The sequence below is a fragment of the Pseudomonas anatoliensis genome (assembly GCF_017976235.1).
Classification (GTDB): domain Bacteria; phylum Pseudomonadota; class Gammaproteobacteria; order Pseudomonadales; family Pseudomonadaceae; genus Aquipseudomonas; species Aquipseudomonas anatoliensis.
The window spans coordinates 113,481-171,151 of record NZ_JACVHC010000008.1 but is presented as its reverse complement, the minus strand read 5'-3'; the positions used below and the strand labels follow the sequence as shown (position 1 = coordinate 171,151).

At 59.8% G+C, this 57,671-nt stretch carries 52 protein-coding genes (2 of these 52 cut by a window edge); 25 read left to right on the top strand and 27 right to left on the bottom strand.

Features of this window, described 5'->3' with window-relative positions; all coding sequences use genetic code 11:
- Positions 1 to 1,460, bottom strand: partial view of an ATP-dependent helicase HrpB gene (gene hrpB, locus ICA16_RS24520; RefSeq protein ID WP_210701824.1) — the 5' portion only. It extends 1,060 nt beyond the left edge of the window; the window shows 1,460 of its 2,520 coding nt (coding positions 1-1,460); the start codon lies at positions 1,458 to 1,460; its stop codon lies off the left edge, out of view.
- Positions 1,461 to 1,825: 365 nt separating this feature from the next.
- Between hrpB and ICA16_RS24515 the strand changes: the two genes are divergently transcribed.
- Entirely contained in the window at positions 1,826 to 2,245 is a 420-nt protein-coding gene (locus tag ICA16_RS24515) for a hypothetical protein (protein WP_042561222.1), read from the top strand.
- Between the two features lie 15 nt (positions 2,246 to 2,260).
- The gene (locus ICA16_RS24510) at positions 2,261 to 3,157 is read left to right on the top strand and encodes a cation diffusion facilitator family transporter (RefSeq protein ID WP_150617321.1); all 897 of its coding nucleotides are present in this window, start codon (positions 2,261 to 2,263) and stop codon (positions 3,155 to 3,157) included.
- On the opposite strand, the gene ICA16_RS24505 is transcribed toward ICA16_RS24510, so the two are convergent.
- On the bottom strand, positions 3,151 to 4,185 hold the full coding sequence (locus ICA16_RS24505; protein WP_210701823.1) for a DUF6515 family protein: 1,035 nt from the start codon (positions 4,183 to 4,185) through the stop codon (positions 3,151 to 3,153). The genes ICA16_RS24510 and ICA16_RS24505 overlap by 7 nt on opposite strands.
- Before the next feature lie 454 nt (positions 4,186 to 4,639).
- On the opposite strand from ICA16_RS24505, the gene ICA16_RS24500 reads away from it, so the two are divergent.
- Together ICA16_RS24500 and ICA16_RS24495 are read left to right on the top strand one after the other, a co-directional pair.
- Complete coding sequence (locus ICA16_RS24500; RefSeq protein WP_042561225.1) at positions 4,640 to 5,119, top strand: Lrp/AsnC family transcriptional regulator; 480 nt, start codon at positions 4,640 to 4,642, stop codon at positions 5,117 to 5,119.
- Between the two features lie 197 nt (positions 5,120 to 5,316).
- Positions 5,317 to 5,526, top strand: a complete 210-nt coding sequence (locus tag ICA16_RS24495) for a DUF2788 domain-containing protein (RefSeq protein WP_042561226.1) — start codon at positions 5,317 to 5,319, stop codon at positions 5,524 to 5,526.
- Here the strand turns inward: ICA16_RS24495 and ICA16_RS24490 are convergent.
- The 4 genes from ICA16_RS24490 to ICA16_RS24475 all read right to left on the bottom strand — a co-directional run bounded on the left by ICA16_RS24490 (position 5,521) and on the right by ICA16_RS24475 (position 11,992).
- A complete protein-coding gene (locus tag ICA16_RS24490; RefSeq protein WP_228734220.1) occupies positions 5,521 to 6,156 on the bottom strand; it encodes a pseudouridine synthase in 636 nt (211 codons plus the stop codon). The genes ICA16_RS24495 and ICA16_RS24490 overlap by 6 nt on opposite strands.
- A 70-nt stretch (positions 6,157 to 6,226) precedes the next feature.
- Positions 6,227 to 7,726, bottom strand: coding sequence for an AMP nucleosidase (gene amn / locus ICA16_RS24485; RefSeq protein ID WP_191626408.1), 1,500 nt, complete (start codon positions 7,724 to 7,726; stop codon positions 6,227 to 6,229).
- A 167-nt stretch (positions 7,727 to 7,893) separates the two neighbouring features.
- Positions 7,894 to 9,543, bottom strand: coding sequence for an acyl-CoA dehydrogenase family protein (locus ICA16_RS24480; protein ID WP_210554862.1), 1,650 nt, complete (start codon positions 9,541 to 9,543; stop codon positions 7,894 to 7,896).
- A 94-nt stretch (positions 9,544 to 9,637) separates the two neighbouring features.
- Positions 9,638 to 11,992: a hybrid sensor histidine kinase/response regulator gene (locus ICA16_RS24475; protein WP_210701822.1), complete on the bottom strand. Its 2,355-nt coding sequence runs from the start codon at positions 11,990 to 11,992 to the stop codon at positions 9,638 to 9,640.
- 361 nt (positions 11,993 to 12,353) lie between these two features.
- Between ICA16_RS24475 and ICA16_RS24470 the strand changes: the two genes are divergently transcribed.
- The 4 genes from ICA16_RS24470 (at position 12,354) to ICA16_RS24455 (ending at position 15,873) form a co-directional block, all read left to right on the top strand.
- Positions 12,354 to 13,151 (top strand): hydroxymethylpyrimidine/phosphomethylpyrimidine kinase, encoded by a 798-nt coding sequence (locus tag ICA16_RS24470; RefSeq protein ID WP_047303578.1) that lies wholly within the window; start codon positions 12,354 to 12,356, stop codon positions 13,149 to 13,151.
- Between the two features lie 18 nt (positions 13,152 to 13,169).
- Positions 13,170 to 13,793 (top strand): thiamine phosphate synthase, encoded by a 624-nt coding sequence (gene thiE / locus ICA16_RS24465; protein ID WP_210701821.1) that lies wholly within the window; start codon positions 13,170 to 13,172, stop codon positions 13,791 to 13,793.
- A gap of 17 nt (positions 13,794 to 13,810) precedes the next feature.
- The gene (gene hemL, locus ICA16_RS24460; RefSeq protein WP_210554860.1) at positions 13,811 to 15,094 is read left to right on the top strand and encodes a glutamate-1-semialdehyde 2,1-aminomutase; all 1,284 of its coding nucleotides are present in this window, start codon (positions 13,811 to 13,813) and stop codon (positions 15,092 to 15,094) included.
- A 224-nt stretch (positions 15,095 to 15,318) separates the two neighbouring features.
- Positions 15,319 to 15,873 carry a tetratricopeptide repeat protein gene (locus ICA16_RS24455; protein WP_042561233.1) on the top strand — a complete coding sequence of 185 codons (555 nt, stop codon included), beginning with the start codon at positions 15,319 to 15,321 and terminating at the stop codon, positions 15,871 to 15,873.
- 262 nt (positions 15,874 to 16,135) lie between these two features.
- Here ICA16_RS24455 and ICA16_RS24450 read toward each other — a convergent pair whose 3' ends face one another.
- A complete protein-coding gene (locus ICA16_RS24450; RefSeq protein ID WP_042561234.1) occupies positions 16,136 to 16,465 on the bottom strand; it encodes a DUF1820 family protein in 330 nt (109 codons plus the stop codon).
- Between the two features lie 133 nt (positions 16,466 to 16,598).
- On the opposite strand from ICA16_RS24450, the gene miaB reads away from it, so the two are divergent.
- The 5 genes from miaB to lnt all read left to right on the top strand — a co-directional run bounded on the left by miaB (position 16,599) and on the right by lnt (position 22,084).
- Positions 16,599 to 17,927 (top strand): tRNA (N6-isopentenyl adenosine(37)-C2)-methylthiotransferase MiaB, encoded by a 1,329-nt coding sequence (gene miaB / locus ICA16_RS24445; protein WP_150602134.1) that lies wholly within the window; start codon positions 16,599 to 16,601, stop codon positions 17,925 to 17,927.
- Positions 17,928 to 18,215: 288 nt separating this feature from the next.
- Complete coding sequence (locus ICA16_RS24440; protein WP_210701820.1) at positions 18,216 to 19,214, top strand: PhoH family protein; 999 nt, start codon at positions 18,216 to 18,218, stop codon at positions 19,212 to 19,214.
- Complete coding sequence (ybeY, locus tag ICA16_RS24435; RefSeq protein ID WP_210554859.1) at positions 19,207 to 19,701, top strand: rRNA maturation RNase YbeY; 495 nt, start codon at positions 19,207 to 19,209, stop codon at positions 19,699 to 19,701. Before ICA16_RS24440 ends, ybeY begins: the two co-directional genes overlap by 8 nt.
- Positions 19,702 to 19,706: 5 nt before the next feature.
- A complete protein-coding gene (locus tag ICA16_RS24430) occupies positions 19,707 to 20,546 on the top strand; it encodes an HlyC/CorC family transporter (RefSeq protein WP_150602131.1) in 840 nt (279 codons plus the stop codon).
- Positions 20,547 to 20,560: 14 nt separating this feature from the next.
- Positions 20,561 to 22,084 (top strand): apolipoprotein N-acyltransferase, encoded by a 1,524-nt coding sequence (gene lnt / locus ICA16_RS24425; RefSeq protein WP_042561238.1) that lies wholly within the window; start codon positions 20,561 to 20,563, stop codon positions 22,082 to 22,084.
- Positions 22,085 to 22,170: 86 nt separating this feature from the next.
- Here lnt and ICA16_RS24420 read toward each other — a convergent pair whose 3' ends face one another.
- Complete coding sequence (locus ICA16_RS24420; protein ID WP_210701819.1) at positions 22,171 to 22,932, bottom strand: YdcF family protein; 762 nt, start codon at positions 22,930 to 22,932, stop codon at positions 22,171 to 22,173.
- 105 nt (positions 22,933 to 23,037) lie between these two features.
- Positions 23,038 to 23,361, bottom strand: a complete 324-nt coding sequence (locus ICA16_RS24415; RefSeq protein WP_210701818.1) for a hypothetical protein — start codon at positions 23,359 to 23,361, stop codon at positions 23,038 to 23,040.
- A gap of 254 nt (positions 23,362 to 23,615) precedes the next feature.
- On the opposite strand from ICA16_RS24415, the gene leuS reads away from it, so the two are divergent.
- From leuS to ICA16_RS24390, 5 genes are all read left to right on the top strand, one after another.
- Positions 23,616 to 26,222 (top strand): leucine--tRNA ligase, encoded by a 2,607-nt coding sequence (leuS, locus tag ICA16_RS24410; RefSeq protein ID WP_210701817.1) that lies wholly within the window; start codon positions 23,616 to 23,618, stop codon positions 26,220 to 26,222.
- Between the two features lie 88 nt (positions 26,223 to 26,310).
- Positions 26,311 to 26,916: an LPS-assembly lipoprotein LptE gene (locus ICA16_RS24405; protein WP_150617307.1), complete on the top strand. Its 606-nt coding sequence runs from the start codon at positions 26,311 to 26,313 to the stop codon at positions 26,914 to 26,916.
- A 39-nt stretch (positions 26,917 to 26,955) separates the two neighbouring features.
- Positions 26,956 to 27,993, top strand: a complete 1,038-nt coding sequence (gene holA, locus ICA16_RS24400) for a DNA polymerase III subunit delta (RefSeq protein ID WP_210701816.1) — start codon at positions 26,956 to 26,958, stop codon at positions 27,991 to 27,993.
- A 175-nt stretch (positions 27,994 to 28,168) separates the two neighbouring features.
- Complete coding sequence (gene arfA / locus ICA16_RS24395; RefSeq protein WP_007960579.1) at positions 28,169 to 28,333, top strand: alternative ribosome rescue factor ArfA; 165 nt, start codon at positions 28,169 to 28,171, stop codon at positions 28,331 to 28,333.
- 61 nt (positions 28,334 to 28,394) lie between these two features.
- Complete coding sequence (locus tag ICA16_RS24390; RefSeq protein WP_042561245.1) at positions 28,395 to 29,717, top strand: lytic murein transglycosylase; 1,323 nt, start codon at positions 28,395 to 28,397, stop codon at positions 29,715 to 29,717.
- Between the two features lie 101 nt (positions 29,718 to 29,818).
- Here the strand turns inward: ICA16_RS24390 and ICA16_RS24385 are convergent, their stop codons facing one another.
- The 13 genes from ICA16_RS24385 to ICA16_RS24325 form a co-directional block, all read right to left on the bottom strand.
- Positions 29,819 to 30,769, bottom strand: coding sequence for a S66 peptidase family protein (locus ICA16_RS24385; protein ID WP_210554855.1), 951 nt, complete (start codon positions 30,767 to 30,769; stop codon positions 29,819 to 29,821).
- A gap of 172 nt (positions 30,770 to 30,941) precedes the next feature.
- Positions 30,942 to 31,940, bottom strand: a complete 999-nt coding sequence (gene lipA, locus ICA16_RS24380) for a lipoyl synthase (protein WP_162184605.1) — start codon at positions 31,938 to 31,940, stop codon at positions 30,942 to 30,944.
- Between the two features lie 25 nt (positions 31,941 to 31,965).
- Positions 31,966 to 32,613: a lipoyl(octanoyl) transferase LipB gene (gene lipB / locus ICA16_RS24375; RefSeq protein ID WP_150602122.1), complete on the bottom strand. Its 648-nt coding sequence runs from the start codon at positions 32,611 to 32,613 to the stop codon at positions 31,966 to 31,968.
- Positions 32,613 to 32,888 carry a DUF493 domain-containing protein gene (locus ICA16_RS24370; protein ID WP_042561249.1) on the bottom strand — a complete coding sequence of 92 codons (276 nt, stop codon included), beginning with the start codon at positions 32,886 to 32,888 and terminating at the stop codon, positions 32,613 to 32,615. Before ICA16_RS24370 ends, lipB begins: the two co-directional genes overlap by 1 nt.
- A gap of 85 nt (positions 32,889 to 32,973) precedes the next feature.
- Entirely contained in the window at positions 32,974 to 34,131 is a 1,158-nt protein-coding gene (locus tag ICA16_RS24365; RefSeq protein WP_042561250.1) for a D-alanyl-D-alanine carboxypeptidase family protein, read from the bottom strand.
- Positions 34,132 to 34,301: 170 nt separating this feature from the next.
- Complete coding sequence (locus ICA16_RS24360; RefSeq protein ID WP_150602120.1) at positions 34,302 to 35,312, bottom strand: septal ring lytic transglycosylase RlpA family protein; 1,011 nt, start codon at positions 35,310 to 35,312, stop codon at positions 34,302 to 34,304.
- A complete protein-coding gene (gene mltB, locus ICA16_RS24355; protein ID WP_150602119.1) occupies positions 35,312 to 36,322 on the bottom strand; it encodes a lytic murein transglycosylase B in 1,011 nt (336 codons plus the stop codon). Before mltB ends, ICA16_RS24360 begins: the two co-directional genes overlap by 1 nt.
- Positions 36,323 to 36,339: 17 nt before the next feature.
- Positions 36,340 to 37,443 (bottom strand): rod shape-determining protein RodA, encoded by a 1,104-nt coding sequence (gene rodA / locus ICA16_RS24350; protein ID WP_191627703.1) that lies wholly within the window; start codon positions 37,441 to 37,443, stop codon positions 36,340 to 36,342.
- A 31-nt stretch (positions 37,444 to 37,474) separates the two neighbouring features.
- Positions 37,475 to 39,370, bottom strand: a complete 1,896-nt coding sequence (mrdA, locus tag ICA16_RS24345; protein ID WP_150602118.1) for a penicillin-binding protein 2 — start codon at positions 39,368 to 39,370, stop codon at positions 37,475 to 37,477.
- 10 nt (positions 39,371 to 39,380) lie between these two features.
- Complete coding sequence (rlmH, locus tag ICA16_RS24340; RefSeq protein ID WP_007937439.1) at positions 39,381 to 39,848, bottom strand: 23S rRNA (pseudouridine(1915)-N(3))-methyltransferase RlmH; 468 nt, start codon at positions 39,846 to 39,848, stop codon at positions 39,381 to 39,383.
- Between the two features lie 9 nt (positions 39,849 to 39,857).
- Entirely contained in the window at positions 39,858 to 40,352 is a 495-nt protein-coding gene (gene rsfS / locus ICA16_RS24335; RefSeq protein WP_042561254.1) for a ribosome silencing factor, read from the bottom strand.
- 72 nt (positions 40,353 to 40,424) lie between these two features.
- Positions 40,425 to 41,147 (bottom strand): nicotinate-nucleotide adenylyltransferase, encoded by a 723-nt coding sequence (gene nadD, locus ICA16_RS24330; RefSeq protein ID WP_224450915.1) that lies wholly within the window; start codon positions 41,145 to 41,147, stop codon positions 40,425 to 40,427.
- Positions 41,116 to 42,387 (bottom strand): glutamate-5-semialdehyde dehydrogenase, encoded by a 1,272-nt coding sequence (locus ICA16_RS24325; protein ID WP_210701815.1) that lies wholly within the window; start codon positions 42,385 to 42,387, stop codon positions 41,116 to 41,118. The genes nadD and ICA16_RS24325 overlap by 32 nt, the downstream gene beginning before the upstream one ends.
- 177 nt (positions 42,388 to 42,564) lie before the next feature.
- Between ICA16_RS24325 and ICA16_RS24320 the strand changes: the two genes are divergently transcribed.
- From ICA16_RS24320 to ICA16_RS24300, 5 genes are all read left to right on the top strand, one after another.
- Positions 42,565 to 43,260: a DNA-3-methyladenine glycosylase gene (locus ICA16_RS24320; protein ID WP_150617301.1), complete on the top strand. Its 696-nt coding sequence runs from the start codon at positions 42,565 to 42,567 to the stop codon at positions 43,258 to 43,260.
- Between the two features lie 113 nt (positions 43,261 to 43,373).
- A complete protein-coding gene (locus tag ICA16_RS24315) occupies positions 43,374 to 44,690 on the top strand; it encodes a bifunctional DedA family/phosphatase PAP2 family protein (RefSeq protein WP_150602114.1) in 1,317 nt (438 codons plus the stop codon).
- Between the two features lie 358 nt (positions 44,691 to 45,048).
- On the top strand, positions 45,049 to 47,061 hold the full coding sequence (locus tag ICA16_RS24310) for a hypothetical protein (protein WP_210701814.1): 2,013 nt from the start codon (positions 45,049 to 45,051) through the stop codon (positions 47,059 to 47,061).
- Between the two features lie 110 nt (positions 47,062 to 47,171).
- Complete coding sequence (locus tag ICA16_RS24305) at positions 47,172 to 50,654, top strand: calcium-binding protein (protein WP_210701813.1); 3,483 nt, start codon at positions 47,172 to 47,174, stop codon at positions 50,652 to 50,654.
- A gap of 118 nt (positions 50,655 to 50,772) precedes the next feature.
- Positions 50,773 to 52,749, top strand: coding sequence for a hypothetical protein (locus ICA16_RS24300; protein ID WP_210701812.1), 1,977 nt, complete (start codon positions 50,773 to 50,775; stop codon positions 52,747 to 52,749).
- 55 nt (positions 52,750 to 52,804) lie between these two features.
- Here the strand turns inward: ICA16_RS24300 and ICA16_RS24295 are convergent, their stop codons facing one another.
- From ICA16_RS24295 to ICA16_RS24275, 5 genes are all read right to left on the bottom strand, one after another.
- Positions 52,805 to 53,389, bottom strand: coding sequence for a hypothetical protein (locus tag ICA16_RS24295; RefSeq protein ID WP_210701811.1), 585 nt, complete (start codon positions 53,387 to 53,389; stop codon positions 52,805 to 52,807).
- A gap of 74 nt (positions 53,390 to 53,463) precedes the next feature.
- Positions 53,464 to 53,694, bottom strand: a complete 231-nt coding sequence (locus ICA16_RS24290; protein ID WP_150602109.1) for a hypothetical protein — start codon at positions 53,692 to 53,694, stop codon at positions 53,464 to 53,466.
- Between the two features lie 114 nt (positions 53,695 to 53,808).
- Complete coding sequence (locus tag ICA16_RS24285) at positions 53,809 to 54,399, bottom strand: LON peptidase substrate-binding domain-containing protein (protein WP_150617296.1); 591 nt, start codon at positions 54,397 to 54,399, stop codon at positions 53,809 to 53,811.
- Positions 54,400 to 54,409: 10 nt separating this feature from the next.
- The gene (locus ICA16_RS24280) at positions 54,410 to 55,126 is read right to left on the bottom strand and encodes an LrgB family protein (protein WP_210554848.1); all 717 of its coding nucleotides are present in this window, start codon (positions 55,124 to 55,126) and stop codon (positions 54,410 to 54,412) included.
- Entirely contained in the window at positions 55,126 to 55,488 is a 363-nt protein-coding gene (locus ICA16_RS24275; protein ID WP_150602106.1) for a CidA/LrgA family protein, read from the bottom strand. The genes ICA16_RS24280 and ICA16_RS24275 overlap by 1 nt, the downstream gene beginning before the upstream one ends.
- Positions 55,489 to 55,668: 180 nt before the next feature.
- On the opposite strand from ICA16_RS24275, the gene ICA16_RS24270 reads away from it, so the two are divergent.
- Positions 55,669 to 56,124, top strand: a complete 456-nt coding sequence (locus ICA16_RS24270) for a MaoC family dehydratase (RefSeq protein WP_150602105.1) — start codon at positions 55,669 to 55,671, stop codon at positions 56,122 to 56,124.
- 110 nt (positions 56,125 to 56,234) lie between these two features.
- Positions 56,235 to 57,671, top strand: partial view of a C13 family peptidase gene (locus ICA16_RS24265; protein ID WP_210701810.1) — the 5' portion only. It continues 291 nt past the right edge of the window; only the first 1,437 of its 1,728 coding nucleotides appear in the window; it begins with the start codon at positions 56,235 to 56,237; its stop codon lies off the right edge, out of view.

Below are 57,671 nucleotides of genomic sequence, written 5' to 3'. Positions count from 1 at the left end.
TGCCGCGCACGCTGCACGCCGCCCTGCGCCCCACGGGTTGCGCGCTCTTCGCCCGAAAGCAGAACCAGTCGGCTGTGCAGGTCGGCCCCGGCGCCGCGCAAGATATCGCGCTCGCCCAGCAGCGCGGCGACATCGCAAGCCATCGTCGCCAGCCCCAACGCCTGACCGCGCAGCAATAAGTGGCCGATACGCGGATGCGCCGGCAATTCGGCCATGGCCTGACCGTGCGCAGTCAGCGCCTCGCCGTCCAGCGCACCCAGACGCTGCAACAAATCCTGCGCCTGTGCATAAGCCGCTGCCGGCGGCACGTCGAGCCAGACCAGTTCGCCCGGCGTCACGCCCCAGCGCCCCAGTTGCAACGCAAGGCTGGCCAGATCTGCCGAGAGAATTTCCGCACTGCCGTATGCCGCCAGTTGCTCGTGTTGATCCTGCGACCACAAGCGATAACAAACGCCCGGCTCCAGTCGCCCTGCCCGGCCTGCGCGTTGGGTGGCGCTGGCCTTGGAAATGCGTTGAGTGTCGAGGCGGGTCATGCCGCTGCCCGGATCAAAACGCGGTACCCGCGCCAGCCCGGCATCGATCACCACCCGCACGCCGTTGATGGTCAAACTGGTTTCGGCGATGTTGGTCGCCAGCACCACTTTGCGCTGACCGGGCGGAGCCGGATCGATGGCGGCTCTTTGCGCGTTCAGATCAAGCTCACCGTGTAACGGACAGAGCAACACGTCGCTGCGCGCGCCGATGGCGTCGCTCAGTTGCTGATGGACTCGACGGATTTCCGCCTGCCCCGGCAGAAACACCAACACGCTGCCGGTTTCATCATTGATTGCTTCGAGCACCGTGTGCGTCACGCGTTGATCAATGTATTCGCCGGGCTGAAACGGCCGGCCCCAGCGCATTGTCACCGGGTACATGCGCCCTTCGCTGCGCAGGATCGGCGCGTCGTCGAGCAAACCGGCCAGGCGTTCGCCTTCCAGCGTTGCGGACATCAGCAAAATCTTCAGCGGCTGTTCAGCGCGAAACAGCTCGCGACCGTTCAGACTTAATGCCAGCGCCAGATCGGCGTCGAGGCTGCGTTCGTGGAATTCGTCGAAGATCAGCAGACCCACGCCTTCCAGCGCCGGGTCGTCCTGCAAGCGGCGGGTGAGAATGCCTTCGGTGACCACTTCGATGCGGGTATTGGGGCCAACCTTGCTGTCGAGGCGGATGCGATAACCGACGGTTTCGCCGACCTTCTCGCCCAACTCGCTGGCCAGTCGCTCCGCTGCGGCACGCGCCGCCAGACGACGCGGCTCAAGCATCAGGATGGTTTGGCCATTGAGCCAGGCCTCATTGAGCAGCGCCAAGGGCACGCGGGTGGTTTTACCGGCGCCGGGCGGTGCTTCGAGCACGGCTTCGTGGCGTGTCGCCAACGCTTCACGCAGGGCGGGTAAAACTTCATCGATCGGCAAAGAAATCATGCTGGCTCCCCAGGGCGTGCCCACAGTAAATGGCGAGTCACGTTAAAGATGTGAGCGTGCCAGGCAAGGCGCGGGACGCAGGTAAGGGTCGTTTCCTTGCCAAGTCCCGCAACGCAGCATGGCGCGCTCACAGCTTTAGCCCGGAGGGCCGAACCCCGACAGGACTCATCAGCCTTCACGCGGTGTCGAACTGGAGAAAACAACTTCAATCCTCAACATATTTCGGTAGGGGTGAGACGAGGCCGCAATTTACTGTGGGCACGCCCTGCCAGCGGCGAGTATAACGGCGAACTGCTTGGCGTTCGTCAGGGTCTTAACTTCACACGACGACGCTTCGTTATTAGATGACTCAGGAGATATTTCCCATGCGTTTACCTTTTCGCCTGATCGGCGGCGTGCTGGTCGCCACCCTGCTCACTCAAATCACCGCGTGCGGCTCGATTTTCTATCCGGATCGTCGCGGCCAGATCGACGGCAAGATTGACCCGGCGATTGCCGTGCTCGATGCGGTCGGGCTGCTGTTCTACGTGATCCCCGGGCTGATCGCATTTGCTGTCGACTTCGCCACTGGCGCGATCTATTTCGAACCGGGGCACACCGCACAGATCGATCCGGCCAAGCTCAAGCAAGCCGTCGGCCCGGACGGTCAGGTCGATAACCACAAATTGCAGGCTATTCTCGAAACTGAGCTGGGGCGCAACTTCCCGCTGGACGATCCACGCCTGATCCAGCACAAGGGCAGCACTCAGCAACTGGCGATGTTCGGCCTGCAACCTGCCGCATAAGGAATCACCCTGCCCATGACCTCCAGCCCCGAACACGCCCGCCTGCTGCGGCTGGCCACCCGCGCCTCGGTGGCGGTGGCCTGTACGCTGATCGTCGCCAAAGCCATCGCCTGGTGGCTGAGCGGTTCGGTGAGCATGCTCGCCGGTCTCACCGACTCGACGCTGGATGGCATCACTTCGTTGCTCAATCTGCTTGCGGTGCATTACGCGTTGCGACCAGCGGATGACGATCACCGCTATGGCCATGGCAAGGCTGAGTCGCTGGCCGGCATGGCGCAGGCGCTGTTCATTGGTGGCAGTGCGGTGTTGATCGCATTTCAGGCTTATGAGCGGTTGACCAATCCGCAGCCGCTTGGCGCGCCATGGCTGAGCATTGGCGTGATCGTGTTTTCCCTGCTGCTGACGCTGGCGTTGCTGGTGTTGCAACATCGGGTGATCAAGGCGACCGGCTCCAACGCCGTGCGCGCCGACTCGCTGCACTACCGCTCGGACATGCTGCTAAACGGCAGCATTCTGATTGCGCTGGTGCTGGCCGGGTTTGGTTTTGAGCAACTGGATGCGTGGTTCGGCCTGGGGATTGCTGCCTACATCCTGTGGAGCGCGGTGCAGATCGCCCGAGAAAGTTTCTCAGTGTTGATGGACGAGGAACTGCCGACCGACGTCAGCCAGCACATGCTCGAACTGGCGTGCAGTGTGCCGGGAGTGCTGGGCGCGCATGACTTGCGCACGCGAATCTCGGGCAACCACTGGTTTGTGCAGTTGCATCTGGAATTGCCGGGGGAGCTGACGTTGTCCGTCGCGCACGGCATCAGCGATCAGGCCGCCGATGCCATTCACAAAGCCTACCCGCGAGCCGAAGTGCTGGTGCACGCCGACCCGCAGGAAGTAGTGCTGGCCGCCAGGGCTCAGTAGCTGACCTGATAACCGCGACTGCTCAGGCAATTACCCTGAGCCTGACGGTAGGCCTGAACCACCTCGGGCGCCGGTTGATACGTCGCGGTGCGCGGATCGAAACCGCTTTGCTGCACCGCGAACTGATAACACTGGTATCCGTCCTGCTGCACCTGCTGCGGCGACTGTCCATTGGCCGGATAGGCCTCGACGTCGTAGCCTTGGGATTGCGGCTGTTGCTGCTGCACGGGCGGCGCGACCACGATGTAATCCTGCGTGGCCTCCTGATACGCGTAGTACGAACCGGCAGCGAGAAACAGCAGCGACCCACCGATCCACACTTCACGGGCGTAATCCGGCAAGTACTGCGTGCGAATCCCGCGCGGCGGTTGCACGACGATGTAGCGCGGGCCTTGCGGGCGATACCAGTAGCCGCCGGAATAGAAGTAGTCCTGACCGCGATACGGCACGCGATAGTCACGATCCGGGAAGCGATCGATCACATGCCCCGGCCGATATTGCGGGCCGGGGCCCCAACCATTGCCGTGACCGTCCGGACGTCCGGGCCAGCGATGGTCGTCGGGCCGATTGCCGGTCTGCCAATGCTGGTTGTTGTAGCCGTTTTGTGGACGCTCATCGCGGTAGTAACCCTGACGCGGTTCCTGGGTCTGGCGCACGGCGTCGGGGCGCGGCTGGATCGGCAGGCTGTTGGCCGGTAACTGCGGCGGTGGAGGAGGCTGGCGCACCGGATTGGGGTTGTAAGCCGGACGGTTCTGGCCGTTGTTTTGCTGACCGTTGTGCTCGAACTGGCGGCTGTTGTCGCCACGAATGATCTCGTTGTTCTGCGGGCGCGGCTGATTCTGCTGCTGCGGATTGTTCTGCCCACGCGGCTGATGGTCGCCGCCATGGCCCTGATTATTGCCCTGATGCTCCGGCCCGCGGCCGCCGCCATCCGGGCCACGATTTTGCGGCTCATCGGCCAGTGCCTGCGCACTGATATTCATACACAGCAAACCAACACCGGCCAGCTGCCAGATGCGCGACTTCATGAAATTCCTCACTGCGGCTCAGAGCCCTGAATTGGAGTGGCCTGTAGCTAAGACCGGGGAAATACACACCGGGTTCTGCAACAGGTTATCAGTCGCGCAACTTATTTATTGAGCGGCGCAGCAGCAAATCGCGCACAAGAAAAAAGGGAGACCCGTCGGCCTCCCCTTAGAGAACTTCGTCCTGGCTCGACGCTTTTGACGTCGGCTCACCTCACGCCGTCTTGTGGACAGTGCGTAGCTCGGGGGCCGGCCCAACCCCGGTGGGGGTGGCGGCCGCGGCAGGCCGGATTGGGCGGGCCGCGTGGACTGTGTTACCGAGCAGTGATTCTGGTAATAAGAATAGGCTTGAGGCCGCGACAGAGGATTGCGAAGATTGCTCAAATAAACACCACTTGCGCAATTTTTAACCCTGGATAGATAATCCGCCGCAATAGTTACAAACAAGGACAGATTGATGAGCAAACTCGACCGTTACGACCTGAGCATTTTGGCGGAATTGCAACGCGACGCCCGCATCTCCAACCAAGAGTTGGCCGAGCGCATCGGTCTGTCACCCTCCCCTTGCTCGCGCCGGGTCAAGCAACTGGAAGACGACGGCTATATCTCGCGTCAGGTGGCGCTACTGGACCGCAAGATGCTCGGCCTGAGCCTGACGGCTTACGTGCTGATCGGCATGGACCGGCACACGCCAGAGCGTTTCGAGAATTTCGAAGCGGCGATTCGCACGTTGCCGCAGGTGCTGGAGTGCAGCCTGGTGACGGGGGTGGATGCTGATTACCAGTTGAAAGTGGTGGTACCGGATATGGACCACTATCAGAAGCTGTTGCTCGGTCACCTCACCCGCATCGATGGCGTAACAAGCGTTCGCTCAAGCTTTGTGCTGAATCAGGTGTTGAACAGCACCGAGTTGCCGCTGACTCATCTGCGTAGCTGAAACCTCCCCCTGTAGGAGCTGCCGAAGGCTGCGATCTTTTGATTCTGTTTTTAAAAGATCGCAGCCTTCGGCAGCTCCTACAGGGGGAGCGGTGGTTGAAGAGGTGTGGCACACAGACGCAGGTCAATACTTCACCAATCGCCCATGGCGTATAATCGCCGCCGCCCTTTAGCCCCGCCCCGCGCCGGAGATGTCCGATGGATCCTGCACTACTCGAAGAGTGGATGATGACCGGTCTGGTCAGCATCCTGATCATTTTCATGGGTTTCATCGTCTGGGATCTGGCGAAGAAGTCCAAGGCCGGTCGCTTCGGCTCGCTCATTCTGTTCTTCGTACTGGGCCTGGGTGTGGCCGCGTTCATCATCAAGAGTGTGGTGATCGGCCTGATCGAATCCGGCGCTTTATAAGCGCGTCGGCACCTCCGTCCACTGGCCCTGATCGAGACCGTCGATCGTCCAGTCACCAATCCTGACCCGCACCAACCGCAGCGTCGGCAGCCCGACCGCTGCAGTCATGCGCCGTACCTGACGGTTGCGCCCCTCGCGAATCACCAATTCCAGCCAACTCGTCGGCACGCTTTTGCGAAAGCGCACGGGCGGGTTGCGTGGCCACAGCTCAGGCTCGTCCAATTGCCGCGCCTCGGCGGGCAAGGTCATGCCGTCATTCAACTCGACGCCATCACGCAGACGCTGCAACTGCTCGTCCGTTGGCTCGCCTTCGACCTGCACCCAATAGGTTTTCGCCAGTTTGTGTTTCGGGTCTGCGATCCGCGCCTGTAACTGGCCGTCGTTGGTCAGCAGCAGCAAACCTTCGCTGTCACGGTCCAGACGCCCGGCCGGGTAGATGCCCGGCACGTCGATGTAATCCTTGAGCGTCGCCCGCCCTTCACCGTCGCTGAATTGCGTCAGCACATCGAACGGTTTGTTGAACAGGATCAGCTTCGGCTCGGCCGGCGGCGCCTTGGCGACACGGCGAGGAGCAGAAGACGGAGGCTTCACGCCGGGGCGGCGGGAAGGTGGACGCGGGGGACGGGACATAGCGAAAAGAACATCTAACGGTCAGGGCTGCCAATGCTAGTAGCCTGACCGTTAAATGACCATCAACAAATCAGCGGAATGGCGGTTCGTCGAAGCTGCGCAGTTTGCGCGAGTGCAGCGAATTGAGTTCGGTGCGCAGCAGATCGACCGCTTCGATGCCGATCTTCAAGTGCTGGCTGACCGCGCGTTCGTAGAAGGCGTTGGCCGAACCCGGCAGCTTGATTTCACTGTGCAGCGGTTTGTCCGAAACGCACAGCAACGTGCCGTAAGGCACTCGCAAGCGATAACCCTGCGCAGCAATCGTGCCGCTTTCCATGTCCACTGCCACCGCGCGGGACAGGTTGATCAACGGTCGCTCCTGAGCCCAACGCAGCTCCCAGTTACGGTCGTCGTAAGTCAATACGGTACCGGTGCGCAGGCGTTTCTTCAGATCATCGCCCTTCTCGCCCGTGACATTGGCTGCCGCTTGTTGCAGCGCCATTTGCACTTCGGCCAGGGCAGGGATCGGGATGTTCGGCGGCACCACGCGATCGAGAATACCGTCGCGACGCATATAAGCGTGGGCCAGCACGTAATCGCCGATGGTCTGCGACTGACGCAGGCCGCCGCAGTGACCGATCATCAGCCAGCAATGCGGACGCAGCACCGCCAAATGGTCAGTGATGTTCTTGGCATTGGACGGGCCGACACCAATATTGACCAGGGTCACGCCGTGGCCATCGCTGGCGATCAGGTGATAGGCCGGCATCTGGTAGCGGTGCCAGACCACACCGGCAGCAATTGCCGAGGCTTCGCCGTGATCCATGCTCTTTTCGATAATCACGTTGCCCGGGAGCACCATGCGCACGAAACGCGGATCGCTGCGCAATTGCTCCAGACCATGAACGATGAACTGGTCGACGTAACGGTGATAGTTGGTCAGCAGGATCCACGGCTGCACATGACGCCAGTCGCTGCCGGTGTAATGCACCAGACGGCGCAGCGAGAAATCCACACGCGCCGCATCAAACAGCGCCAATGGCAGCGGATCGGTGTTTTCCCAATCGTAGAGGCCGTCGGCGATGCCATCGGTGGCGGCAGACAAATCGGTACTTGGGAACACACGCGCCAGCACCGCAGCCGTCACGCCGGAACCGGCCAGTTCGTCGCCCTGCTCGACCACGTACGGATACGGAATGTTTTGCTGGCTGACGCCGACTTCCACGGTCACGGTGAAGTCGTGCATCAACGGCACAAGTTGTTCGAGCAGGTATTTGCGAAAGGCCGCCGGGTGGGTGACGGTGACGCTGTAGGTGCCCGGCAGTTGCACCTTGGCGTAGGCGCGGGTGGTCTGCGGGACCTCGCCCTGGCAGTGATAGGTCAGACGCAGTTCGGGATAACGAAACTGGGCACGCTGCTCGGCGTCGGGCTCGACGCGATCCTTGAGGTACCGCTTGAGCGCCGAATTCAGCGCAGAGGTGGCCCGCTCATGCAGCTCGGCCAGACGATCCACGGCTTGTTCGGCGGTTTGAACGACAATAAACGCTTCGGTCACGATCAGCTTCCTGTGTTCTGACTTGCAGAGCTTCATCTTGCCTGCATCGTGGCGCGACGGGAACAGTGGCATGTTGGCAACCGCACAATATGTGCGACTCCCACGCCCCCTGTAGGAGCTGCCGAAGGCTGCGATCTTTTGATCTTGCCTCTAAAGATCAAAAGATCGCAGCCTTCGGCAGCTCCTACAGGAGATTTATGTAATTAGAAAATCCGGGGGGTCGAGCGGGCGACGATGGCTTCGACGTCCAGCCCACGCGGCAGCGCGCCGTAGACTCGCCCGCCACCACTCAGACGACTGGCAATAAATGCATCACTGACCGTCGAATTCCCCGCCTCCAGCAACAGTTTGGCCTGAAGCCCCAGCGCAATATCCTCAGTCAACTGCCGCGCCCGGTATTGAATGTCACTCGTGTCCTTGAACTGCGCCTGCAACTGCTGAATATGCGCGGCCAGACGTTTATCGCCATGGCCGTCACCGAGTTCGCTGAACAACACATCCAGCACGCCCGGCTCTTTCGACAAGGCACGCAACACGTCGAGGCACTGCACGTTGCCCGAACCTTCCCACGTCGAGTTGACCGGCGCCTCGCGATACAGCCGTGGCAGGATGCTGTCTTCGACATAACCCGCACCGCCCATGCATTCGGCGGCTTCGTTGATCATGGCCGGCGCACGTTTGCAGATCCAGTATTTGCCCACCGCCGTCACCAACCGGGCGAATTGCGCTTCGTGGCGATCATCCAGATGATCGAGCGCTTTGCCCATGCGCAGGCTCAGGGCCAGCGCGGCTTCGCTTTCCAGCGCCAGATCGGCCAGCACGTTCTGCATCAACGGCTGTTCGCTGAGCAGTTTGCCGCCGACCATGCGGTGCGCGCAGTGATGGCTGGCCTGGGTCAGCGCCTGACGCATCAGCGCGCTGGAGCCGACCATGCAATCGAAACGGGTCATGGCCACCATCTCGATGATGGTCGGCACGCCGCGCCCCTCTTCGCCGACCATCCACGCCAGCGCCCCGCGAAATTCCACTTCGCTGGAGGCATTGGACTGGTTGCCGAGTTTGTTTTTCAGGCGCTGGATGTAGAACTGATTGCGCGTGTCATCGGGACGATGGCGCGGCAGCAGAAAACAGGTCAGGCCTTTGTCGGTCTGCGCCAGCGTGAGAAACGCATCGCACATCGGCGCCGAGCAGAACCACTTGTGCCCGACCAGTTCATAGGCCTCGCCCGGCCCGCTGGCACCGACCGGATAGGCTTTGGTGGTATTGGCGCGCACGTCGGTGCCGCCCTGTTTCTCGGTCATCGCCATGCCGATGGTGACCCCGGCCTTGTGCGCCATGCCGACATTGCGCGGATCGTATTCGGTGGCGAGGATTTTCGGCAGCCATTGCTCGGCCAGGTTCGGCTGCAAACGCAGGGCCGGAACGCTGGCGAACGTCATGGTCAACGGGCAGCCACTGCCGGCCTCGGCCTGGCTGTGCAGGTAACTCATGGAGGCCCGGGCAACGTGAGCGCCGTCCTGCGGGTGCGCCCATGGCAAGGACGTCAGGCCATGCTCGATGGCCGTGCGCATCAGCTCGTGATAAGCGGGATGGAATTCAACCAGATCGATGCGATGACCGTAGCGGTCATGGCTCGCGAATACCGGTTTGTTTTGATTGGCGAGGAACCCGGCTTCCATCAGCGGCCCGCCCGCGAGAGCACCGTAGGCATCAATTCGCGATTCGGCCCAACCGGCGCCAAACCGGCGCGACCACTCCTGCAACGGCAGATCAATGCGGTACAGGTTGCTGCCGTCCAGCGACGGCGGCTGGTTGGTGACTTCGTGGGTTTCGGCGAACTGATGCAGGTTCATGACGGGTTCCTTCTTCAGCGAGAAGGTCAGTTAAGCACCGCCCCCACGCCGAACAAAGTGTCATATCCGCCGTTTTTGCGGCGCTTTTACCCTATCAACAGCAGAGCACGCGCCGCTCCAGCGCCGCCTGCAAATCTTCGAATTTCACTGGTTTGTTCAGGTAATCGATCACCGCGCCAGGGCTGCACATCTCGCGGTCGGCACTCAGCGCCAGCATGAACACCGGCAAATGCGCGCAACCCGGCAACGCGTGGATCTGGCAGCACAATGCCGCGCCGTCATGAGCAGGCAACTGGCAATCGATCAGCACCGCGTCGAAGCTTTCGCGCCGCAGGTAATCGAGCGCTGCCGAAGCATTGTCGGCGGTGCGCACGCGGAAACCGAGCTTGAGCAGCATGCCGCGCATCACCAGTTGATTGACGCTGTTGTTATCGACCAGCAGCACCGTGCAGTCCTGTGGTGCGCGTATGCAATCGCGGGCAGGCGTCGCTATTGGCGCAGGTTCGACCACCGGCAGTTCGAACTCCACGTCCAGTTGAAAGCGGCTGCCACTTCCCGGCTCGGAACGGTGGGTGAGCTTGCCGCCGAGCAACTCCGCCAATTGTCGGCAAATCGCCAGCCCGACGCCCAGCCCGCCGTACTCACGGGTCATTGAGCCGTCGAGCTGGAAGAAGCGCTGATACATCGTCGCCTCGCCCAGATCGGTGAAGCCGATGCCGGTGTCGATCACCGCAAACGACAGTGCCATACGATTGTCCGTCGACGGTTTGCCGGTAACGCGCAGCGCCAGACCGCCCACGCGGGTGAACTTGATCGCGTTATCCAGCAAGCATTCCAGACATTGCGCCAGTTTCGTGCTGTCGCCGTTCAGGCGATCCGGCAGGGTCGGCAGCACGTCGACCTTGAAGTCCAGCGACTTGCTCGCCGCATTACTTTCAAATTGCAGGCGTAATGCCTCGACCACGCCGCGCAGGCTGAAAGTGCCCGGTGTCGCCTTGAGCTTGCCGGCCTGCAACTCGGTGAGGGTGAGGATGCCGTTGACCATGCGCATCATGTCCCGGGCAGAACTGGCGGCAGTTTGCTGGTATTGCTCAAGTTCCGGGTCCAGGTCGACGGTCTGCATCAGTTCCAGCGAGCCGATAACACCGTTCATCGGCGTGCGCAGTTCGTGGGTCAGGGTTGCGAGGAATTCATCCTTGAGCTTGTTGCTGTGGGCGAGTTGCTGGTTGAGGACTTCGAGTTTCTGCCCGGCATCGAACAGAGTCTGCGCCTGTTGCTCGCGCATCGCGTTGATGCGGTCGGCCAGCGCCAGCGACAAAAGCGCCACCTCGATGGCCGAGCCGATCTGGCTGGCGTACATGGTCAGGAATACGTTCGGCAGCAAACCGAGCACCATCAGCGTGTTGACGATGCCGCCGAGCAAGAATGCCGACCAGGCGATGATGAAGTAGCGCGCCACCCGCAGGCCGCGGCACCAGGCCAGAATCCCGGCGGCGAAAATCACCACGGTGAAGGTCAGCGCCAACGTTGTTGCCAGGCGCAAGGCCAAGGCGTAACTGGCCATCAACGACAGACCGACCACCAGCGCACCGAATGCGATCAAGGCGATCAGCAAGCGGTCGAGCCAGCGGCTGTGCATCTTGGTCTGCAAAAAGCTGCGGGCGAACTGGCTGCCGAACAGCCCCGCGCAACCGATGAAGAACGGTGTGGCGGCGTTGGCCCACCACGGATTGTTCGGCCAGAAATACTCGACCGCCGCGCCATTCACCGACAGTTGATAGAGACCGAACGAGGCAATATAGAAGATGTAATAGAGGTAACTGGTGTCTCGCACGCTCAGGTAAATGAACAGGTTGTAGACCACCATCCCCAGCAGCACGCCATAAATGATGCCCAGCACGTACAGACGCACCGGCTGATCTTCGAGGTACGCAGTGCTCGACCACAATGTCACCGGCGCCTGGATCGAACCTTCGCTGGCGAGTCGCAGGTACACGGTCTGCTGTTGATCGGGCGCGAACGTCAGGTCGAACAGATAGTTGTTCTGGCGGATCTCACGACTGGCGAACGGCAAGGCATCGCCGGTTTGCCTGATCAGGCGAAAGTCGCCATGGGCGTCGGGCAGATACAGGTCGAGATGGTCGAGCGGCGGATACGCCAACTCCAGCAGCCAGGTGCGCTGGGCGGCCGGATTGCTCGGGCGGTAATGCAGGTCGATCTTCAGCCAGAACGCCGAGCGGGAGTACCCGGCATTGAGCGTGGCTTTGTCGTGAGCTATGAAATTGCCGGCAGCGGCCTGCGCACGGACATCGGCAATGCTCGCCTGACCGCTCGGGTCTTCGAACACTTGCAGTGACCGGCCCAGAGGGAGGCTCTGGGTGAATTCGTCGAACTCGACAGCGCTCGCCATGAGGGGCAAGCAGAACAGCAACATCAGCAGATAGCGCATTGAAGCCCCAGCGTGGCTCGTCCGGTTGTGTCAGGAAGCCCCCCCATTCCTTTTGAGTAGACGTAAAACCGGTATTACCTGTTATTGGTTTGGATCCAGACTAGCATAGCCGTTGATGGCCATTGAGCACCATCGGAATTTTTCCTACAAAGGCTCTAGAACGGGCGTTCTAGAGCAAAGCACCGCGCTAGAGCTGTTGGGTTGGTCAGGTAGATCAAAAGATCGTCCGAACGCGGCCCGAGCCTTGGGCAGCCCCTACACTGGAATGCGTTCCCTGTAGGAGCTGCCCAAGGCTGCGATCTTTTGATCTTGCTACACCAGCCACACCCGAAAATCAGCTTTGGTGGTAAGCTCGCGCACCATGAATATCTACAGCTCCCGCCCCGTTGTCCTCTGTCTCTCCGGCCACGACCCCAGTGGTGGCGCCGGCTTGCAGGCAGATATCGAAGCCCTGCTCGCGCAGGGTTGCCATGCGGCTCCGGCCGTCACCGCCCTGACCGTGCAAGACACCGTCAACGTCACTGACTTCCGCGTCCTCGACCGTGAGTGGGTGTTGGCCCAGGCCAATGCCGTGCTCAACGACTCCGAAGTCGCTGCGGTCAAACTGGGCATGCTCGGTTCGCTGGAAATGGTCGACACCGTTGTCGAACTGCTGTCCGCGCACCCGCACTTGCCGGTGGTCTGCGACCCGGTGCTGCGCGCCGGCGGCGGCGGACGTCTGGGCAAGGACGAAGTCGGCTATGCGATGCGCGAGCGTCTGCTGCCACTGTCGATCATTGCCACCCCCAACCTTCCCGAAGCACGCATCCTCGCCGAACTGCCCGAAGGCACCGCGGACGAGTGCGCTGAAAAACTTCTGCCATTCGTCAAGAACCTGCTGATTACCGGTGGCCACGGCGACGAAACTGAAATCCACAATCGCCTGTACAGCCGCGACGGCCTGCGTGAAACCTTTTACTGCCAGCGTTTGCCGGGCAGTTATCACGGTTCTGGCTGCACCCTCGCCAGTGCCTTGGCCGGTCGCCTGGCGCAAGGTGAAAACCTCGCCAGCGCCGTGCGCAGTGCACTGGATTACACCTGGCGCACCCTGCGCGATGCCGAACAACTGGGCAAAGGCCAGTTCGTCCCGCGTCGCCTGCCGCTGGATTTCTGCTCGTAACGTCGTGAGGTCTGCCTGATGAAACTACGTGGCCTGTACGCCATTACCGACAGCCAGTTGCTGGCCGGCAAGTTCCTGTCGTATGTGGAGGCGGCGCTGGAAGGCGGCGTCACCCTGCTGCAATACCGCGACAAGAGCAGCGACGAGGCCCGCCGTCTGCGCGAGGCCGAGGCGCTGCGCAATTTGTGCGAACGCTACAAGACGCAGTTGATCATCAACGACGACGCCGAACTGGCCGCGCGCCTGAACGTCGGTGTGCATCTGGGCCAGACCGACGGCCCGCTGTCACCGACCCGCGCCCTGCTCGGCTCGAAAGCGATCATCGGCTCGACTTGCCACGCGCAAATCGAACTGGCCCAACAGGCTGCCAAGGAAGGTGCGAGTTACGTCGCCTTCGGTCGTTTCTTCAATTCCAACACCAAACCCGGCGCGCCGACTTGCAGCCTCGATCTGCTCGACGATGCCAAACGTGCGCTGCATCTACCGATCTGCGCGATTGGCGGCATCACCCTCGACAACGCGGCGCCGCTGGTGGCCCACGGCGTCGACTTGCTTGCTGTGGTCCACGGTTTGTTCGGTGCCGACAGCACCGCCGAAGTGACCCGCCGCGCCCGCGCATTCAATGAATTGTTCAAATCCTGATTTTTGAGAGCCCGATCATGTCTCGTTCCGAAACCCTGTTTGCCAATGCCCAGAAACACATTCCCGGTGGCGTGAACTCGCCGGTTCGCGCGTTCAAGAGCGTGGGTGGCACGCCGCTGTTCTTCAAACACGCCGAAGGCGCCTACGTCACTGACGAAGACGACAAGCGTTATGTCGATTACGTTGGCTCGTGGGGCCCGATGATTCTTGGCCACAGCCACCCGGACGTGCTGGACGCGGTGCGCAATCAACTGCAACACGGCTTGTCGTACGGCGCGCCGACCGCAATGGAAACCGAGATGGCCGACCTGGTCTGCTCGCTGGTGCCGTCGATGGACATGGTGCGAATGGTCAGCTCCGGCACCGAAGCGACCATGAGTGCGATCCGTCTGGCCCGTGGTTTCACCGGCCGCGACAGCATCATCAAATTCGAAGGCTGCTACCACGGTCACTCCGACAGCCTGCTGGTCAAGGCCGGTTCCGGCGCGCTGACCCAAGGCGTTCCGAGCTCGGCGGGTGTACCGGCGGCGTTCGCCAAACACACGCTGACCCTGCCGTTCAACGACATCGACGCGGTAGAAAAAATGCTTGGCGAAGTCGGCCAGGAAGTCGCGTGCATTATCGTTGAGCCAGTGGCCGGCAACATGAATTGCGTGCCGCCAGCGTCGGGCTTCCTCGAAGGTCTGCGCTCGCTGTGTGACAAACACGGCGTGGTGTTGATTTTCGACGAAGTGATGACCGGTTTCCGCGTGGCCCTCGGTGGCGCACAGGCTTACTACGGCGTGAAGCCAGACCTGACCACCTTCGGCAAGATCATCGGTGGCGGTATGCCGGTCGGCTGTTTCGGCGGCAAGCGTGAAATCATGGAGCGCATCGCGCCGCTGGGCCCGGTTTACCAGGCCGGCACACTGTCGGGTAACCCGCTGGCCATGGCTGCCGGTTTGACCACTCTGCGCTTGATCAGCCGTCCGGGTTTCCACGACGAACTGACCGATTACACCACTCGCCTGCTCGACGGCCTGCAACAACGCGCCGATGCAGCAGGTATTCCGTTCGTGACCACTCAGGCCGGCGGCATGTTCGGCCTGTACTTCAGCGGTGCCGACGACATCGTCACCTTTGAAGACGTGATGGCCAGCGACGCTGCCCTCTTCGGTCGCTTCTTCCACCTGATGCTGGAAGGCGGCGTGTACCTGGCGCCGAGTGCATTCGAAGCCGGTTTCACCTCTATCGCCCACGGCGAAGCCGAGTTGAAGTTGACGCTGGATGCAGCCGAGCGCGCCTTCGCCAAACTGAAATAATCGCCGAACCGCTGACGTTGGCCATTGCCAGCGTCAGCTTTCACCTACACCCGAGCTGTTTTTCCGACGCCTCTGCTAAATATCCGCCTAAAGTGGGCGATATATTCCCCGCGCAGCAGAAAAACGAGTAAAGACTTTGTAAGGTTGGCCCTGCTTATTTCATAATGCGCGCTTATTGGATCCCTCGATGGGTCCGCGTGCCCTTCAGAGGTAAGTCGATTCCCATGAACCGCACCGGCCGCACCCTTGCCTTGGGCTGCCTGTTGCTCCTTCAGCCCCTGCTCGCGCATGCACAAGCAGGCGGCAACTCGTTGTTGATCCCGGCGATGGGTCGTTGCACCCTCAATACTCAGCCGCAAGACGTCACGCAGGCACTGGCTGCCTGCCAAAAGGCTGCGGATGAAGGGGATGCGCAAGCGCAATATGAGTTGGGTGAGTTCTACTACGACGGCAAGAATGCGCCGCGCGACCTCAATCAAGCCCTGAGCTATTTTGAAAAGGCCTCGCTGCAAGGCCACGCCCAGGCGCAATTCAAGCTCGGCACCATGTTTTTCCACGGTGAAGGCGTTCAGGCCAATAACATTCAGGCGTACATCGTGCTGAAGATGGCTGCGGTCAACGGCGCCGAAGAGGCGCTGGACACTGCCGACGAAGTCTCTGAAAAAATGTCCCGCGAAGACCTCGAAACTGCCACGCAGGTGCTCGGGCAAATTTTCCGTAAATACCTGATGGAATTGCAGAGCGCCGATGGGCGTACGCCGTTTTCGCCACTGCCCTGAGTTCTGCTGACCTCTAGGGGTGATATGGCTGATGGGATTTTGTGGCGAGGGGATTTATCCCCGATCGGCTGCGCAGCAGTCGCAAACCATTCGATGCGGTGTGTCAGAAAGAGTTTGATTGCAGGTTTTGGGGCCGCTTCGCAGCCCATCGGGGATAAATCCCCTCGCCACAAATAAAACCTGTTCAGCCACTCAACTAAATCCTATTCAGCCACTGAATCCTGTTCAGCCACTAAATCTTCTTCAGCCACAGAAAAGGGTTTTACTTCTCAGGCATCGGCATCGGAAACGGCATCACATTGCCGACCGTGCCACGGGCTTCGCTGATTTTCGGTGTACCCAGACGCTCGACCTCGTCGATGCGCACGATCGAATGCATCGGCACAAAGCTGCGCACCACGCCTTCGAATTGTGCCTTGAGCTTTTCTTCGCTCGGATCGACGACCATCTGCGTGCGCTCGCCAAAGACGAACTCTTCCACTTCCAGGAAGCCCCACAGATCACTTTGATAGATCTGCTTGGCGTACATTTCGAACACCTGGCCCTGGTTGAGGAAAATCACCTTGTAGATTGGAGCTTCGCGTTTGGTCATGGCGGGCGGATAACATCGGGGATAAAAATGAGGGCGCGAACTATAGCATAGCCACCGGACGCACAACGGTAGGAACATGGAGACATGTTCCCTATAATGCGCGGTTCTTTGAATCACGTGACGATCCTAATCCATGGCCAAGAAGCTTTACATCGAAACCCACGGTTGCCAGATGAACGAGTACGACAGCTCGCGCATGGTCGATCTGCTGGGTGAACATCAGGCCCTGGAAGTCACTGCTCGCGCCGAAGATGCCGACGTGATTCTGCTCAATACCTGCTCGATCCGCGAGCGCGCCCAGGACCGGGTGTACTCGCAACTGGGCCGCTGGCGCGAACTGAAACTGGCCAACCCGGACATGGTGATTGCCGTCGGCGGTTGCGTGGCCAGCCAGGAAGGCGCGGCGATCCGTGATCGCGCACCGTACGTCGACGTGGTGTTCGGCCCGCAGACCCTGCACCGCCTGCCGGAAATGATCGACGCCGCACGCATCACCAAATTGCCGCAAGTCGACGTCTCGTTCCCGGAAATCGAAAAGTTCGACCACTTGCCCGAGCCGCGCATCGACGGCCCGAGTGCTTACGTGTCGGTGATGGAGGGTTGCAGCAAGTACTGCACGTTCTGCGTGGTGCCTTATACCCGCGGCGAAGAGGTCAGCCGCCCCTTCGACGACGTGCTCGCCGAGATCATTCATCTGGCCGAAAACGGCGTGCGTGAAGTGACTTTGCTGGGGCAGAACGTCAACGGCTATCGCGGCACCACCCATGACGGTCGTCTGGCCGATCTTGCCGAATTGATCCGCGTAGTCGCCGCCGTCGATGGCATCGATCGCATTCGCTACACCACCTCGCATCCGCTGGAGTTCTCCGACAGCCTGATCCAGGCCCACGCCGAAGTACCGGAACTGGTGAAGCACCTGCACTTGCCGGTGCAATCGGGGTCCGACCGGATTCTGGCGGCAATGAAACGCAACCACACGGCGCTGGAGTACAAATCCAAATTGCGCAAACTGCGCGCGGCGGTGCCGGGAATTTGCATCAGCTCGGACTTCATCGTCGGCTTCCCGGGCGAAACCGAAAAAGACTTCGAACAGACCATGAAGCTGATCGAAGACGTCGGTTTCGACTTTTCCTACTCGTTCGTTTACAGCCAGCGCCCGGGCACACCGGCCGCCGATTTGACCGACGACACGCCGGAAGCGCTGAAGAAAGAACGCCTGAACGCGCTTCAGCACCGCCTGAATCAGCAAGGTTTCGAAATCAGCCGACAAATGGTCGGCTCGACCCAGCGCATTCTGGTGACCGATTACTCGAAGAAAGACCCGGGCGAACTGCAAGGGCGCACCGAGAATAATCGGATCGTCAACTTCCGCTGCGACAATCCAACCCTGATCGGCCAGTTCGCAGATGTGCACATCGACGCGGCGCAACCGCACTCGTTGCGCGGCTCGCTGATCCAGTAACAACATATCTCCTCTGTGGGAGAAGGTTTTTGTGGCGAGGGGATTTATCCCCGATGGGGTGCGAAGCGCCCCCAAAACCTGCAACTGCGGTGCATCTGATATGCCGCACTGGATGGTTTTACGACGGCTGCGCCGCTGATCGGGGATAAATCCCCTCGCCACAGATGAATTCTTCAGCCATAGAGAAAGCGCTCGAGAGCGGCAGCGATATTTAAGAGCTTTCGCACCCAGGCCACTGGCGTTATCCTTGATTTCATCTTAATTGCCCCAGGGCGGCTAAATACGACCTTGAACGCTCCCATAGAACCACATCGTTTTATTCTCGAGCCCTTTGAGGCTCATCGCTTCGCCAATCTGTGCGGGCAATTCGACGAGCATTTGCGCTTGATCGAACAGCGCCTGAGCATCGAGATCCGTAACCGCGGAAACCAGTTCGAGCTGATCGGCGACCCCAAGCACACCACGTCTGCGGAAAATCTGATTCGCCGCCTGTACCGCGAAACCAAGGGTACGGAGTTGTCGCCAGATATGGTTCACCTGTTCCTGCAGGAATCAGCCGTCGTCGAGCTGGACAACCACGCCCCCGCGGAAGCCTCCGTCGCCCTGCGCACCAAAAAAGGCATGATTCGCCCTCGCGGCTTGAATCAGTTGCGCTACGTGAAGGAAATTCTCGGTAACGACATCAACTTCGGCATAGGCCCGGCCGGTACCGGCAAGACCTATCTGGCCGTGGCCTGCGCGGTCGATGCACTGGAGCGCGAGCAGATCCGGCGCATCCTGCTGGTGCGTCCGGCGGTTGAGGCAGGTGAAAAGCTCGGTTTCCTGCCCGGTGATCTGTCGCAGAAGATCGACCCCTACCTGCGCCCGCTCTATGACGCTCTCTACGAAATGCTCGGCTTCGAATACGTGGCCAAGCTGATCGAACGTCAGGTGATCGAAGTCGCGCCGCTGGCCTACATGCGCGGTCGTACGCTGAACAACAGCTTCATCATTCTCGACGAAAGCCAGAACACCACCGTCGAACAGATGAAGATGTTCCTGACGCGTATCGGTTTCGGCTCTACCGCGGTTATCACAGGCGACATCACCCAGGTCGACCTGCCGAAAGGCACCAAGTCGGGCCTGCACCATGTGATCGAAGTGCTCAAAGACGTGCCAGGCATCAGCTTCACGCACTTCATGCCTAAAGACGTTGTGCGCCATCCGCTGGTGCAGCGGATCGTTGAAGCCTACGAGCGCTTCGAAAACCGTGACGAGGCGCCCAAGGACACTTCGCGAAATGCTTGAGCTAGACCTGCAAATCGCTACCGAAGCGAGCGCCCCGAGTGAAGCCGACTTCCGCCAATGGTGCGAACTGGCCCTGCGCCAGCGCACCGCTGACTCGGAAATGACCATTCGTCTGGTCGACGAGGAAGAAGGTCGTGAGCTCAATCACACCTGGCGCCAGAAGGATTACGCGACCAACGTCCTGTCGTTCCCGGCTGACGTGCCCGACGAGTTTCTCGACATCCCGCTGCTCGGCGATCTGGTGATCTGCGTGGCCGTGGTTGAGCGCGAAGCTGCTGAACAAGGCAAGGAACTAAAGGCCCATTGGGCACATCTGGTCATTCACGGCTGCTTGCATCTGCTTGGTTACGACCATATAGATGACGAAGAAGCCGAAGAAATGGAAGCACTGGAACGCGAGTTGCTTGCTGAACTGGGCTATCCCGATCCGTACGCGGACGACGAAACCGAACCATCCCCTATCGTTACAACAAAGGATTCAGAGTAATCGCTATGAGCGAAGATCGATCGAGCAACGGGCAGAAGTCATGGCTGGGTAAACTGACCCAGGCTTTTGCCCACGAGCCGAAGAACCGCCAGGAGCTCCTTGAGCTGCTGCGCGATGCACATCAGAACAAACTGCTGGACAGCGAAGCGCTGGCCATCGTCGAAGGCGCCATTCAGGTGGCTGACCTGCAAGTTCGCGACATCATGGTGCCGCGTTCGCAGATGATCAGCATCAAGGCGACCCAGACACCGCGTGAATTCCTCCCGGCCGTGGTCGATTCCGCCCACTCGCGCTATCCGGTCATCGGCGAAAGCCATGACGACGTGATGGGCGTGCTGCTGGCCAAGGATCTGCTGCCGCTGATCCTCAAGGAAAACGGCGACAGCTTCAACATCAAGGATCTGCTGCGCCCGGCCACCTTCGTGCCGGAGTCCAAGCGTCTGAACGTGTTGCTGCGTGAGTTTCGCGCCAACCACAACCACATGGCCATCGTCATCGACGAATACGGCGGCGTGGCCGGTCTGGTGACCATCGAAGACGTGCTGGAACAAATCGTCGGCGACATCGAAGACGAGCACGACGTCGAAGAAGACAGCTACATCAAGCCGCTGCCCAGCGGTGACTTCCTGATCAAGGCACTGACGCCGATCGAGAACTTCAACGAGTTCTTCGACAGCGAGTTCTCCGACGACGAGTTCGACACCGTCGGCGGCCTGGTGATGAGCGCGTTCGGGCACTTGCCAAAACGCAACGAAACCACTGAAATCGGCGCCTATCGTTTCCGCATCCTGAACGCCGACAGCCGTCGGATTCACTTGCTGCGACTGTCGCCGATCGCTCGTTAATTCTAAGGACTGAAATGCGCTGGACAACCCGCCCCGGCTGGCCCGGTAACCTGCTGGCCGTGGCGGCCGGTGCAATCACCACGTTCGCTCTGGCACCCTTCGATATCTGGCCGCTGGCTCTGCTGGCGGTCGGTTTGTTCTATGCCGGTCTGCGCGAGCTGAGCCCGCGCCAGGCGCTGGGCCGGGGCTGGTGCTTCGGTTTCGGCCTGTTCGGCGCCGGTACCAGTTGGATCTATTACAGCATTCATCATTTCGGCGGCGCTTCGGTGCTGTTGGCCGGATTTCTGATGCTGCTGTTCACCGCGGCGATTGCGTTTTTCTTCGCCCTGCCCGCTTGGCTCTGGGCACGCTGGCTGCGCCGTAACGAGGCACCGCTGGCCGATGCCTTGGCATTTGCTGCGTTGTGGGTCGGTCAGGAAGCTTTTCGTGGCTGGTTCCTCACTGGCTTCCCGTGGCTTTATTCCGGTTACAGCCAGCTTGACGGTCCATTGGCCGGTCTCGCGCCAGTGGGCGGGATGTGGCTGGTGTCGTTCGTTCTGGCATTGACGGCTGCGCTGATCTACAACGCGCCGCGTCTGCTGCAATCCGGCCGTAAAGCGTTTGTTGCCGTTGGCCTGCTATTGCTGGTCGGGCCTTGGGTGGCGGGGATTGCACTCAAGGGCCACGCCTGGACCAGCCCTTCAGGCGAGCCGCTGACCGTTGCTGCCATTCAGGGTAACGTCGAACAAAGCATGAAGTGGGACCCGGCGCAGCTCAACGCGCAACTGGCGCTGTACCGCGATCTGAGTTTTCGCTCCAAACCCGTGGATCTGCTGATCTGGCCGGAAACAGCGGTACCGGTACTCAAGGAGTCCGCCGAGGGCTACCTGAGCATGATGGGTAACTTCGCCGCCGAGCGTAAATCGGCGCTGATCACCGGCGTGCCGATCCGCGAGACGGTGCATCACGAAAGACGCTTTTACAACGGCATCACTGTGGTGGGCGAAGGCGATGGCACTTACCTGAAGCAGAAACTGGTGCCGTTCGGTGAATACGTGCCGTTGCAGGATGTGCTGCGCGGACTGATCGCATTCTTCGACCTGCCGATGTCGGACTTCGCCCGCGGCCCCGCTGATCAGCCGATGCTGCAAGCCAAGGGCTATCAGATCGCGCCGTTCATCTGCTACGAAGTGGTGTATCCGGAGTTCGCCGCCAGCTTGTCGGCGCGCAGCGACCTGCTGCTGACGATCAGCAACGACACGTGGTTCGGCACCTCGATCGGCCCGCTGCAACATTTGCAGATGGCGCAGATGCGCGCGCTGGAAGCCGGACGCTGGATGATCCGCGCCACCAACAATGGCGTGACCGGCCTGATCAACCCGTTCGGGCAGATCACCGAGCAGATTCCGCAGTTCGAACAGGGCATTTTGTATGGAGAAGTCGTGCCGATGCACAACCTGACGCCGTATCTGCAATGGCGTTCGTGGCCGCTGATCGTCCTGTGTCTGGGGCTGTTCGGTTGGGCGTTGATGGCTAGCCGGATGTCCAAAACCCTCTAAGCAAAAAGATCGCAGCCTGCGGCAGCTCCTACATGGGATTTGTATTCCCCCTGTAGGAGCTGCCGCAGGCTGCGATCTTTTGATCTTCAGCGATAGAAAAGCGAATACCCCACCTGCCCCACCGCGTCATTCAGCAACTGCCCGCTCTGCCAGATCGACTTGAACTCCGGCAGCCAGCCACCAAACGGCCGAGCGTTGTCTGTACCCAGGAAGCCCACTGGCGCTGGCACCACTTCAAATCCTGCCTGTTCAAAACTCCACACCGATCGCGGCATGTGCCAGGCCTGCGTCACCACAACTACGCGTTTGATCCCCTGGGGCAACAGCATATCGGCGCTGAATCTGGCGTTTTCCCAGGTGGTGCGGCTTGCCCCTTCCTGCCAACGCACGCTCACACCGAAATCGTCCAGCAATGAATCGGCCATCAACTTCGCTTCGGTCGGCGGCGTGCCGTAATGCAGCCCGCCGCTGGTCAAAATCGGCAGTCCCGACGCCTTCGCCAACCGCGCCGCATAGCGTTGACGCTCAAGCCCCACGCCGGTCGGCTGATCGTCGCCCCAGGCCAGATCACCCCGCTCACGCCCGGAACCCAGCACCACAATCGCATCGGCACGTTGCGCCAGTGTCGCCCAATCTTCGCGGGCCAGCGGGGGCTCGCGTTCGAGGGCTTTGGCGCCCCATTGCACCACCACCGGCAGGCTCATCAGCCAGAGTCCGCCAAAACCGAGGGCAAAACACAATCCAGCCAGTCGCGGCCGTGAGCGGCGCAGCCACCACGCGGCCAGCAACAGCAGCAAAAGAATGCCGGGGGGCAATAGAAGTTGTTTGATGAAATAACGAAAAGGCATCGGGCATCTCCAAAGATGCCCGAAGCCTAAGTGGGTTAATACAACGCGACAACCGATAGGGTGGGATCCTGTTGAAAAAGATCCGTTTCTTGACCTGCCATGCGCTTACTTGGCCCGTAAAGCACGCACCTTGACGGTGTCTTTGCGGGGCGCCTTGTCCTTGAGCCAGATGACCTTGGCCGAATGTGTTGCATCGAGCTGCTTCACTGCTTGCGACAAGCATCCGTGCGTTTCACGTTCACTGCGATCCAGATAGGCCTTGACCAGTTTGAACTCGGCGGGGCTCAAGCCACGCAATTCCAGTTCCAGGGGGCGCTCGTCGCGCAGCCGGTCTGCGGTTTTTGCAGCGTCCAGGGCCATACCCAGACGTTCCATCAACCGCTCGTACAACTCAGGTTTCGTGATGTTTCTTTGCTGTTGCTCCACCATCCCTCACCTCATTGAAGATAAGACTCACTCCCCAGTTAGAGCTTAGCTTCGCTGCACAAACCGGCTGGATGCCGCGACCAACGGCCCTCGCCACCCACTGCGCGGGTCAAACAGCTGTAATCAGGGTTTCCCTAGGCCAAGCACGGTCATGTATGCTACGGCGCTTCCTGTCATTCCACTTCCAGCTCGTCCGGGCCGTCCCGAATGCCGCGTTGAAGAGGATTAGGCCACCCCTATCCAGTACAAAAGTAGCCATGCACGAACAATATCAGCCCCGTGAAATCGAAGCCGCCGCCCAGTCGTTCTGGGATGAGCAAAAGTCCTTTGAAGTCAGTGAACAGCCAGGCAAGGAGACTTTCTACTGCCTGTCGATGTTCCCTTACCCCAGCGGCAAGCTACACATGGGGCACGTGCGCAACTACACCATCGGCGACGTGATCTCCCGCTACCAGCGCATGCAAGGCAAGAACGTCCTGCAACCAATGGGTTGGGACGCCTTCGGCATGCCGGCGGAAAACGCCGCGATGAAGAACAACGTAGCGCCCGCCAAGTGGACCTACGAAAACATCGCCTACATGAAAACCCAGCTGCGCAGCCTGGGCCTGGCGGTGGACTGGTCGCGTGAAGTCACCACCTGCAAGCCTGATTACTACCGCTGGGAACAATGGCTGTTCACTCGCCTGTTCGAAAAAGGTGTGATTTACAAAAAAAGCGGCACCGTCAACTGGGACCCGATCGATCAGACCGTTCTGGCCAACGAGCAGGTGATCGACGGTCGCGGCTGGCGTTCCGGCGCGTTGATCGAAAAGCGCGAAATCCCGATGTACTACTTCAAGATCACCGCTTATGCGGATGAACTGCTGGAGAGCCTCGACGAACTGACTGGCTGGCCTGAACAGGTCAAGACCATGCAGCGCAACTGGATCGGCAAATCCCGCGGCATGGAAGTGCAGTTCCCGTACAACGTCGATTCCATCGGCGCAGCCGGCACCCTGAAAGTCTTCACCACCCGTCCGGACACACTGATGGGCGCGACCTACGTTGCCGTCGCCGCTGAACACCCGCTGGCTACTCAGGCCGCGCAGAACAACCCTGAGCTGCAAGCGTTCATCGCTGAATGCAAGGGCGGCAGCGTCGCTGAAGCCGACGTCGCCACTCAAGAGAAAAAAGGCCTGCCGACCGGCCTGTTCGTCGAGCACCCGCTGACCGGTGAAAAACTCCCGGTGTGGGTCGCCAACTATGTGCTGATGCATTACGGCGACGGCGCGGTCATGGCTGTGCCAGCGCACGACGAGCGTGATTTCGAATTCGCCCACAAGTACGACCTGCCGATCAAATCGGTAGTGCGCACCAGCTCCGGCGAGACCAACCCGGCACCATGGCAAGACGCCTATGGCGAGCACGGCACGCTGATCAACTCCGGCGAGTTCGATGGTCTGGATTTCGCTGGCGCGTTCGATGCAATCGAAGTGGCGCTGATCAAAAAAGAACTGGGCGCCTCGCGCACCCAGTTCCGCCTGCGCGACTGGGGCATCAGCCGCCAGCGCTACTGGGGCTGCCCGATCCCGATCATCCACTGCGATGCTTGCGGTGACGTGCCGGTACCGGAAGATCAACTGCCCGTCGTACTGCCGGAAGACGTGGTGCCGGATGGCGCCGGTTCGCCGCTGGCACGCATGCCAGAGTTTTACGAGTGCAGCTGCCCGAAATGCGGCCAGCCTGCCAAGCGTGAAACCGACACCATGGACACCTTCGTCGAGTCTTCGTGGTACTACGCCCGTTACGCCTCGCCGCACTTTGAAGGTGGCCTGGTCGAGAAATCCGCGGCTGACCACTGGCTGCCGGTGGATCAGTACATCGGCGGTATCGAACACGCGATTCTGCACCTGCTGTACGCACGTTTCTTCCACAAGCTGATGCGTGACGAAGGTCTGGTGAGCTCCAACGAGCCGTTCAAGAACCTGCTGACCCAAGGCATGGTAATCGCCGAAACCTACTACCGTCGCGAAGCCAACGGTGCCTACACCTGGTTCAACCCGGCGGACGTAGAACTTGAGCGCGACAGCAAAGCCAAGGTCATCAGCGCCAATCTGATCGCCGACGGTCTGCCGGTGGAAATTGGCGGTACCGAGAAAATGGCCAAGTCGAAGAACAACGGCGTCGACCCACAGTCGATGATTGATCAGTTCGGCGCAGACACCTGCCGCCTGTTCATGATGTTCGCCTCGCCACCTGACATGAGCGCCGAATGGTCCGACTCCGGCGTGGAAGGCTCGCATCGCTTCCTCAAGCGCGTCTGGCGTCTGGCGCAAGCCCACGTTACCCAGGGCCTGCCGGGCAAGCTCGACGTTGCCAGCCTGAACGACGAGCAGAAAGCCGTTCGCCGCTCGATCCACCTGGCCATCAAGCAGGCCAGCCACGACGTCGGCCAGAACCACAAATTCAACACCGCCATCGCTCAGGTCATGACGCTGATGAACGTGCTGGAAAAAGCCGCGCAAGGCACCGAGCAAGATCGTGCGCTGGTGCACGAAGGCCTGGAAGCCGTGACTTTGCTGCTGGCTCCGATCACACCGCACATCAGCCATGAGCTGTGGAATCAACTGGGCCACGCCGATGCCGTGATCGATGCCGGCTGGCCTGCTGTGGACGAAAGCGCACTGGTGCAGGACAGCCTGACCCTGGTCATCCAGGTCAACGGCAAGCTGCGTGGCCAGATCGAAATGCCGGCGAGCGCGACGCGCGAAGAAGTCGAAGCCGCCGCTCGCGTCAACGAAAACGTGCTGCGTTTCGTCGACGGTCTGACCATTCGCAAAGTGATCGTTGTGCCAGGAAAACTGGTCAACATCGTCGCCAGCTAAATTGGATTGGGCGTCAGGTTTGCCTGACGCACTGTAAAACCTTTCGGGCCGCCAGGTCGGCCCACATGGTTTCAAGGGGAGCAACACAATGATCAAACGCAATCTGCTGGTGATGGGCCTCGCTGTTCTGCTGAGCGCCTGCGGTTTCCAGCTGCGTGGCACTGGCAGCAACGAACTGACGATCAAGGAACTCGATCTGAGCGCCCGTAACGCCTACGGCGAGACCGTCACTCAAATGCGTCAGGTGCTGGAGTCCAGCGGCGTCAAGGTTTACAGCGGCGCGCCTTACAAGCTGTACCTGGCTGACGAACAGGAAAGCCAGCGTATCCTCAGCTATGCAGGTGCCGGTCGCACGGGCGAGTATCAGCTCAGCACAGTTCTGAGCTACGACATCCGCGGTGAAAAAAACCTGTCTCTGCTCAGCGACAAGCTTGAAGTGCAGAAAGTGTTCATCCACGACGGCAACAACCTCGTCGGCTCCGATCAGGAAGCCAACGACGCCCGTCGCGATATCCGTCGCGATCTGGTTCAGCGCATGATGCTGCGTCTGCAACAGCTGACCCCGGGTCAACTGGAGCAACTGCAGCAGGCCGCCAATGACCGCGCCAGGGCAGAAGCCGATGCGCTGGAAGCGGCGCAAAAGATTGAGGCGGAAACCCCGCGTCAGTCGCCGCTCGAAATCCCGCAGCAGTAAGAAGTTCGGGGCGCTCAGGCGCCCCGTTCGACCTCTCTTATGAAGCTCGCTCCCGCGCAACTCGGCAAACACCTGCAAGGCGCCCTCGCGCCCGTCTATATCATCAGCGGTGATGACCCGCTGCTGTGTCAGGAAGCCGCCGACGCCATCCGCAGTGCTGCCCGCCAGCAAGGTTTCGACGAACGCCAGGTGTTTGCCGCCGGCGCCAATTTCGATTGGGGTACGTTGTTGCAGGCCGGCGCCAGCATGTCGCTGTTTGCTGAAAAGCGTCTGCTGGAACTGCGTTTGCCATCGGGCAAACCCGGTGACAAGGGGGCTGCCGCATTCATCGAGTACTGCTCGCGTCCCGCTGAAGACACGGTGCTGCTGATCAGCCTGCCCAAGCTTGATGGCAGCGCGCAGAAGACCAAGTGGGGCAAGGCGCTGGTTGAAGGTCAGCAGACGCAGTTCATCCAGATCTGGCCAGTGGATGCCAATCAGTTGCCGAGCTGGATTCGTCAGCGTCTGTCGCAGGCCGGGTTGTCGGCCAGCCAGGACGCCGTCGAACTGATTGCTGCACGTGTGGAGGGCAACCTGCTCGCCGCCGCGCAGGAAATCGAGAAGCTCAAGCTGATGGCCGAAGGTGGGCAGATCACTGTCGAAACCGTGCAGGCCGCTGTGGCGGACAGTGCACGATTCGACGTGTTTGGCTTGACCGACGCGGTCCTTAACGGTGAACCGGCCCACGCCCTGCGCATGCTCGAAGGGTTGCGTGGTGAGGGTGTCGAACCGCCAGTGATCCTCTGGGCACTGGCGCGGGAGTTGCGCCAACTGGCCAATATCGCGCTGCAGTACAGCCAGGGCACGCCGCTGGACAAGTGCTTCAGTTCAGCGAAACCGCCGGTGTGGGACAAGCGCAAACCCTTGATGAGCAAAGCCCTGCAACGTTACTCGGCGCAACGCTGGGCGCAGTTGCTGCTCGAAGCTCAGCGTATTGATGCACAAATCAAAGGTCAGGCAGCCGGATCACCGTGGATGAGCCTGAGCCGCTTGGCACTGTTAATGGCTGGCCAACGTTTGTCATTGCCTGCCGAATAAAATCAAAAGATCGCAGCCTTCTGCAGCTCCTACACCAATCCCTGTAGGAGCTGCCGAAGGCTGCGATCTTTTGATCTTGCTTTCCTACAAAACGACCTGCATTTGCCCTATAGACAGACGCCCGACATCGGCAGATTATTTCCCCCGCAAAACCCACTCACTCGAGAGAACCCTCATGAGCAAAAAGCCATCGAAACATGGCCCGAACAAGGCCAAATCCATCATCGCCCAACCCCTGTTCCGCAGCCGCCAGGAACAACCAGCCAAGGGTAAAGGCAGCTACCGCCGCGAAGCCTTCCAGTCTAATAGCTGGGAGGCTTCTTACTTTCTGGCAGCTTAAAGCGCAGCACCCCCCGGTCATGTTAAGGTCTGCACCTGATTCGTATCCTCTGGAACTGTGCATGCCCTTTAGTCTTTCCCGTCGTTGGCCTGTTCGCCAATTGATCGCTGCCTCCAGCTTCATTCTGCTTGTCGCCTGTGCGGAAAAACCTACCGCCGCCGATGCGCAACCTCTTCAAGCCGCCCCTGTCGCCACGGCCCCAGCGATTATTCCGCCGGTAGTGCCGTCCGCCGACCCACTTGATCTTCAGCCGACCCAGACCTTTGCCGAATGGCAGGCAGGTTTTCGCAAGGATGCCTTGGCCGCTGGTATTCGCGCCGAGCTGTTCGACCGTGCGTTCGCCAATATCAGTTTCGACGCCAGCGTGATTCGCGCCGACCGCAGCCAGCCGGAGTTCTCCCGCCCGGTGTGGGAATACCTCGACGGCGCACTGTCGCCGCTGCGCGTGCGCAAGGGCCAGGCGTTGATCATTCAATACGCCGATATCCTGCAAAGCATCGAGCAGCGTTATGGCGTTGATCGCCAAGCGCTGGTGTCGGTTTGGGGCATGGAAAGCAACTTCGGGCAGTTCCAGGGCAGCAAGTCGGTGATCAACTCGCTGGCCACCCTCGCCTACGAAGGTCGTCGCCCAGGCTTTGCCCACGCGCAACTGATTGCTGCCCTGCAGATTCTGCAACAGGGCGACATCACGCCGGAGAAGATGCTCGGTTCCTGGGCTGGCGCCATGGGCCAGACGCAGTTCATCCCGACCACCTACAACACCCATGCCGTGGATTTCGACGGTGACGGGCGCCGCGACATCTGGGGCAGCCCGGCCGACGCACTGGCCTCGACCGCACACTATCTGCAAAGCTCCGGCTGGCAGCGCGGCCAGCCGTGGGGCTTTGAAGTGCAATTGCCCGGCAACTTCGACTACACGCTGGCGGATGGCACCCTGCGCAAGAGCGTCGCCGAATGGCGTCAGCTGGGCGTGATGCTGCCCAACGGGGCTCAGGCGCCCGCCGGAACCGAACAATTGTCCGCCGCCCTGTTACTGCCGGCCGGTTATCGTGGCCCGGCGTTCCTGGTCCTCGACAACTTCCGGGCGATCCTCAAGTACAACAATTCTTCGTCGTACGCGCTGGCGGTGAGCCTGCTGTCCGAGCGCTTTGGCGGCGCTGGCTTGATCAATGGCTCTTGGCCTAAAGATGATCTGCCGCTGAGCCGCACCGAGCGAATCGAGTTGCAGACCTTACTGAGTGCACGCAACTACGATGCCGGCACGGCAGACGGGATCATCGGCGCCAATACACGCAAGGCGATTCGCAGTGCACAGCAGTCGTTTGGCTGGCCGGCGGATGGGTATCCGACGCATAAGCTGCTGGAAAGCCTGCGTAACCAATAAAGCAAAATCAAAAGATCGCAGCCTGCGGCGGCTCCTACAGGGTTTACGTTAATCCCGTGTAGGAGCTGCCGCAGGCTGCGATCTTTTTGCATCACCCGCAATTATCGGCGGGTGACCACATCCTGCTCCAGCATCAGTTCCTGCTTCCCCGCATCCAGTCGAACCAATGCCCCCATCGGCAATGTCAGGTTCGGATCGCAATGCCCGCTGCGCCATCCTGAAAGCACCGGAATCCGTAACGGCTCAAACGTCTGCTTGAGCAGCCGGTTCAAAGCTTCGACGTCCACCCCCGCGACATCCCCAACCAGAACTCCGCGCAATTTGGCCAGTTTGCCGGCCAGGCGCATCTGGGTCAGCAGTCGGTCGATCCGATACAGGGGCTCGTTGATATCCTCGATGAGCAGAATCACCCCCTCCACATCGATTTCGTAAGGCGTCCCCAGAGTCGCAGCGATCATCGCCAGATTGCCGCCGAGCAAACGCCCGTGGGCGATGCCGGGCTCGACCGTCGTCAACGGATAAGCCGCCGGGTGGCTTAGCACACTGCCGCTCTTCAGTTGGCCACGCAGCATGGCGAAGAACGAAGTGACGGTTGGCGGCTCCTTGTCGCCCAACAGGTCAGCGTTGAGCAGCGGCCCGTGAAAGGTCACGAAGCCTGCGTATCGGCTGATGGCCAGGTGCAGCGCGGTGATGTCGCTGTAGCCAACGAATGGCTTGGCATGGCGGCTCAGCAGGTCGTAATCGATCCGGTCAAGCAGCCGTGGCGTGCCGTAGCCGCCACGCAGGCAAATAATTGCATCGACTTCGGGATCAGCGAACGCCGCATGAAGATCGCGCAAGCGCACGTCGTCGCTGCCGGCCAGATAGCCATCCTTTTCATAAACGCCGGGGAACACCTTAAGCCCATAACCCCGCGCGCGAATCCATTGCACCGCCTTATCGGTGTCCAATACACCCGGGCCGGCTGGTGCAATGACGCCGATCAGCCCTTCTGAGGGCAACGCGGGCACGGCTTTGTGCGGGCAAAGTGTGTGGGTTGGTCGAACGGTCATCCTTGGATCTCCCTGTGAGTCATGCACACACAGTAGTCAGGAACGGCGGTAAACAGAAGAGGCTCGGCCACGCCGCAGGTTGCAGGAAAAATCAGCATTGAATGTAAGACAGGCAAAAAAATGCCCGCCGGGCGTTAAAGCCTCGGCGGGCATTTTTTATATCAGCGCTGAATCAGGAACCCATCAGCTCAGCCTTGACCAGCTTCGCCTGCTCATCGGCATGGTACGAGGAACGCACCAACGGCCCGGACGCAACGTTCTTGAAGCCCATCTTGTAACCTTCCTCGGCGAACCAGGCGAAGGTGTCCGGGTGCACGAAACGCTGCACCGGCAAGTGGCTGCGCGACGGTTGCAGGTACTGGCCAAGAGTCAGCATGTCGATGTCGTGTTCGCGCATGCGCTTCATGACTTCGATGACTTCTTCGTCAGTCTCGCCCAGACCCAGCATCAGGCCGGATTTGGTCGGAATGTGCGGCATCATCTGCTTGAAACGTTGCAGCAGAGTCAGCGACCACTGGTAATCCGAACCCGGACGCGCAGCCTTGTACAGACGCGGCACGGTTTCCAGGTTGTGGTTGAAGACATCTGGCGGCTCGGCGGCGGTGATTTCCAGGGCGACGTCCATGCGGCCACGGTAGTCCGGAACCAGGGTCTCCAGCTGCACGTTCGGCGACAACTTGCGGATTTCGCGGATGCAGTCGGCAAAGTGCTGGGCACCACCGTCACGCAGGTCGTCGCGGTCAACCGAGGTGATCACCACGTACTTGAGCTTGAGGTCGGCGATGGCGATGGCCAGGCTCTGCGGCTCGTTGACATCCAGCGGCTTCGGACGACCGTGGCCCACGTCGCAGAACGGGCAGCGACGGGTGCAGATGTCGCCCATGATCATGAAGGTCGCGGTGCCGCCGGAGAAGCACTCACCCAGGTTCGGGCAGGACGCTTCTTCGCAAACGCTGTGCAGCTTGTGTTTGCGCAGCAGGCTCTTGATACGGTCGACTTCCGGGGAAACCGGGATACGCACACGAATCCAGTCGGGTTTCTTCGGCAGCTCGGTGGTCGGAATGATCTTTACCGGGATGCGTGCAACCTTCTCGGCACCGCGCAGCTTGACGCCGGCTTCAACCTTGGGACGCGGGGCCGGGCGCTCGGTCACGTCGAGCGTCGGGATCATGGTTTGCACTGCATCAGTAGTCATATCAGTCGATTCCGCCCGTCAGGGTCGTCTGCTCAGCATAGTCGAGGTGTTTGACGAGCTGCGCGCGCAGCCGGGCACTTACCTCGGCAAATTCAATCGATCCTGCGTGATCACTCAGCTGGGTCATCGCCAGCCCGGCGTAGCCGCAGGGATTAATCCGTCGAAACGGTTCCAGGTTCATATCCACATTCAGGGCCAGCCCATGAAAGGAGCAACCGTGGCGAATCCGTAAACCCAGAGAAGCGATTTTCGCGCCATCGACGTACACGCCGGGAGCGTCTGGCTTGGCCGCTGCGGTCACACCGTAGCTGGCCAGAAGTTCGATCAGGCATAGCTCCATGCGACTGACCAGATCACGCACGCCAAAACCCAGCTTGCGTACATCCAGCAACAGATAAGCCACCAGTTGGCCGGGGCCATGGTAAGTCACCTGCCCGCCGCGATCGACCTGCACCACCGGAATTTCACCCGGCAGGAGCAAGTGTTCGGCCTTGCCGGCCTGACCCTGCGTGAACACCGGTGGGTGCTCGACGAGCCAGATTTCGTCGGCGGCATCGCTGCCGCGTTCGTTGGTAAAACGTTGCATGGCATGCCAGACCGGCTCGTAAGCCATCTGGCCGAGTTCGCGAAAGCCCAGCGTGCCTGGCATCACAGCACCATGTGCACGAAACCGGTCGCCCGCAGTTCGCTGTTGATGTCGTACAGCTGGTCTTGACCGGTGGCGACGATGTGCAACTGGATCGTGGTGTATTTACCGTTGCTGCTCGAACGCTCGTCAATACGATCATCGTTGATGGTCGCGTGCTTCTTGACGATTTCGATGATCTTGTCTTTGTTGCCGACGCCCGTGTCGCTGATCACCTTAACCGGGTAATCGTTGGCAGGGAATTCGATCTTTGGCGCCTTTACTTCGGTATCGGTCATGGCGTAACGGCCTCTATAGCGCAAGCCGTGGTAACGCACATGGCCCCGCACCGGATCGGGGCGGGGCCATGCAGGTCAACACAAATCAGTTGAACAAGCCGTAGAAGAATAGACGGATGCTATCCCACATGCGGCGGAAGATACCACCCTCCTCGACGCCGTCCAGAGCGATCAGGTCAGCGCTGTGCACAACCTTGTCTTCCAGTTTGACTTCGACTTTACCGATTACGTCGCCCTTGGCGATTGGCGCGGTCAGTTGCGGGTTCATGGTCATGCTGGCAGCGAGCTTCTTCAACTGGCCTTTTGGCAGGGTCATGGTCAGGTCTTGCGCCAGGCCGGCCTTGACTTGACTGGTGGTGCCTTTCCACACCGGGGCCTGAGCCAGTTCGGTGCCCTTCTGATAGAAGGTCTGGGTTTCAAAGAAGCGGAAGCCGTAGGTCAAGAGCTTCTGGGTTTCAGCGGCGCGAGCCACATCGCTGTTGGTGCCGAACACCACGGCGATCAGACGCTGGCCATCACGAACAGCCGAGGACACCATGCAATAACCGGCTTCGTCAGTGTGGCCGGTTTTCAGACCGTCAACGGTCTTGTCGCGCCACAGCAACAGGTTGCGGTTAGGTTGTTTGATGCCATTCCAGAAAAACTCTTTCTGCGAGTAGATCGCGTAGTGAGCCGGGTCTTCGTGGATGATCGCGCGAGCCAGGATCGCCATGTCATGAGCCGACGAGTAATGGTCAGGGTTTGGCAGACCGGTCGGGTTCATGAAGTGGGAGTTGGTCAGGCCCAGTTCGGTGGCCGTCTTGTTCATCACGTCGGCGAAAGCGTCTTCGCTACCGGCGATGTGCTCGGACAGTGCCACGCTGGCGTCGTTACCGGACTGGATGATGATGCCGTGCAGCAGGTCGCTGACAGTGACTTGCGAACCGACTTTGATGAACATCCGCGAACCGCCGGTACGCCAGGCGTTTTCGCTGACGGTCACCGGATCGTTTTCACCGATCTGGCCACGACGGATTTCCAGGGTCGCGATGTACGCGGTCATCAGCTTGGTCAGGCTGGCCGGTGGCAGACGCTGGTCGCCATTGTTTTCAACCAGCACGTTGCCGCTGCTGGCATCCATGAGCACATAGGACTTGGCGGCCAGTTGTGGTGGCGAAGGCATCATCTCGACCGCGAACGCGGCTGGCGAGAGGAGCAGCGGGACTAGCAGGAAAAGGCGTTTGGCAAAGGTGGTGATGTTCATCCGTCTCTCGAAATCGCTAATGCAAAATTTAATCAGATGACTTTCTGACGAGTCATCGCGTGTTCAGCTGCTCACTCCAGTCACCCTTGCCGGGCTTTTGTTCTTCGACGAGCCAACAACCTGGTTCACCCCCCAATACCGCAGGTGAACCGTCAATCAAGTTCTACGTTTTACTCGGTGACCACACTTGGCGAACCAAGGTTGGCCAGGCGCACGCTGTTCTGCACCTGGGTGATTTCACCCGGCGAGCCGATCGGCCCCAGGCGTACCCGGTGCAGAGTCTGCTGATTGCGCACGATCGAGCTGATGAACACCGGAGCGCTCACCATCCCGCTGAGCTTCGACCTCAGCAGCTCTGCAGCGTCCGGGTTGGCGAAGGCGCCCACCTGCAGATACTGGCCAGACGCTGTTGCAGAAGCGTTTTTTTTTGCATCGATCTGCACTGGCACAACGGCCGCGGCGTGTTGCTGCGGCGGAGGGGTCCATTGCTCGACGGTGCCGGCCGACGCTGTGATAACCGGGGCGCTGTTCTGCGCAACTTGCGGCTCATTGAGCATCAACGGCGCCGGACGGCCCTTGGCGGCCCACCATTGCTGCGGGTCGATGCCCTCGACCTTGACCCGCGCAGTGCCGGTTTCGGCATAACCGAGTTTTTTTGCCGCCGCGTAGGACAAATCGATGATCCGGTCGGAATAGAAAGGACCGCGGTCGTTGACCCGCAGAATCACTGTGCGGTTGTTGTCCAGGTTGGTCACCCGAACATAACTTGGCAGTGGCAAAGTCTTGTGGGCGGCGCTCATGCCGTACAGGTCATAAACCTCGCCATTGGCGGTGTTCTGCCCGTGAAACTTGGTGCCGTACCAGGACGCCGTGCCGGAAGCGACGTAGGTCTTCGATTCCTGGATCGGGAAGTAGGTCTTGCCCAGCACCGTGTACGGGTTGGCCTTGTACGCACCGGTGTGCAGGGTTGGGGTGGCATCGGGGATACGCGAAACATCGACATCCCACCACGGTGCGCCATCTTTGTGCGCGCGGTTGATATCAAGAACCGGCTGCTTGCGCACAGCGGTTGTGGGCGCCTTCTGAGTCGGGGTACGGCTGGTCGAACAACTGGCAACCAGTACCGCCAACGCAGCAAATGCCACCAACTTCAGGGGTTTATTGTTAGGCAATGCCCGCATTACTTGACGCCCCGTGCTTGTACAAGCTGTTCAGACAGTTGATGTACGGCCATGGCGTACATCACGCTGCGGTTATAACGCGTGATCGCGTAGAAATTCTTCAGGCCCATCCAGTATTCGGGGCCGTTCTCGCCTTCAAGGCGAAATGCCGTAACCGGCATATCATCGCGCAGCGCATCATGACTTGACCAGCCCAGCGCCCGCAACTGCGCGACAGTCTTTGTCGGCTCGATACCAGTGGTCAGGCCTTCATCGGCCTGCTCGCCACGGACATCGGCGCGGCTGACCACCGGTTCGCCGGCGACCCAGCCGTGACGCTTGAAATAACTGGCGACGCTGCCGATCGCATCATCCGGGTTGTTCCAGATATTGATGTGGCCGTCACCGTCGAAATCCACTGCATAAGCGCGAAAGCTGCTCGGCATGAACTGCGGCAGACCCATCGCCCCGGCGTATGAACCCTTGAGCGTCAATGGATCGACCTGTTCTTCGCGCGCCAACAGGAGAAACTCACGCAGCTCCTTGCGGAAAAATTCGGCACGGGGAGGATAGTCGAAACCGAGCGTCGACAAGGCATCGATCACCCGATAATTGCCGGTATTACGTCCGAAAAAGGTCTCAACGCCGATGATCGACACGATGACTTGTGCCGGCACGCCATATTCCTGCTCGGCCCGGGCCAGCGTGGCCTCGTGCTGACGCCAGAAATCCACACCTCGCGCAATGCGCGCGTCAGTGATGAACATCGGGCGGTATTCTTTCCACTGCTTGACCCGCTCGGCAGGTCGGGAGATGGCGTCGAGAATCGCCTGTTTACGCTGAGCCTCGCGAAACACCCCCATCAGTTGCTCACCGGCGAAACCGTAGTCGCGGGTCATTTCACCGACGAATTCGGCCACCTGGGGTGAGCCTTCGTATTCGCCGGCCAGCGCTTCCTGCACGCTGCCAAGGAGGCCAACCAGGCCAACCCATGGCGCGCATCGAGTCGCCCAGCCACGCATTACTTGCATTGAACTCTTCACCTTATTCAAACCTGTGCGATCCACTTGCGATGGGTATGGATCGACATCAAAACCCCAAACGCTGACAGCAGTGTCACCAGCGAAGTTCCTCCGTAGCTAATGAACGGCAATGGAACCCCTACAACCGGCAACAGGCCACTGACCATACCGATGTTGACGAAAACATAAACAAAAAACGTCATGGTCAACGCGCCGGCGAGCAATTTGCCGAACAGCGTCTGCGCCTGAGCGGTGATGACCAGCCCCCGACCAATCAACAGCAAATAAATCAGCAACAGCGCGCAGATGCCCACCAGGCCGAACTCTTCGCCGAGCACGGCAATGATGAAGTCGGTGTGGCTTTCCGGGAGGAAGTCCAGGTGCGACTGGGTACCGAGCAGCCAGCCCTTGCCAAATACGCCGCCGGAACCGATCGCAGCTTTCGACTGAATGATGTTCCAGCCAGTGCCGAGCGGGTCGCTTTCCGGATCGAGGAACGTCAATACGCGCTGCTTCTGGTAGTCGTGCATCACGAAGAACCACATCGCAACCGACACCGGAATGGCCGCGGCCAGCACGCTGACGATCCAGCGCCAGCGCAAACCGCCCATGAACAGCACGAACGCCCCGCCGGCCAGAATCAGCAGCGAAGTGCCGAGATCCGGTTGACGGACGATCAGCGCAAATGGCACGCCGATTAACATCAGGCTGATGCCAACATGCTTGAGCTGTGGGGGCAATGTCCGCTTGGACAGATACCAGGCAATGGTCGCTGGCATCAGGATTTTCATGAATTCCGAGGGCTGGAAACGGATCACACCGGGAATGTTGATCCAGCGTGTGGCGCCCATGGCGTTGTGACCCATGATGTCCACCACCAAAAGCAGCAGCACGCCGATCACGTAGCCGAGCGGCACCCAGCGCGCCATGAAACGCGGTTCGAACTGGGCGATGATGATCATCGACACCAGACCGATACCGAACGAAGTGGCCTGCTTGCCCAGCAGATCCCAGCTCTTGCCACTGGCCGAATACAGCACGAACAGGCTGCCGGCAGCCAGGATCAACAACAGGATCAGCAGCGGCCCATCGATATGCAGTCTTTGCAGCAGCGTCGCGCGGCGGCGCATCACATCCTCACTGGAGAGCATGCGATCAAAGTTATTCATCACGGGCCGTAGCCTCCGCACTGGTTGGGCTGGCGTATTCGGCCTTCAAACGTCCGTCCTGACCCAGAAGCCAGGCGTCCATGATCTGGCGCACCACGGGAGCGGCGACGCCGGAACCGGACTCACCGTTCTCGACCATCACCGAAACAACAATTTTCGGGTCATCGGCCGGAGCGAAACCGACGAACAAGGCGTGGTCACGATGGCGTTCCTGAACCTTGGAGCGGTCGTACTTCTCGCCCTGCTTGATTGCCACGACCTGGGCCGTACCCGACTTGCCAGCAATACGATATTGCGCGCCAATGGCCGCTTTACGCGCGGTACCCCGGGCGCCGTGCATCACTTGCTGCATGCCGTGGTTGACCTTGGCCCAGTCAGACGGATCGCGCAGGATAATGTCCGGTATCGGATTTTCGTCCACCGGCTTCACCCCTTCGAGGGATTTGGCCAGGTGCGGCCGGTTCCACACGCCTTTGTTCGCCACCAGCGCCGTGGCCTGAGCCAACTGCAGCGGGGTCGATTGCATGTAGCCCTGGCCGATGCCGAGAATCAGCGTTTCGCCCGGGTACCACGCCTGTTTGCGAGTCGCGCGCTTCCACTCGCGGGACGGCATCAGGCCGGGAGATTCTTCGAACATGTCCAGCGAGACCTTCTGGCCGATGCCAAACTTGTTCATGTAGGCCGACAACCGGTCAATGCCGAGCTTGTGGGCCAGGTCATAGAAGTAGGTGTCGTTGGACCGCATGATCGCCGTGTCGAGGTCGACAAAGCCGTCGCCCGTACGGTTCCAGTTACGGTATTTGTGATCGTAGTTGGGCAGCATGTAATAACCCGGGTCGAACACCCGGCTCGACGCTGTCACCACACCCGAATCGAGGCCGGCGATTGCCACGGCAGGTTTGATCGTCGAACCCGGCGGATACAGGCCGCGCAGCACGCGGTTGAACAGTGGCCGGTCGATGGAATCGCGCAACTCGGCGTACGCCTTGAAGCCGATGCCGGTGACGAACAGGTTGGGGTCGAAGCTCGGCTGGCTGACCATCGCCAGCACTTCGCCGGTCTTCGGATCGAGGGCAACCACCGCGCCACGACGACCGCCCAGCGCAAGTTCGGCGGCTTCCTGCAATTTGATGTCCAGGCTCAGGACGATGTCCTTGCCGGGAATCGGATCGGTACGCTTGAGTACACGCAGAACGCGGCCCCGAGCGTTGGTCTCGACTTCTTCGTAACCCACCTGCCCGTGCAGTTCCGGCTCGTAGAAACGCTCAATGCCGGTCTTGCCGATGTGGTGGGTGCCGCTGTAGTTGACTGGGTCGAGGGTTTTCAGCTCTTTCTCGTTGATCCGCCCCATGTAACCCACCGAGTGCGCAAAATGCGCACCCTGCGGATAGTGACGGACCAGTTGCGCAACGACTTCCACGCCCGGCAGACGGAACTGGTTCACCGCAATGCGGGCGATCTGTTCTTCGCTGAGTTCGAACAGGATCGGCACCGGCTCGAACGGCCGGCGCCCCTGGCGCATGCGCTTCTCGAAGATCACCCGATCTTCTGGCGTCAGCTCCAGCACCTCGACGATCACGTCGAGCACTTGCTGCCAGTCGCCGGAACGCTCGCGGGTCATGCTCAGGCTGAAGCTCGGCCGGTTGTCCGCCACCACCACGCCGTTGCGGTCGAAAATCAACCCACGGGTCGGCGGAATCGGCTGCACGTGAACACGGTTGTTTTCCGAAAGCGTCGAGTGGTACTCGTACTGGATCACCTGCAAGTAATACAGCCGCGCAATCAACACGCAGATCAACAGCACGACTGCAATGGCCCCGAACACGACGCGGCTACGCACCAGGCGTGCGTCCTTTTCGTGGTCCTTGATGCGGATCGGCTGAGACATGAGGGCAGGATTACTTGTGGTAAGGGTGACCGGACAGCACGGTCCAGGCACGGTACAGCTGTTCGCCGATGAGGATCCGCACCAGCGGATGCGGCAAGGTCAGCGGCGACAACGACCAGCGCTGATCAGCGCGGGCACAGACTTCCGGCGCCAGCCCCTCTGGGCCGCCAACCATGAAGTTGACCGTGCGCGAATCCAGCCGCCAACGGTCGAGTTCGACCGCAAGCTGCTCGGTGCTCCAGGGTTTGCCGTGGACTTCCAGCGTGACCACCCGCTCGTTCGGCCCGACCTTGGCCAGCATGGCTTCGCCTTCCTGGCGGATGAAACGGGCCACGTCGGCATTCTTGCCACGGGTATTGAGCGGTATTTCCACCAGTTCCAGCGCCAGCTCGGACGGAAGACGCTTGGCATATTCATGCCAGCCTTCTTCCACCCACTTGGGCATGCGTGAACCGACGGCGATCAGTCGCAGTCGCACAGCAATCCCTTACAGCTGGTCTTTGTTGAGCTTGGTGAAATGCTCGTGGGTGTTTTCCGGGCTGTGGTGCTTGGCGTCGGCCGCACGGCTTTGCTCGGCACCGGCCCACAGGCGCTCCAGGTCGTAGAACTGACGCGCCGAGGCGGTCATCATGTGCACGATCACCAGGTCGAGGTCGAGCAGCACCCAGTCACTGTCGCCCTTGCCTTCTTCGCCCAGCGGCTTGGCGCCCTGCTTTTTGACTTCTTCGCGAACCTTGTCCAGCATCGCGTTGATCTGGCGATTGGAAGTACCGGTGGCGATGATCATGTAGTCAGTGATGCTCTGCTTGTCGCGAACATCGATGATCTGGATGTCTTGCGCCTTGACGTCTTCAAGAGCGGCAACAGCAAGCTTGACCAGTTCGTCGCCTTTGAGCGGCTCGTTGGTGTTGGCCACTTCCGGCAACGGCGCGCTTTTGAATGTGCCTTTACGTTTTACTTTAGGTAGGTCTTTGTCAGTCATATAAAACTCGTTTTGCTCATATATTCGGCGGCTTGGCGACACGTGGATTCGTATCAGTTAAGCACGCCTTGTTCAGTTCGACGCACGATACAGACCGTGCGCATCGATGTAGGCCAGGACCGCGTCGGGCACCAGGAAACGTACCGACTTACCGCTGGCCAGCAGTTGACGGATCTGGGTGGCAGAGACCGCGAGCGGTGTCTGCCAGACGAATGCAATCTGTCCGCTCGGCCCTTTCAGGGCCAGCGGGTCGCTCACCGAACGCGCTGCCAGCAGGTTGCGCAAGGCATCCGGCGGTTCGCTGTCGGCGTCCGGGCGCTGTAGCACCAGGATGTGGCAATGCTGGAGCAACTCTTCCCAGCGATGCCAAGTGGGCAGGCCGCAAAATGCGTCCCAGCCCAAAAGCAGAAAAACCTGGGTCTCGGCGGCCATTTCGGCACGCATCAACTCCAGGGTATCAATGGTGTAGGACGGTTTGTCCCGCTGCAATTCGCGGGCATCCACCACCAGCGGCGGCACTCCTGCCACCGCGCACTCGACCATCGCCAACCGGTCCTGCGCCGACACCTGCGGCGTACCGCGATGCGGCGGGCGCGCGCTCGGCGTCAAACGCAACTCATCCAGCCCCAGCGCTTCGGCGACTTCCAGCCCACCGCGCAAATGGCCGATGTGCACCGGATCGAACGTGCCACCCAGTACGCCAATGCGCCGAGGACGGGGTTCGCTGCCGGGCGCCGGCGTTGTCAGGTCGAGGTTGGTCAAGTCAGACCGTCGCCTGGCCGCGCAACTGGCCATCACCGACCACGATGTACTTCTCGCAGGTCAGTCCTTCGAGACCCACCGGGCCGCGGGCGTGCAGCTTATCAGTAGAAATGCCGATCTCGGCACCCAATCCGTATTCAAATCCATCGGCGAAGCAGGTCGGGGTGTTGATCATCACCGACGCCGAGTCGACTTCAGCCACAAACCGCCGGGTGTCAGCGAGGTTTTCGCTGACGATCGAGTCGGTGTGGTGCGAGCCATAATGGTTGATGTGTTCGATCGCCTGGTCCAGACCATCAACGACGCGGATCGACAGAATCGGCGCCAGATACTCGGTGCTCCAGTCTTCTTCGCTGGCAGCCACGGCATCGATGATCGCCCGGGTGCGCTCGCAGCCACGCAGTTCGACGCCTTTATCGCGGAACTGCGCCGCCATCGACGGCAGGAAATCCTGGGCGACCGCTTGATCGACCAGCAGGGTCTCCATCGCACCGCAGATGCCATAACGATAAGTCTTGGCATTGAACGCGATGCTCTGGGCTTTCGGCAGATCGGCGTGGGCACTGACGTAAACGTGGCAGATGCCGTCCAGATGTTTGATCACCGGCACGCGGGCATCGCGACTGATGCGCTCGATCAGGCCACGACCACCGCGCGGTACGATCACATCGACGTACTCGGGCATGGTGATCATGGCGCCAACGGCGGCACGGTCGGTAGTTTCAACCACTTGCACCACGGCGGCAGGCAGTTCGGCTTCGGCCAGACCGCGCTGGATGCACGCAGCAATCGCACGATTGGAATGAATCGCCTCGGAGCCGCCACGCAGGATGGTCGCATTGCCGGACTTCAGGCACAGGCTGGCGGCATCGATGGTCACGTTGGGCCGGGATTCGTAGATGATCCCGATCACACCCAGCGGCACGCGCATCTTGCCGACCTGAATCCCTGACGGGCGAAAGCTCATGTCACGGATCGCGCCGACCGGGTCCGGCAGCGCAGCCACCTGACGCAGGCCGACGATCATGCCGTCGATGCGCGCCGGGGTCAGTTCCAGACGCTCCAGCAATGCAGGCTCCAGACCACTGGCGCGACCGGCAGCCAGATCCTGTTCATTGGCTGCCGCAAGCTCGGCGCGAGCCGCATCCAGAGCATTGGCAGCAGCCTGCAAGGCGCGGTTTTTCTGCGCGGTGCTGGCACGGCCGATGACCCGGGAAGCTTCGCGGGCGGCGCGACCCAATCGGGTCATGTAGTCAAGAACGGACTCAGTCATGGTCTGCTGGGGTCTTGGCAAAGAGGAAAGCGGCAGATTATAGCTGTCGCGTCCCGGGACTAACAGCGGTGACGGGCGGATGGTCGAAATGGACTACAAATTGCCAACGTTCAGCGGTGATTAAGACTCAAATTGTTATCATCGCGACCTCTTCAGCCTGGATAAACGTTGCCTGCCATGTCCAACCTGACCACTCCCACCCAAGCCGAACGCCTGCCCCAGGGACTTGCGGACAGTTTTTTCGACCGTGACGCGCAAACACTGGCGCGGGATCTGCTCGGCAAAGTCATCCGCCATCGGGTCGGCGATCTGTGGCTGAGTGCGCGAATCATCGAAACCGAAGCCTATTACTTCGAAGAAAAAGGCAGCCATGCGTCACTCGGCTACACAGAAAAGCGTAAGGCTTTGTTTCTGGATGGCGGACACATCTATATGTATTACGCACGCGGCGGCGATTCGCTGAACTTCAGCGCGCAGGGGCCGGGCAATGCCGTACTGATCAAATCGGCTTATCCGTGGGTCGATGAAATCAGCGGCCCGGCGAGTCTGGCGCAGATGCTGTTGAACAATCCTGATGCGCAAGGTCGGCCGCGGCCATCGCAGAAGCTCTGCGCCGGGCAGACTTTGTTGTGCAAGGCGCTGGGTTTGAAGGTGCCGATGTGGGACGCCAAGCGTTTTGATCATGAACTGCTGTTGGTGGAAGATACCGGGCCGGCGCCCACGCACATTATTCAAACGACGCGTCTGGGTATTCCCCATGGCCGTGACGAACACCTGATGTACCGCTTCGTCGACGCCGCGTATGCGCAGTGGTGTACGCGGAACCCGCTGCGTCGGGGTCAGGTCGAAGGTCGCGACTATTTCCTGCTGTAACTAAAAACCCCTGTAGGAGCTGCCGAAGGCTGCGATCTTTCGCTTTGAAGATCAAAAGATCGCAGGCTGCGGCAGCTCCTACAGGTGGCAATCATTGAAATGGAGTTTTTGGTATGGGCCCATGGCTCGATAGCGTGACCGGGTGGCTGGCGGCCAATCCAGAGTGGCTGGCCGTTGCGGTATTCATTGTGGCTTTTGTCGAATGTCTGGCGATTGCCGGTTTGATTGTGCCCGGCACGGTGTTGCTGTTTGCCGTCGCTGCACTGGCCGGCAGCGGCGCACTGTCGTTGAGCGAAACCCTGTTGCTGGGTTTTCTTGGCGGCATTCTTGGCGATGTGATTTCGTACTTCGTCGGTCGACACTTCCACCAGAACATCCGCAGACTGCCGGGGCTGCGCCATCATCCTGAATGGATGAGCGGCGCCGAAAGTTATTTCCAGCGCTACGGCATCGCCAGTCTGTTGGTCGGACGCTTCATTGGTCCGTTGCGGCCGATGCTGCCGATGGTGGCCGGGATGTGCGACATGCCCTTTCCGCGGTTCGCCGCCGTCAGCCTGTTGGCCGCCGCTGGCTGGAGCCTGGCCTATCTGCTGCCGGGCTGGGCGACCGGTGCGGCATTCCGTCTGCCGCTGCCCGAAGGTTTCTGGCTTGAGGCCGGGATCGTCGCTGGCGCCATCGCGGCCATGGTCGGCCTCAGCGTAAACAGCAGTTTGCGCCGCCACCGCCGGGCAACGGTGTGGATCAGCAGCATGAGCCTGTTGATTCTTATTGGTCTGTTTATTGGTTATCCGTATCTGAGCGCGCTTGATCAAGGCGTGATGACTCTGGTGCAGGAACATCGCCAACCGCTGCTGGATGAAATCGCGGTCACCCTCACGCTGATCGGTGAATTCCGCAACATGTTGCTGTTCAGCATCCTGCTCACCGTTTTGCTGCTGCTGTGCCGGCAGTGGCGTCAGGCGATCTTCGCCGGCAGCACCCTCCTCGTCACGGCACTGGCCAATACCGGAACCAAAATGTTTTTTGCCCGGGTACGCCCGGAAGTGCTGACCGATCCGATTACCAGTTACAGCATGCCCAGCGGCCACGCCTCGGGCGCGTTCGCGCTGTTCCTGACCCTGGCCGTCCTCGCCGGTCGCGGGCAGCCGCCACGCATGCGTCTGACATGGCTGTTGATCGGCTGCATTCCGGCCCTGTCTATTGCGCTGTCGCGGGTTTACCTCGGCGCACATTGGCCAACGGACATTATCGCGGGCGCGATGCTGGCCGCTGGCGTATGCGCGGCGAGCCTGTGGCTGAACCAACGCCAGTCGCCGCTCCCGGCGATGCCGTTCAAGGTCTGGTGGCTGATACTGCCGGCGATGGTGGCGCTGTTTGGCTTTTTCGTCCTGCGTCATTTGCCGCATACGCTGTTGCGTTACGCCTATTAAGTTCGCTGCTTAATTCGACATACCCTCTCCCCCCACTCACTCTCCGAGGATTCTTCCGACGAGAGTGCAGCCAACTTCTTATTTAAACTTACCTGTTTTCCTGCACAACTTACCCCGCACTGCCTCGCATCACCCACAATCAATTTCAAGTTACATATCCAACTGAATATATCCCCTCACACACCTTCCAACCCCGACGATTTCATTTAGATTGGGCGAGCAAACCCGCCTGAAACTTTAACTTCAGTACATTCAACCAATACAAACTTGTATTACATCCATAGTTAATACAAAAACATCACCCCCGCCTCGGACACTATAAAAACTTCAAACAAGTTTAGTCCCCACGGAATATTCAATGAGCCCGAAAATACCCAGAAAGCCGTCAGCATCCACAACGGACATTGCCAACCCCGCCGCTCGACCGTCCGTAGATGCCCAGTTGCTCTCGCCATCCACCTCAAGATCGCCATTTACAGCGAACATCTCCAATGAGCCAGATCACTTCACTGCGGCGCACGTCCACAGCCATGCATTACGCCAACCCGACATAGTCGTCAGAGAAATACCTGGCAGCAGAATTGCCAATGCAAGGACAGACAACTCGATCAGCCGGTACGGCCTGTCCACCGAATTCCTGCGGGGCCTGCAAGCCGCCAATGCGGACGGTTTCCGCTTCATTGTCGGGCGCCGATTCGTCGACATCGAACATGACGGCGCAGTGTTGACTGCACATGTCCAGTTCGATGAAAACCTGGGCACCTGTCAGGCGAAACTGCTGACTGAACGAGTAGCTTCCGGGCCGCATCTGCTGAAAAATGCCGAACGTCCAACCTGGCGCCTCGCCACACCGGCCGCCGAGGCGCTGGCACAGGTTTCGCCACCCAAGCGCCCGGCCGCGACGGATGACGTTCAGCCAGGCCTTGCGCCCAAACGACCACGCGGTTCCGGGAGCGGGACCAGGGTTCGGCAATTTCTTTACGACGCCTCCAGACGATCTCCCGACGCGCAAGGTTATTTCGAACTCTCGCCCAGGAATACATGGGATCAACACCCGACAACGTTTGCATTCAAGGCAAGCGGTGGCGACTGGATTCTGGTGGATGCACCGCAGGGCGGATTCGGCGCACAGCCCACTCATCTGCAACGCTGGACCGACATGGAAATCTGGGAGCTGTACGGCATTCACGGCGAGGACATCAGACACTTTCGCAGCGAAGCGCAGACACTCGGCAAGCCGCCGCAATGGGTCGAAGCCGATGTAGCGCGCAACGCCACGACCGACCTGCTGCGCAATGCCTTTCGCTGGCTGAGTCCAACCCTCGACGCGAAGGCACGCGCGGCACAGTTGCAATCCTACAACTTGTTGCCGAGCCAGTTGCTTCAATTGCAGTTGCACTTGAAAACAGATCTGAGCATTCCGCAATGGGTGCTCGCGCACAAACAGCGAAGCGAAGACCTGAGCGATCCCCAGAGCCTGACGAAATGGAGTGAGGCTTTGATCAATGAATTGAGTCTCAAACGTGGCAACGGGTATCACTGGTACGACCCGGAAACATGCATGACCCGCGCGTTTCGCGAAGCGCTTCTAATGAAAATGGGTTATCGGCGCAACCTCAACAACTGCCTGTACCGCACTGACGTGCCCGCGTTGTTCAGAGGTGATGATCGCACTCCGTTCGAACTCGCGAACGACGATGCGATGCTCCCTCGTTATCACCACCAGCGAGGAGGCACCACCCACAAACCGTTGAGCGCGACCTTCAGCCTCAATGAGGCCCTGATGTATGGCAGCGCTCCGGATCCGGAATACCTGCTGTACAACACTCAAAAGAACAAATATCCCGGCAAAAGCGCCGCTGTAACAGACTCGGACAACCACTCAAGCGACAGTGACAGTAGCGCGTCTTCCGACTGGTCGGATGCAGATAATCCGGTCTCCCTCGATAACGAGCGCAACTATGAAACGGTTCGCGAACGACAGTCTGAAATGTTCATCTACGCGCTGGATACGCGATCCCTTGAAGTCGTGCCAAACCAGGAAAACCGCTTGTTCAACTGGACGGCACAGGACACCGGTGCCAGGTTTCCCGACGATGACTTTGAAGGTTTGATTTCAGTAACCCGCTCGGGTCTGGACAGCGACCGGATCTGGTTGCTGAACTCGTCACTGACAAAAGGCGCAGCAGTTCAGGACATCGCAGATATGGCCGGCGATAGCGCCGGATACATCGAGCGAAAAACGCATGCGGGGCATGCCACCCAGCATGAATACGATCGACTGATCGATGAAGCCGAGGCAGCGGGACGGCCGATACTTTCACTGTCCGGCAACAAAACCGAGTGGGGCGATGACATCCATTGGCCTTGAATCAAAACGTCAACTGACACACTAGTTGATACGCACCACGCAATACGATTGATTACTTTTTTGTTCATCCACCGGTACGGAAACCGGCGTATTTTTCAAGGATTGAAACTGTGTCAAAACTTATCCAGCCCGCTATTGAACTACTTGCTTACCGCCCTCTTCAAGTAACGCCTATTACCAGTTCGGCCAACAGCCATGCACCCCGAATCGAGCCCCCCAGCGCTCCAGTGGTAACGCCGGGCAAAGTCGATAAATCCAACCCGCCCACGCTCGAATCCCTCGACAAGCGCCATGGCCCGCTAACCCTTGGCAAATTCACGATTTCCCGGGTTGAGCTGGAAGCCATGGGCGCCAGGATCGGCGGGCAAAATGTCAGCCCGCAGAACGTCAATATCAAGGTGGCTGACCAGGCGTTTCTCGATTCCATGAGCTTCCACCCGGCCAAAGTCCTGGCCCGCATGGCCTCAGCCGAGATAGCCGACGCCAGCCTCGTCGGCACCCTGATGTTCGAGATCGCCACCTTGCGTTCGGTAGATGCACCGCCGCTGATGGTCAGCGCGGATCCGATCACTCCCGGCAGTTCAATGGAACGCCTGGACAAACTGACCCGTGCGGCGCAGCAGATCGATATCCACCGCGTCGATTCACTCGACCACTTGCCGGGCTGGATCAACAGGAGCAAAAGCTACCTCACCAGCGGCGCTGGCGTTGGCCTGCAAGCTTACGGAATCTACAGCGGGCTCATGGGGATAGTGGACGCCGTCAAGGTTCGCGACTGGGGCGAGGCAGCATTCAACGGTGGTTCCGTTGTGGCTGAAGTCGAATCGTTGATTATCGAGCGCGGCTTGAGCATAACGGGTGAAAAGATGCTCAGAAGCGGTGGCATGGTATTCAACCGCTTTCCCGCCACCTCTGCCGGTAAATTCCTGTCCCGCGGCGCCGGCCTGTTCGCCAGCGCAATCACCTTGCCGTTCGACATCATCAGCGCCGTCAAATCGTTCAACGCAGCGGCCACCACCACCGGCAAGGAACAGCAGGACCATTACGTCGCCGGCGCTACGGCCGTGGCCGGTGCGACCGTCAGCATTACCTTGGGCATCGCCGCTCTGGCAGGTTTTGGCAGCGTCGCCGGCCCGGCCGGGCTCGTGGCTGCTGCCGTGCTGATCCTTGGCTCCGAAATCTATCGGGCGGCAAGGGTCGTCGACGACATCGATGACTACATCGAGCTGACCGCCCTTGAGCGTCTGCGCTCCGGCTGGTTTGCCTTTACCCGGCAGGAGCTCGACGAAGACGTCATGGATCGCTTCAAAATCTCCAAATACACCGCCGACTACACCAGGCTGCTGCAGACCTCGGCCCAGGCACTGCTCGAGGGCGCCTACAAGCATTACGTGGCACATGTGGTCAACGGCAGCTTCAACGTCGAGCTCGAACCGGTGAAAGTCTGGCGCTACCAATGGGACGCGGCGAAAGGCGAGAAGCCGTACAAAATGGACAAGGAGACCATCGTTGTCGAAGGCAACGACATCATCGACGCTCGCGACGGTCTGCCCGCTGACCTTCAGGGCGTGGTCACCGGCACCGCCGACGCGGACAAGGCCGTGTTGTGGAACCTGGGCGCGGGTGATGATCAGGTCACAGGCGTCAAGGCCAGGCCCAATCTCTTCACTTACAAGAAAGGCATCAAGCTTCTGACCGGTGGCGACAAGGACGATACCTTCTACTTTGAATCGGCCGCCAGTGAGCTCGACCGAGGTACGCCACCGGCGACACTGAGCATGATCGACGGCGGTGAAGGAAGTGACACACTGACCTTCGAAGGCGCCCGCCCTCCCGGCGATACCCGCTACGTGGGTTACGACGTGAATCTGCAGACCGGCAAAGTTGCCCTGCGCAGCCACGATGCCACGGTCGATCCGGTTGACGTCGCACAGGTCAAATCCGTGGAAAACGTTTTGACCCTGCGCAATGGCTCGAACCGAATCACTGGCAGCGACGGCGACAATCAAATCTCGGCCAATGGCAGCGACCAGGTCATGGCGGGCAGCGGAAACGATGTGATCGCCATTCGCGGCACGGATTGCCGGGTTGACGGTGGATCCGGAATGGATCGCTACATCATCCCGGCTACGTCTACCCGACCGGTGATAATCGACGACGGTGAGGAAGTCAGTGTCATCGAGTTCACCTGGGCGCTGGAGCGGATTCAGCGCTGGCAGATCATCGGCACCTCGATGGTGATCACTTCATTGCATGGACCAGACGGCGAAGATCTCGATCATGAGCTGACGATTGAAGGGGTGTATCAGCAAGTCGACAGCAAGCGCGTGCTGAAAAACAGCCGGTTGCTGTTCAAAACCCAGGATCGTTATGAGCTGGAAGCCCTCTTGCCGCTTGAACTCAATGACCCCGCTGATCACGACTTCGAGTGCCGAGTGATCGTCATCGGTGATGCACCTCCCGCGCCATACATAGCCAACAGTGATTCCGCGGCCATTTTCACGCACCCGGCCGTGCACCATTTCGCTCCCCGCTCCGGCCAGCGGATCAACTTTTTCGCCCCCGCCAACAGCCCTGCCGCCGCGAAAACCCTCTATCTGGATTACGACGCATGGGAGATCCATGACGTCAGGGTCAGCTACGACGTGACGGTCACGCGCAATGACGCCGGCGTGCGCTATCTGCGCTACGAACAGATCAATCTCTGGATTTTTCTGCCATCGAAAACGCTTAACTTCACCGGCGTCATAAAAGCCACAAGCGATCCACGCGGCTCAACCGGTATCAACGGCATCAAGACCACCATCGTGCAAGTCAGGCACCCGGTTGTCCTGATCATGCGCGATGGAACCTCATACAACGTCGCGGCACCTCGCGTGCCTTACCGCGAGGACGCCGACACCCCAGGCGCCAAAACCCTTACCGCTCGCGAGTGCCTGAAACTCAGGCACGGCAAGTACAAGTTCGTAAGACCGGGGCTGCTCAAGCCGTTCTTGTTGAAGGCCACACCCCATGAAATCAATTTCCCTGCTCTGCCGCACAATGGCACTTACGTCCTTCACGGCCAGGCCTCGACTTACGATGTCTATCCCATCAGCAACAGCACGTTCAGCCTTGTAACGCCGGGCGCTGTTGCGCAAACGTCCAATGCCTCGACATGGACGATATTCACGACAAAAATGCACGAAAATGTCACCCGCAACGACATCCGCCTGGACGCGAAAAATCTGTACATCGGCAGCGTCACGATGCTACTGCCGAATATGGAACACGAAGGCCCGGTGGAATCCATCAGCGTGGCGACGTCTGCCGGCAACATCTACGCCGTCGAACTGTTGTTCGACCTGCTGCAGCTGACCGTCATCGATGCCCGGGGTTACGCGAACCTGGCTGAGCTGCTGGCAGATATCCGCGCCCACCGCGATCGTAACGAGTTGTCCACCACCGTCGTGGTCAAACACCTGGACGTCACACCCGCGATCAATGGCACCGTGCATTACCACTCAGCGCAGGATTACTGGGGTGTCGACACGAACCCGACCCTACGCATCGCAACTGAAAACCTGACCATAAAGCCCAGTAAGGCCACCTGACCGCAATTGAGCAGAACGAGCACCAGAACAGTTCGGGATGACGTTTACCTGCATCCCGAACCTGTTTCATTCAGCCAACGGACCGGCTGATTCACACAAAACCGAAAGGACACAACTTATGCGCAACAAGCCTAAAAAACCTCGGCTCTCACCGGAGCCCGCTACTCCCGGCCCTTCGACCTCTCGACCACATTCGCCCGACGATGGACGAAGCGATCTGGACTTCACTCTGCCCGGCCGCGTCCGGGCCGACGCTGCTGAAATTTCATCAGGCGTGACGAGCGACAACCCCACACCAGGCACCTCGCACGGCAAAGCCAGTGTGTCAGTCACGCCCATGGACGCTTCCGCCACGACCCACCCGGTAGTGGGCCAATCACCGCTGCTGCCCTACGTTCAGATGCCTTCGAGCAAGTTGTCCTTGCACGATGCCGACGGACTGCGTTCGTACAAAGGCAGATTCTTCGCCGACGTTGTCAGCGATGATGCCCAAACCGGCATCGAAACGGTGATGGTAGTGTTCCACGATGCAATGAAAGCCTATCGGGCGAAATTGCCCACAGAGCGGGCCCCTTCCGGCCCCCCCCTATATCGCATTGCCGACACCAACACCTGGAGTTTGCAAAAGCCGGTCGCGTACTACGAAAACAGCAGGGATCGCGTGTACATCGCGCCTAATCCTGCCGATGCCCAAGGCTACTATGCCGTCCACGAACGACTCACTCCTCAGCACGATGCTCCCTACAGCTATCTCCCCGAATACGAGATGACAAACAGGGCCATCGGTTTCGCCCTCAAGGATGCCCGCGCCAAACTGGTCCGGGTCGACCCACTTGAGGCCCGGGGAGATCCGTCAGTGCCATTGAAGCTTGCGCATTGGACCGATGGCGATATCTGGAGTGCGTACCGCTTGCGGGAGTCAGAGGCCTTGGTTTTCCGCAGTGAGGCAGAAGCTCAGGGGCGCCCGCCCACCTGGGCAACACGCTTCGAAGACCCGGATACCCACCAGTACCTGACCCATTCCTTGCGCTGGTCCCATCCGCACAAATCCCCGGCCGAACGCACAGAGATCCTGCGATCCTACAATTTGACCATCGCCCAACAGAGCAGACTGCGAAAGGACATGGAACACGGTGTGTTTCCGGAATGGGCCGAGCAACACAAGCGACTGACGCAGAGTAACGACGATCAGCGTTTCAGCCAGATTGCCGCAGAGCTGGATCCGTATATTCTCAGGTTGCGAAATGAAGGCCAGCGTCTGAGGAACGCGCTACCCAATGTTGAGCTGCGTTACGAAAGCGAGTTTCTGGAAGGCTATCTGAAGCGCGCAGGCTATAAGCGAAATATGCACGGAATGTTATACCGAACCGACATCGCTGGCATGTTCCGCGCCGATCTGCGCACGCCCTTTGAACTGGCGCGGGACAAACGCCTGTTCAGACTGAAGGGCAACGACCCCGAGTCGACGACCAAATTGGCTTTTAGCACGACATTCGGTCTAGACGACGCCTCGAATTACATGGCATTCGATTACTATTCCGAACCTCGGCGGTACAACAGCCAGGCCAATCGGTATCCGGGAGATGCCAGCTCTGACAGCGATTCGTCGACAGGATCGCGCTATGGTACTGGGAACGAATCAGATAATTCGTTTGAATTGGATTATTCGCGTGACTATCCATTGCGCCGGCGCAATCAGGGCCTGAGCTTTCTTTATGTCATCGACACCCGCGGCGTCGAGGTGGTACCCCAAGCAGAAAACAGGCATCTGGGTAACATGGATTTTGAGGGAGATCCAATGGAAGGCCAGATATCAATGCCCTCACGAGGAATCAGCGCCGAGAGAATCTGGCTGGTGCACTCGGACAAACGCCGGGCTGCGCGGGTTGAGGATATCTTTCGAGCAGCCGGAGAGAATGCTGAGGCTATCGAGCAAGCAACGTGGGATGGAACTGTCTCTCGTCACCCGTCTCCCTACGACGATCTGATAGAGAAAGTCGCCAGCTCAGGCGGAGTTATTCTGGACTTGCCGAAGGGTACGGAAACTTTCGCCAACGACATCATCTGGCCGGTTCCCGAGCACTACCGCCCTTGATGCGGTAAACCCTTGAAAACGCGCTATTCATCACCGCGATGAATAGCGCGTCTTATCATGCGACGAGGGGAAGTTGATCAATGATCTTGAGTACAAAGGTCACCGGTTTATTATTAAAAGCATTATGCCCCGTGATATTGGGATCAACGCTTTTAAAGATATTCATTCTATCGGCTGTACTTCGATACAACGGCTTCTTGTTTGATTCGCTTTCAATTCCGATATAAAGCGGCCCAGGCTCAAGATCGCTGGATACTGCACGTAGCAAACCCGCCTTGCTGATCGAAAACAACTCGCCGCGCTCTTCCTGACCCGCCAGCACATTGCGCGTGGAACTTTCAATGACCAGCCGCGCACCGTCGTGAACACCGCGCAATGCAACAGTGATCGCGAAGCTGTCACCGTGGGGCGTAAAGGTCAGCAACAATGGCTTGTCGTCTTCGTGATCGGCGAGAGTGAGAAAGCTGGTCTCGCGGTTGTCCGCCAGTGCCGCCTCCACGTCCAGCTTTTCACGTCGGGTGATGCGCGGATCGCGCAGGCGCAGGCGCAGGCGCAAACGTTGCAGATTGAGCACCACCGGCAGACCATCGACATATAGATTTGCGGTAAAGGACTTGTTTTCTTTTTTATTCGTAGACATGTAACCACCTCTGTGCGGGCGCCCGCCGTCAATAAACTTTGCACGGCAGACCGTGGCGCACATCACAAAATAATTCAGGCCATTGGGGCTGCAACCACAGATTCGGCGGTCGCGGTCACTCGGGGGATATCGCCAGCAGGAATTTTGGCGGCTTTACGTTTGCGCCGTGCGAGCACCATCATGTCGGAGTAAGTCGCAGCGGCATCAACAATATATTTGGCGTTATGATCCATCCCGGCATTCTTGAGAATATATTTACCGGCAATGTCGTCCCAGAAGCCCCATTCATCCTCGTAAACAGTCATGATTTATTCCTTATTATCATTCAAGTCACCCGCGTCCTGCGGGCAACTTGAAGTTAAGTCAAAGAACGCTTCACGACAATGCTGGCAAGTGCCAGTATTTAATTCAAATAACAACTACGCAAATAACTCACCCTGCAACTCATCGAGCAAGGCCTGAATGGCATCGAGGCGCTGCTGGGGATCGTCGAGTTGCAGCAAGTCGATCTTGTCCTCTTCGGCGAACGGCAACAGGTAGGCCAACTGATTGGCCAATGACTGCTGACCAGCGGCTTCGGTGCCCATGTTCAACGCTTCGACCATCGGGTGCTCGGCCAGCGCCTTGAGCAGCGCCACCAGATCGGCGTCTTCATCCTGCAAGGGTTGCTCGGGTTCGTCGTCCAGCCACTCGACGTCGGCGAGGATCAGCTGGTCGCGCTGCACTTCGGTGCGCAACACATGGAAGCGCCGCCCACCTTGCACGCGAATACCCAGCAGGCCGTTGTCCTGCTGCTGGAAATCGGTGATCCGCGCTTCACAGCCCACCAGCGCATAACCTGCGGGGGCGACGCCGACTTCATGGCCTTCAAGAATGCACACCACGCCAAAGCCACCGCCCTGCTTCATGCAGCGGCCAATCATGTCCAGGTAGCGCGCCTCGAAGATCTGCAAGTCGAGGTTGCAGCCGGGAAACAGCACTGTGTTCAACGGAAAAAGCGCCAGACTCATAGACATTTCCTTACACCACCATCGACACCGCCAACGGCAGGAACACCGCCGTGGCCACGCCCATCAGACTCATCGCCAACGCCGCGAAGGCACCGGTCTCATCACTTTCCTGCATCGCCACCGCCGTGCCGACGGCATGCGCGGTCATGCCCAGCGCCATACCGCGTGCTTCAGGGCTGTGCACCCCGAGGCGGGTCAACAGTGTCGGGCCGAAGATCGCGCCGATGACCCCGGTGATCAGCACGAACACAGCCGCCAGCGCAGCGACGCCACCGATCTGCTCGGCCACCAGCATCGCAATCGGCGAGGTCACCGATTTCGGCGCCATGGTCATCAGGATCATGTGATCAGCGCCGAACCACCACCCCAGCAACACGCCCATGCCCGTGGCGACCACCCCGCCTATCACCAGCGTAGTAAAAATCGGCCAGAACAATTGGCGAATGCGCCGCAGATTCAGATACAGCGGCACCGCCAGCGCCACCGTCGCCGGCCCGAGCAGAATGCTGAGGATCTCGGTGCTCTTGCGATACTCGGCGTACGTCAGGCCGCAGCCGACCAACACGCCGATCACCAACAGCATGGAGACCAGCACCGGTTGCAGAAAGATCCACTTGGTTTTCTCGAACGCCGCCAGCACCAGTTGATAGGCACCGAGGGTGATACCGATGCCGAACAGTGGATGGTGAATCACCGACGTCCAGGCGCCGTGCCAATCGAAGAACATCAGGACTCCTCCGACGGCGGCGCGTGACGCTTGACCAAGCGCTGCATCAGCACACCGGCAAAGGCCATCGACAGAATCAGCGACACCACCAACGCGCCCACAATCGCCCAGAAATCTGCAGCAATCGCCGAGGCGTAAACCATTACGCCCACTGCCGGCGGCACCAGCAATAACGGCAGATAACGCAGCAGGCTGCCGGCCGCCAGATTCAGCGGCTCGCCGACTTCACCGCGAATAATCAGGAACACCAGCAACAGCAGCAGACCGATGATCGGCCCCGGCAGCACCGGCAAAAGTAAATGATTAAGTGCCGTGCCGAGCAATTGGAACAGCACCAGCAGGGTCAGGCCACGTAACAACATCTGACATCTCCAACAAAAAGCGCCCGGCATTATAAGCACGCCTGCGCTATGGATCGGCATTCGCCAAAAGCATGGTCGGTTGACCTGAGCAAATTGCCATGATGATCTACAGTGGTTCGCAGGGCGGTCAAATCCCCCACCTGAAAAACTATAAAACAGATGAACCCAAGGAGAGTCTCAATGCCCTATGTTCCAGTTGCAGAGCTCAAAGATTATGTCGGCAAGGAACTCGGACGTTCCGAATGGCTCACCATCGATCAGGAACGCATCAACCTGTTCGCCGAAGCCACCGGTGATTATCAGTTCATTCATGTCGACCCGATCAAAGCCGCGCAAACGCCTTTTGGCAGCACCATTGCTCACGGTTTCCTGTCGCTGTCACTAATGCCCAAATTGATGGAAGACATCCTGATCCTGCCCGAAGGCGTGAAGATGGTCGTCAACTATGGCCTGGACAGTGTGCGTTTCATCCAGCCCGTGAAGGTCAATTCGAAAGTCCGACTCAAGGTCGACATGGTTGAAGTGACCGAGAAGAAACCTGGCCAGTGGCTGCTCAAAGCCACCGCAACACTTGAGATAGAAGGCTCGGACAAACCGGCCTACATCGCTGAACCGCTGTCGCTCTGCTTCGTTTAAGCGCCGGGATGCGAACCGGCGCACGCTGTTTCGCATCCGCTCCCCTTCGGCGGCTGTATAAGGTCACATAGCTGCGGCATACTCGGTCGCCTAATTGCCCGGATCCCGCTATGCGCTCACTCGCTTGTCTTGCACCCCTTGCCTTGACCCTGTTGCTTGCCGCTTGCGGCGATGGCGAATCGCTGTTGCCCCCAGATGCGCGCCTGCCGGACGGCGGACGCTATCGCGGCGAGTTGGTCGATGGCTTGCTGCAAGGTCAGGGACGTGTCGACTATCCCAACGGCAGTTGGTACGCCGGGCAGTTCGACAAAGGACAGTGGCATGGGCAGGGCGAATGGCATGGCAGCAATGGCGAGATTTATCGCGGCCAGTTCCAGCAAGGTTTGTTCGACGGTCAGGGCAGCCTGACCACCAATGCCAGCAGTTACACCGGCGGCTTCAAACAGGGCCGGCGTGACGGCGAAGGCACGTTGAAAGAAAACGCCATGACCTACCGTGGCGAATTCAAGGCTGATCATTATTCCGGGCTCGGCCGGCTCGAAATGGATGACGGCAGCTCCTATCAAGGCCAGTTCGCCCACGGTAAACCCAATGGCGAAGGCCAGCGCGGTGATTCCAGCGGCAACTCGTTCACCGGTCATTTCGTCAACGGTCAGCTTGAAGGCAACGGTACGTTCAACAGCGCTGACGGCGACATCTATGTCGGTGGCTTCAAGAACAACCAACTGCACGGTAAGGGCCGCTACGAAAACGCTGACGGCGACGTCTGGCTGGGCCAATTCAAGGAAGGCGCGCTGACCGGCAAGGGCGAACTGATCGGTGCTGACGGCAGCCATTACATCGGTTCGTTCAGCGACTGGCGCTTCAGCGGCCAAGGGCGCTTGAACCTGTCCGATGGCAGCTTTTATATCGGCGGATTCGACAACGACAGTTACGCCGGACGCGGCACACTGGTGCTGACTGATGGTAGCGTAATGAGCGGCACCTGGATCAACGGCCAGCGCGTGCGCGACGCCGATGGCAAGTTGCTGCCCGACACCCTCGAACTCGGCTTGCTCGCTCAGGGCCGTTTGCTTGATGAGGCATTGGCGGCGATTCCGCCCTCGACGCCTGCGGTGGAGCTGTACACCCTGACCCTCGGCGGCGACGGCAAGCAGAGCGTGTTCCTGCGCGAATCCGACTACGTCGCCAACATGCTCAATACGCGTTTCGGCGCGCATGGCCAGATTCGTCTGGTCAACCACCGCGACCACCTCGGCGACCGGCCGATGGCCACTCGCGAGAACCTGCGCCGCGCTGCACTGACCCTGGCCGAACGCAGCGGCCCGGAAGATTTGCTGTTCATCTACCTGACCAGTCACGGCACCGCCGAACACGAACTGGTGCTCGACCAGCCGCGCATGGAACTGGCCGACCTGCCCGCCGACGAACTTGCCGCCGTGCTCGCGCCGCTGAAAAACCGCGACAAGATCATCGTGATTTCCGCGTGTTACTCCGGCGGCTTCATACCGGCGCTGAAAGACGAACGCACGCTGATCATGACCGCC

Bases quoted from the DNA above. Each gene is read 5' to 3' on its own strand.
- ICA16_RS24515 (WP_042561222.1), top strand. From the start codon at position 1,826: ATGCGTTTACCTTTTCGCCTGATCGGCGGCGTGCTGGTCGCCACCCTG.
- ICA16_RS24510 (WP_150617321.1), top strand. From the start codon at position 2,261: ATGACCTCCAGCCCCGAACACGCCCGCCTGCTGCGGCTGGCCACCCGC.
- ICA16_RS24505 (WP_210701823.1), bottom strand. From the start codon at position 4,185: ATGAAGTCGCGCATCTGGCAGCTGGCCGGTGTTGGTTTGCTGTGTATG.
- ICA16_RS24500 (WP_042561225.1), top strand. From the start codon at position 4,640: ATGAGCAAACTCGACCGTTACGACCTGAGCATTTTGGCGGAATTGCAA.
- ICA16_RS24495 (WP_042561226.1), top strand. From the start codon at position 5,317: ATGGATCCTGCACTACTCGAAGAGTGGATGATGACCGGTCTGGTCAGC.
- ICA16_RS24490 (WP_228734220.1), bottom strand. From the start codon at position 6,156: ATGTCCCGTCCCCCGCGTCCACCTTCCCGCCGCCCCGGCGTGAAGCCT.
- amn (WP_191626408.1), bottom strand. From the start codon at position 7,726: ATGAAGCTCTGCAAGTCAGAACACAGGAAGCTGATCGTGACCGAAGCG.
- ICA16_RS24480 (WP_210554862.1), bottom strand. From the start codon at position 9,543: ATGAACCTGCATCAGTTCGCCGAAACCCACGAAGTCACCAACCAGCCG.
- ICA16_RS24475 (WP_210701822.1), bottom strand. From the start codon at position 11,992: ATGCGCTATCTGCTGATGTTGCTGTTCTGCTTGCCCCTCATGGCGAGC.
- ICA16_RS24470 (WP_047303578.1), top strand. From the start codon at position 12,354: ATGAATATCTACAGCTCCCGCCCCGTTGTCCTCTGTCTCTCCGGCCAC.
- thiE (WP_210701821.1), top strand. From the start codon at position 13,170: ATGAAACTACGTGGCCTGTACGCCATTACCGACAGCCAGTTGCTGGCC.
- hemL (WP_210554860.1), top strand. From the start codon at position 13,811: ATGTCTCGTTCCGAAACCCTGTTTGCCAATGCCCAGAAACACATTCCC.
- ICA16_RS24455 (WP_042561233.1), top strand. From the start codon at position 15,319: ATGAACCGCACCGGCCGCACCCTTGCCTTGGGCTGCCTGTTGCTCCTT.
- ICA16_RS24450 (WP_042561234.1), bottom strand. From the start codon at position 16,465: ATGACCAAACGCGAAGCTCCAATCTACAAGGTGATTTTCCTCAACCAG.
- miaB (WP_150602134.1), top strand. From the start codon at position 16,599: ATGGCCAAGAAGCTTTACATCGAAACCCACGGTTGCCAGATGAACGAG.
- ybeY (WP_210554859.1), top strand. From the start codon at position 19,207: ATGCTTGAGCTAGACCTGCAAATCGCTACCGAAGCGAGCGCCCCGAGT.
- ICA16_RS24430 (WP_150602131.1), top strand. From the start codon at position 19,707: ATGAGCGAAGATCGATCGAGCAACGGGCAGAAGTCATGGCTGGGTAAA.
- lnt (WP_042561238.1), top strand. From the start codon at position 20,561: ATGCGCTGGACAACCCGCCCCGGCTGGCCCGGTAACCTGCTGGCCGTG.
- ICA16_RS24420 (WP_210701819.1), bottom strand. From the start codon at position 22,932: ATGCCTTTTCGTTATTTCATCAAACAACTTCTATTGCCCCCCGGCATT.
- ICA16_RS24415 (WP_210701818.1), bottom strand. From the start codon at position 23,361: ATGGTGGAGCAACAGCAAAGAAACATCACGAAACCTGAGTTGTACGAG.
- leuS (WP_210701817.1), top strand. From the start codon at position 23,616: ATGCACGAACAATATCAGCCCCGTGAAATCGAAGCCGCCGCCCAGTCG.
- ICA16_RS24405 (WP_150617307.1), top strand. From the start codon at position 26,311: ATGATCAAACGCAATCTGCTGGTGATGGGCCTCGCTGTTCTGCTGAGC.
- holA (WP_210701816.1), top strand. From the start codon at position 26,956: ATGAAGCTCGCTCCCGCGCAACTCGGCAAACACCTGCAAGGCGCCCTC.
- arfA (WP_007960579.1), top strand. From the start codon at position 28,169: ATGAGCAAAAAGCCATCGAAACATGGCCCGAACAAGGCCAAATCCATC.
- ICA16_RS24390 (WP_042561245.1), top strand. From the start codon at position 28,395: ATGCCCTTTAGTCTTTCCCGTCGTTGGCCTGTTCGCCAATTGATCGCT.
- ICA16_RS24385 (WP_210554855.1), bottom strand. From the start codon at position 30,769: ATGACCGTTCGACCAACCCACACACTTTGCCCGCACAAAGCCGTGCCC.
- lipA (WP_162184605.1), bottom strand. From the start codon at position 31,940: ATGATCCCGACGCTCGACGTGACCGAGCGCCCGGCCCCGCGTCCCAAG.
- lipB (WP_150602122.1), bottom strand. From the start codon at position 32,613: ATGCCAGGCACGCTGGGCTTTCGCGAACTCGGCCAGATGGCTTACGAG.
- ICA16_RS24370 (WP_042561249.1), bottom strand. From the start codon at position 32,888: ATGACCGATACCGAAGTAAAGGCGCCAAAGATCGAATTCCCTGCCAAC.
- ICA16_RS24365 (WP_042561250.1), bottom strand. From the start codon at position 34,131: ATGAACATCACCACCTTTGCCAAACGCCTTTTCCTGCTAGTCCCGCTG.
- ICA16_RS24360 (WP_150602120.1), bottom strand. From the start codon at position 35,312: ATGCGGGCATTGCCTAACAATAAACCCCTGAAGTTGGTGGCATTTGCT.
- mltB (WP_150602119.1), bottom strand. From the start codon at position 36,322: ATGCAAGTAATGCGTGGCTGGGCGACTCGATGCGCGCCATGGGTTGGC.
- rodA (WP_191627703.1), bottom strand. From the start codon at position 37,443: ATGCGCCGCCGCGCGACGCTGCTGCAAAGACTGCATATCGATGGGCCG.
- mrdA (WP_150602118.1), bottom strand. From the start codon at position 39,370: ATGTCTCAGCCGATCCGCATCAAGGACCACGAAAAGGACGCACGCCTG.
- rsfS (WP_042561254.1), bottom strand. From the start codon at position 40,352: ATGACTGACAAAGACCTACCTAAAGTAAAACGTAAAGGCACATTCAAA.
- nadD (WP_224450915.1), bottom strand. From the start codon at position 41,147: ATGGCCAGTTGCGCGGCCAGGCGACGGTCTGACTTGACCAACCTCGAC.
- ICA16_RS24325 (WP_210701815.1), bottom strand. From the start codon at position 42,387: ATGACTGAGTCCGTTCTTGACTACATGACCCGATTGGGTCGCGCCGCC.
- ICA16_RS24320 (WP_150617301.1), top strand. From the start codon at position 42,565: ATGTCCAACCTGACCACTCCCACCCAAGCCGAACGCCTGCCCCAGGGA.
- ICA16_RS24315 (WP_150602114.1), top strand. From the start codon at position 43,374: ATGGGCCCATGGCTCGATAGCGTGACCGGGTGGCTGGCGGCCAATCCA.
- ICA16_RS24310 (WP_210701814.1), top strand. From the start codon at position 45,049: ATGAGCCCGAAAATACCCAGAAAGCCGTCAGCATCCACAACGGACATT.
- ICA16_RS24300 (WP_210701812.1), top strand. From the start codon at position 50,773: ATGCGCAACAAGCCTAAAAAACCTCGGCTCTCACCGGAGCCCGCTACT.
- ICA16_RS24295 (WP_210701811.1), bottom strand. From the start codon at position 53,389: ATGTCTACGAATAAAAAAGAAAACAAGTCCTTTACCGCAAATCTATAT.
- ICA16_RS24290 (WP_150602109.1), bottom strand. From the start codon at position 53,694: ATGACTGTTTACGAGGATGAATGGGGCTTCTGGGACGACATTGCCGGT.
- ICA16_RS24285 (WP_150617296.1), bottom strand. From the start codon at position 54,399: ATGAGTCTGGCGCTTTTTCCGTTGAACACAGTGCTGTTTCCCGGCTGC.
- ICA16_RS24280 (WP_210554848.1), bottom strand. From the start codon at position 55,126: ATGTTCTTCGATTGGCACGGCGCCTGGACGTCGGTGATTCACCATCCA.
- ICA16_RS24275 (WP_150602106.1), bottom strand. From the start codon at position 55,488: ATGTTGTTACGTGGCCTGACCCTGCTGGTGCTGTTCCAATTGCTCGGC.
- ICA16_RS24270 (WP_150602105.1), top strand. From the start codon at position 55,669: ATGCCCTATGTTCCAGTTGCAGAGCTCAAAGATTATGTCGGCAAGGAA.